Origin of the sequence: Campylobacter gracilis, assembly GCF_018374135.1 — a bacterium.
Lineage (GTDB): Bacteria > Campylobacterota > Campylobacteria > Campylobacterales > Campylobacteraceae > Campylobacter_B > Campylobacter_B gracilis_A.
Genome location: NZ_JAHAFS010000003.1, coordinates 1 through 57671 on the forward strand (window position 1 = coordinate 1; position 57671 = coordinate 57671).

57 protein-coding genes and 1 pseudogene are annotated in these 57671 nt (G+C 47.7%); 27 read left to right on the forward strand and 31 right to left on the reverse strand.

Translation table 11 applies throughout. The annotated features are described in order from the left end of the window. From ispF to KH703_RS01900, 5 genes are all read left to right on the forward strand, one after another. Positions 1-1079 (forward strand): 2-C-methyl-D-erythritol 2,4-cyclodiphosphate synthase (ispF, locus tag KH703_RS01880; protein ID WP_304293648.1); only part of this gene is annotated, 1079 nt, incomplete at its 5' end. Then, positions 1076-1939 (forward strand): response regulator, encoded by an 864-nt coding sequence (locus tag KH703_RS01885; protein ID WP_304293649.1) that lies wholly within the window; start codon positions 1076-1078, stop codon positions 1937-1939. The genes ispF and KH703_RS01885, both read left to right, overlap by 4 nt. After that, entirely contained in the window at positions 1917-3842 is a 1926-nt protein-coding gene (locus KH703_RS01890) for a hypothetical protein (protein WP_304293650.1), read from the forward strand. Before KH703_RS01885 ends, KH703_RS01890 begins: the two co-directional genes overlap by 23 nt. Positions 3843-4590: 748 nt before the next feature. After that, on the forward strand, positions 4591-5127 hold the full coding sequence (locus KH703_RS01895; protein WP_304293651.1) for a phosphatidylglycerophosphatase A: 537 nt from the start codon (positions 4591-4593) through the stop codon (positions 5125-5127). 515 nt (positions 5128-5642) lie between these two features. After that, the gene (locus KH703_RS01900) at positions 5643-6311 is read left to right on the forward strand and encodes a carboxylesterase (protein ID WP_304293652.1); all 669 of its coding nucleotides are present in this window, start codon (positions 5643-5645) and stop codon (positions 6309-6311) included. A gap of 441 nt (positions 6312-6752) precedes the next feature. Here KH703_RS01900 and KH703_RS01905 read toward each other — a convergent pair whose 3' ends face one another. The 3 genes from KH703_RS01905 to KH703_RS01915 are packed head-to-tail and all read right to left on the reverse strand — an operon-like array spanning position 6753 to position 7710. Further along, complete coding sequence (locus KH703_RS01905; RefSeq protein WP_304293653.1) at positions 6753-7220, reverse strand: hypothetical protein; 468 nt, start codon at positions 7218-7220, stop codon at positions 6753-6755. Beyond that, positions 7217-7453: a hypothetical protein gene (locus KH703_RS01910; RefSeq protein WP_005871317.1), complete on the reverse strand. Its 237-nt coding sequence runs from the start codon at positions 7451-7453 to the stop codon at positions 7217-7219. Before KH703_RS01910 ends, KH703_RS01905 begins: the two co-directional genes overlap by 4 nt. Then, positions 7450-7710 carry a hypothetical protein gene (locus tag KH703_RS01915; protein ID WP_304293654.1) on the reverse strand — a complete coding sequence of 87 codons (261 nt, stop codon included), beginning with the start codon at positions 7708-7710 and terminating at the stop codon, positions 7450-7452. The genes KH703_RS01910 and KH703_RS01915 overlap by 4 nt, the downstream gene beginning before the upstream one ends. A 27-nt stretch (positions 7711-7737) precedes the next feature. Between KH703_RS01915 and uvrB the strand changes: the two genes are divergently transcribed. After that, positions 7738-9756, forward strand: coding sequence for an excinuclease ABC subunit UvrB (gene uvrB, locus KH703_RS01920; RefSeq protein WP_304293655.1), 2019 nt, complete (start codon positions 7738-7740; stop codon positions 9754-9756). A gap of 661 nt (positions 9757-10417) precedes the next feature. Here the strand turns inward: uvrB and KH703_RS01925 are convergent. The 10 genes and pseudogenes from KH703_RS01925 to der form a co-directional block, all read right to left on the reverse strand. Then, positions 10418-10582 (reverse strand): hypothetical protein, encoded by a 165-nt coding sequence (locus KH703_RS01925; protein ID WP_304293657.1) that lies wholly within the window; start codon positions 10580-10582, stop codon positions 10418-10420. A gap of 436 nt (positions 10583-11018) precedes the next feature. Beyond that, positions 11019-11162, reverse strand: a complete 144-nt coding sequence (locus KH703_RS01930) for a hypothetical protein (RefSeq protein WP_304293659.1) — start codon at positions 11160-11162, stop codon at positions 11019-11021. 115 nt (positions 11163-11277) lie between these two features. After that, positions 11278-11478 (reverse strand): hypothetical protein, encoded by a 201-nt coding sequence (locus tag KH703_RS01935; RefSeq protein WP_304293661.1) that lies wholly within the window; start codon positions 11476-11478, stop codon positions 11278-11280. 426 nt (positions 11479-11904) lie between these two features. After that, positions 11905-12318 (reverse strand): hypothetical protein, encoded by a 414-nt coding sequence (locus tag KH703_RS01940; protein ID WP_304293663.1) that lies wholly within the window; start codon positions 12316-12318, stop codon positions 11905-11907. 24 nt (positions 12319-12342) lie between these two features. Next, positions 12343-13680, reverse strand: coding sequence for a PFL family protein (locus KH703_RS01945; RefSeq protein ID WP_304293665.1), 1338 nt, complete (start codon positions 13678-13680; stop codon positions 12343-12345). Between the two features lie 9 nt (positions 13681-13689). Beyond that, a complete protein-coding gene (locus KH703_RS01950) occupies positions 13690-13956 on the reverse strand; it encodes an ACT domain-containing protein (protein ID WP_005871308.1) in 267 nt (88 codons plus the stop codon). 55 nt (positions 13957-14011) lie between these two features. Continuing rightward, a complete protein-coding gene (locus tag KH703_RS01955; RefSeq protein ID WP_299226229.1) occupies positions 14012-14512 on the reverse strand; it encodes a DUF2628 domain-containing protein in 501 nt (166 codons plus the stop codon). 10 nt (positions 14513-14522) lie between these two features. Then, positions 14523-15491 (reverse strand): tryptophan--tRNA ligase, encoded by a 969-nt coding sequence (gene trpS, locus KH703_RS01960; protein ID WP_298022022.1) that lies wholly within the window; start codon positions 15489-15491, stop codon positions 14523-14525. 487 nt (positions 15492-15978) lie between these two features. Next, positions 15979-16473, reverse strand: a pseudogene (locus KH703_RS01965) (shikimate kinase); the annotation flags it as partial. Beyond that, positions 16460-17845 (reverse strand): ribosome biogenesis GTPase Der, encoded by a 1386-nt coding sequence (gene der, locus KH703_RS01970; RefSeq protein WP_304293859.1) that lies wholly within the window; start codon positions 17843-17845, stop codon positions 16460-16462. The gene der and the pseudogene KH703_RS01965, both read right to left, overlap by 14 nt. 429 nt (positions 17846-18274) lie before the next feature. Between der and KH703_RS01975 the strand changes: the two genes are divergently transcribed. The 13 genes from KH703_RS01975 (at position 18275) to KH703_RS02035 (ending at position 30270) form a co-directional block, all read left to right on the forward strand. Then, positions 18275-19180, forward strand: coding sequence for a DMT family transporter (locus KH703_RS01975; RefSeq protein ID WP_304293670.1), 906 nt, complete (start codon positions 18275-18277; stop codon positions 19178-19180). A 6-nt stretch (positions 19181-19186) separates the two neighbouring features. Continuing rightward, entirely contained in the window at positions 19187-20119 is a 933-nt protein-coding gene (locus KH703_RS01980; protein ID WP_304293672.1) for a DMT family transporter, read from the forward strand. A gap of 150 nt (positions 20120-20269) precedes the next feature. After that, positions 20270-20824: a BadF/BadG/BcrA/BcrD ATPase family protein gene (locus KH703_RS01985; RefSeq protein ID WP_304293673.1), complete on the forward strand. Its 555-nt coding sequence runs from the start codon at positions 20270-20272 to the stop codon at positions 20822-20824. Then, positions 20775-21077: a 2-hydroxyacyl-CoA dehydratase family protein gene (locus KH703_RS01990; protein WP_304293675.1), complete on the forward strand. Its 303-nt coding sequence runs from the start codon at positions 20775-20777 to the stop codon at positions 21075-21077. Before KH703_RS01985 ends, KH703_RS01990 begins: the two co-directional genes overlap by 50 nt. Before the next feature lie 72 nt (positions 21078-21149). Continuing rightward, positions 21150-22010, forward strand: coding sequence for a substrate-binding domain-containing protein (locus KH703_RS01995; RefSeq protein ID WP_304293677.1), 861 nt, complete (start codon positions 21150-21152; stop codon positions 22008-22010). Next, on the forward strand, positions 22003-22779 hold the full coding sequence (locus KH703_RS02000) for a 4Fe-4S binding protein (RefSeq protein WP_304293679.1): 777 nt from the start codon (positions 22003-22005) through the stop codon (positions 22777-22779). The genes KH703_RS01995 and KH703_RS02000 overlap by 8 nt, the downstream gene beginning before the upstream one ends. Then, positions 22779-23606, forward strand: coding sequence for a radical SAM protein (locus KH703_RS02005; protein ID WP_304293861.1), 828 nt, complete (start codon positions 22779-22781; stop codon positions 23604-23606). Before KH703_RS02000 ends, KH703_RS02005 begins: the two co-directional genes overlap by 1 nt. Positions 23607-23873: 267 nt before the next feature. Beyond that, positions 23874-25424: a flavocytochrome c gene (locus KH703_RS02010; RefSeq protein ID WP_304293681.1), complete on the forward strand. Its 1551-nt coding sequence runs from the start codon at positions 23874-23876 to the stop codon at positions 25422-25424. 698 nt (positions 25425-26122) lie between these two features. Continuing rightward, complete coding sequence (locus KH703_RS02015) at positions 26123-26866, forward strand: amino acid ABC transporter substrate-binding protein (RefSeq protein ID WP_304293683.1); 744 nt, start codon at positions 26123-26125, stop codon at positions 26864-26866. A 93-nt stretch (positions 26867-26959) separates the two neighbouring features. After that, on the forward strand, positions 26960-27709 hold the full coding sequence (locus KH703_RS02020; RefSeq protein ID WP_304293685.1) for an amino acid ABC transporter substrate-binding protein: 750 nt from the start codon (positions 26960-26962) through the stop codon (positions 27707-27709). Further along, positions 27706-28374 (forward strand): amino acid ABC transporter permease, encoded by a 669-nt coding sequence (locus KH703_RS02025; RefSeq protein WP_304293687.1) that lies wholly within the window; start codon positions 27706-27708, stop codon positions 28372-28374. The genes KH703_RS02020 and KH703_RS02025 overlap by 4 nt, the downstream gene beginning before the upstream one ends. Further along, complete coding sequence (locus tag KH703_RS02030; protein ID WP_304293689.1) at positions 28374-29108, forward strand: amino acid ABC transporter ATP-binding protein; 735 nt, start codon at positions 28374-28376, stop codon at positions 29106-29108. Before KH703_RS02025 ends, KH703_RS02030 begins: the two co-directional genes overlap by 1 nt. A 25-nt stretch (positions 29109-29133) precedes the next feature. Next, the gene (locus KH703_RS02035) at positions 29134-30270 is read left to right on the forward strand and encodes a PLP-dependent aspartate aminotransferase family protein (protein WP_304293691.1); all 1137 of its coding nucleotides are present in this window, start codon (positions 29134-29136) and stop codon (positions 30268-30270) included. A 636-nt stretch (positions 30271-30906) separates the two neighbouring features. Here KH703_RS02035 and polA read toward each other — a convergent pair. Continuing rightward, the gene (gene polA / locus KH703_RS02040; protein ID WP_304293693.1) at positions 30907-33723 is read right to left on the reverse strand and encodes a DNA polymerase I; all 2817 of its coding nucleotides are present in this window, start codon (positions 33721-33723) and stop codon (positions 30907-30909) included. Positions 33724-33867: 144 nt separating this feature from the next. On the opposite strand from polA, the gene KH703_RS02045 reads away from it, so the two are divergent. The 4 genes from KH703_RS02045 (at position 33868) to KH703_RS02060 (ending at position 36871) form a co-directional block, all read left to right on the forward strand. Next, positions 33868-34212: a hypothetical protein gene (locus tag KH703_RS02045; protein ID WP_304293695.1), complete on the forward strand. Its 345-nt coding sequence runs from the start codon at positions 33868-33870 to the stop codon at positions 34210-34212. Between the two features lie 17 nt (positions 34213-34229). Beyond that, complete coding sequence (locus KH703_RS02050; protein WP_304293697.1) at positions 34230-35405, forward strand: peptidase M50; 1176 nt, start codon at positions 34230-34232, stop codon at positions 35403-35405. Beyond that, the gene (locus KH703_RS02055) at positions 35402-35707 is read left to right on the forward strand and encodes a metal-sulfur cluster assembly factor (RefSeq protein WP_005871269.1); all 306 of its coding nucleotides are present in this window, start codon (positions 35402-35404) and stop codon (positions 35705-35707) included. Before KH703_RS02050 ends, KH703_RS02055 begins: the two co-directional genes overlap by 4 nt. 75 nt (positions 35708-35782) lie before the next feature. Continuing rightward, a complete protein-coding gene (locus KH703_RS02060) occupies positions 35783-36871 on the forward strand; it encodes a hypothetical protein (protein ID WP_304293700.1) in 1089 nt (362 codons plus the stop codon). 96 nt (positions 36872-36967) lie between these two features. On the opposite strand, the gene KH703_RS02065 is transcribed toward KH703_RS02060, so the two are convergent. The 7 genes from KH703_RS02065 to KH703_RS02095 form a co-directional block, all read right to left on the reverse strand. Next, positions 36968-38410: a Ppx/GppA phosphatase family protein gene (locus KH703_RS02065; protein WP_304293702.1), complete on the reverse strand. Its 1443-nt coding sequence runs from the start codon at positions 38408-38410 to the stop codon at positions 36968-36970. Then, positions 38411-38656 carry a YfhL family 4Fe-4S dicluster ferredoxin gene (locus KH703_RS02070; protein WP_005871264.1) on the reverse strand — a complete coding sequence of 82 codons (246 nt, stop codon included), beginning with the start codon at positions 38654-38656 and terminating at the stop codon, positions 38411-38413. Between the two features lie 49 nt (positions 38657-38705). Then, a complete protein-coding gene (locus KH703_RS02075; RefSeq protein ID WP_304293704.1) occupies positions 38706-39953 on the reverse strand; it encodes a HAMP domain-containing sensor histidine kinase in 1248 nt (415 codons plus the stop codon). Positions 39954-39991: 38 nt separating this feature from the next. Then, the gene (gene hsrA, locus KH703_RS02080) at positions 39992-40663 is read right to left on the reverse strand and encodes a homeostatic response regulator transcription factor HsrA (RefSeq protein ID WP_005871260.1); all 672 of its coding nucleotides are present in this window, start codon (positions 40661-40663) and stop codon (positions 39992-39994) included. Positions 40664-40739: 76 nt separating this feature from the next. After that, entirely contained in the window at positions 40740-41057 is a 318-nt protein-coding gene (locus tag KH703_RS02085) for a dihydroneopterin aldolase (protein ID WP_304293707.1), read from the reverse strand. Further along, entirely contained in the window at positions 41054-41797 is a 744-nt protein-coding gene (gene plsY, locus KH703_RS02090) for a glycerol-3-phosphate 1-O-acyltransferase PlsY (protein WP_304293708.1), read from the reverse strand. Before plsY ends, KH703_RS02085 begins: the two co-directional genes overlap by 4 nt. An 11-nt stretch (positions 41798-41808) precedes the next feature. Beyond that, positions 41809-44100, reverse strand: coding sequence for an ATP-binding protein (locus KH703_RS02095; protein WP_304293709.1), 2292 nt, complete (start codon positions 44098-44100; stop codon positions 41809-41811). 94 nt (positions 44101-44194) lie between these two features. Here KH703_RS02095 and KH703_RS02100 point away from each other — a divergent pair, with 94 nt between their 5' ends. Further along, positions 44195-45118 (forward strand): methylenetetrahydrofolate reductase, encoded by a 924-nt coding sequence (locus tag KH703_RS02100; protein WP_304293710.1) that lies wholly within the window; start codon positions 44195-44197, stop codon positions 45116-45118. Positions 45119-46063: 945 nt separating this feature from the next. On the opposite strand, the gene KH703_RS02105 is transcribed toward KH703_RS02100, so the two are convergent. The 6 genes from KH703_RS02105 to KH703_RS02130 form a co-directional block, all read right to left on the reverse strand. Next, positions 46064-47062, reverse strand: coding sequence for a beta-ketoacyl-ACP synthase III (locus KH703_RS02105; protein ID WP_304293711.1), 999 nt, complete (start codon positions 47060-47062; stop codon positions 46064-46066). Further along, positions 47059-48057 carry a phosphate acyltransferase PlsX gene (plsX, locus tag KH703_RS02110; RefSeq protein ID WP_304293713.1) on the reverse strand — a complete coding sequence of 333 codons (999 nt, stop codon included), beginning with the start codon at positions 48055-48057 and terminating at the stop codon, positions 47059-47061. The genes KH703_RS02105 and plsX overlap by 4 nt, the downstream gene beginning before the upstream one ends. 4 nt (positions 48058-48061) lie before the next feature. Beyond that, the gene (gene rpmF, locus KH703_RS02115) at positions 48062-48208 is read right to left on the reverse strand and encodes a 50S ribosomal protein L32 (RefSeq protein ID WP_005871250.1); all 147 of its coding nucleotides are present in this window, start codon (positions 48206-48208) and stop codon (positions 48062-48064) included. A gap of 18 nt (positions 48209-48226) precedes the next feature. Then, positions 48227-48580, reverse strand: a complete 354-nt coding sequence (locus KH703_RS02120; protein ID WP_304293715.1) for a DUF177 domain-containing protein — start codon at positions 48578-48580, stop codon at positions 48227-48229. 9 nt (positions 48581-48589) lie between these two features. Further along, entirely contained in the window at positions 48590-49003 is a 414-nt protein-coding gene (gene ndk, locus KH703_RS02125; RefSeq protein ID WP_304293717.1) for a nucleoside-diphosphate kinase, read from the reverse strand. Positions 49004-49110: 107 nt separating this feature from the next. Continuing rightward, entirely contained in the window at positions 49111-49395 is a 285-nt protein-coding gene (locus KH703_RS02130) for a DUF362 domain-containing protein (RefSeq protein WP_005871245.1), read from the reverse strand. A 180-nt stretch (positions 49396-49575) separates the two neighbouring features. Here KH703_RS02130 and KH703_RS02135 point away from each other — a divergent pair, with 180 nt between their 5' ends. Next, positions 49576-50172, forward strand: a complete 597-nt coding sequence (locus tag KH703_RS02135) for a peroxiredoxin (RefSeq protein ID WP_005871241.1) — start codon at positions 49576-49578, stop codon at positions 50170-50172. A 47-nt stretch (positions 50173-50219) separates the two neighbouring features. Here KH703_RS02135 and KH703_RS02140 read toward each other — a convergent pair whose 3' ends face one another. Continuing rightward, positions 50220-50471 (reverse strand): hypothetical protein, encoded by a 252-nt coding sequence (locus KH703_RS02140; protein WP_304293720.1) that lies wholly within the window; start codon positions 50469-50471, stop codon positions 50220-50222. Between the two features lie 72 nt (positions 50472-50543). Here KH703_RS02140 and KH703_RS02145 point away from each other — a divergent pair, with 72 nt between their 5' ends. Both KH703_RS02145 and KH703_RS02150 read left to right on the forward strand, forming a co-directional pair. Next, entirely contained in the window at positions 50544-53276 is a 2733-nt protein-coding gene (locus tag KH703_RS02145) for a pitrilysin family protein (protein ID WP_304293723.1), read from the forward strand. Then, on the forward strand, positions 53276-54244 hold the full coding sequence (locus tag KH703_RS02150; RefSeq protein WP_304293725.1) for a putative transporter: 969 nt from the start codon (positions 53276-53278) through the stop codon (positions 54242-54244). The genes KH703_RS02145 and KH703_RS02150 overlap by 1 nt, the downstream gene beginning before the upstream one ends. Before the next feature lie 326 nt (positions 54245-54570). Here KH703_RS02150 and cydB read toward each other — a convergent pair whose 3' ends face one another. Genes cydB through KH703_RS02165 form a run of 3 tightly spaced genes read right to left on the reverse strand, consistent with a single transcriptional unit; the run spans position 54571 to position 57411 of the window. Next, on the reverse strand, positions 54571-55677 hold the full coding sequence (gene cydB, locus KH703_RS02155) for a cytochrome d ubiquinol oxidase subunit II (RefSeq protein WP_304293727.1): 1107 nt from the start codon (positions 55675-55677) through the stop codon (positions 54571-54573). 1 nt (position 55678) lies between these two features. Further along, the gene (locus KH703_RS02160; protein WP_304293729.1) at positions 55679-57202 is read right to left on the reverse strand and encodes a cytochrome ubiquinol oxidase subunit I; all 1524 of its coding nucleotides are present in this window, start codon (positions 57200-57202) and stop codon (positions 55679-55681) included. Between the two features lie 2 nt (positions 57203-57204). Further along, positions 57205-57411 (reverse strand): DUF4492 domain-containing protein, encoded by a 207-nt coding sequence (locus KH703_RS02165; protein WP_297881812.1) that lies wholly within the window; start codon positions 57409-57411, stop codon positions 57205-57207. Between the last annotated feature and the right edge of the window lie 260 nt (positions 57412-57671).

Here is a 57671-nt window from a genome sequence, read left to right on the forward strand (position 1 = left end):
CGAGCGAGTATAAATTTCAAAGCAAGCAGGGCGGGATCGAATGCGGCGCAGACGATCTAAACGACGCAAGCAAGCCGCGGAGCGCGGAAAATTTTAAAGCTCAAGTCGAATGCGGCGCAGATGAATGCGGCTCTTCAAATTTAAAATTTCACTTCGCCCCCGGCGGCGCAAATCGCCAAAGCTCGCTAAAAAACGCTCTGAAACTCGTAGAGAGCGAACTCGTGCTCGTAAGCGACGTGGCGCGTGCGCAAATTTCGCCAGGGCTAATCTCCTCGCTGATACAAAATTTAGGCGGCGCAGACTGCATCAGCCCCTATCTTGGCGTAAACGATACGACCTACCTCGGGAAGGACATAGTGAAGAGGGAGGAGCTGCGCCTCATCCAAACGCCGCAGCTTTCGCGTACGGCGCTGCTTAAAAAGGCGCTTGAGGGAAACGAAATTTTTACCGACGACAGCGCGGCGGTCGGCAGCACGGGCGGACGATTGGAGTTTGTAAAAGGCGAAGCGGGCGCGCTTAAGATCACGCGCGCAAGCGATCTGGCGGCGCTAAATTTAAAACCCTGCTCGCGCGATATTTTTTGCGGTACGGGTTACGACGTACATGCGCTTGAAAAAGGCACGGGCATAGTGCTTGGCGGCGTGCAGATCCCGTGCGAATTCGCACTGATCGCACACAGCGACGGCGATGTAGCGATCCATGCCCTAATCGACGCTATTTGCGGTGCAGCGATGCTGGGCGACATCGGCGAACTTTTCCCCGACAGTGACGCTAAGCTTAAAGGTGCGGATAGCAAGGAGCTGTTACAAAAGGTAATGCGGCGCGTCAGAGGCTACGGCTATGAGCTCGTAAACGCCGATATTACGATCATCGCGCAGCGCCCGAAGATCGGAGCTTACAAGGTGCAGATGCAAAAGGTTTTGAGCGAAATTTTAAACTGCGCGCGCGTCAATGTCAAAGCGACCACGACCGAAGGGCTAGGATTTACGGGCAGAAGCGAAGGCATCGCCGCGCAGGCTGCGGTAAGCTTAAAATTTTACGACTGGCAAAAGCACGCGGAAAAGGCGCAGGGCGTATGAAAATTTTAATAATCGAGAGCGAAAGCTATCTCGCCCAAAGTATAGCAAACAAGCTGGGCGCGCTGGGGCATGAATGCACTAACGCAGCGAGTTTAGCGGCCGCGGCGGGCCTTGCAGAGGAGTTTGAGGCGGTGCTACTCTCTACGAGCTGGAGCGGCGCGAGCTTTTATCCGCTGATAGAGAAATTTAGGCGCTCAATCATAATTTTGATGGTCGCCTACGTCGATAGCGAAACGGTGCTAAACCCCGTAAAAGCGGGCGCGACGGACTATATCCAAAAGCCATTTATGATAGAGGAGCTCATCAAAAAGATCGAGCATTACGCGCAGTTTCGCTCGCTAAAATCGCAAAACGAAGCCTACGAAGCGCTGCTTAGAGAAACCTCTCTTTCGTGCGAAATACCGCCCGCGCGTTTAGCGCAGATAAAATTCCCGCTTCTTTTGCGCGGCGATGCGGCAGCGCGGGCTGCGGCGGTATTTAAGATCGCGCTTGCGCTAAAATCGCGCCTTAAAATTTTATCCGCGCAAAGCCCTGAGCCGCTAGAACGAGGCGCGGAGATTTTTTACGCACCGGATTTTGATAGCCTAAGCGGCGCGCAGAAGGAAAAATTTATAAGCAAAACCAAATCCATGCGTGTAATCGTCGGATCCATCGGCGCGCAAAAAGGCTTTAGCGACGAAATTGCGCTTGACAGCAGCAAAGAACGCAGCGAAATTTTAAGCATCGAAGAATACGTAAAGCTCACGATCGTAGCGCACCAAGACGAGTATTTCGACTCCGATCTGGCGGCGGCACTTGGGATTTCGCGAAAATCGCTTTGGGAAAAAAGGAAAAAATATGGCATCGCAAGAAAAAAATAGCCGCACGCATCCGGTACGGATCGCAGACGAGATAGAAATTTCGCGCGATGCGGACAATTTGCACGAAATAAAACCGCTTGAAAGTGAAGGAATTTTAAGCGGCACAAAAACTCTAAACGCTACAAAAGCTTCGAGCGATGCGGCGCTAAATTTAAAGGCAAAGCAAAATTTAAAAGCATCGCAGAACTCAAAAGCAAGACAAAATTCAAAAGCAAAGCGCAATTTAAAAACGATGCGAAATTTAAAAATGTCAAAGGCGAGCAATGCCAGAAAAGATGAGGCGCAAACTAAAGGCTCGGCAAGGAATTTAAAAGCAGAGCAAGCCGGAAGCGAGAGCAAAGGCGCAAATAATAGCGCAACGCAAATCCGCAAGATAGTGATCTCGCGCTCCGACCTAAACGTCCTGAGCCTGCTCGCAAACGGCGCTTTCGGCAAGAACTGCGAGCTACTGCGCCCAAGTAAGCTTAGCGTATGCGGTATAAATTTCGTTTTTTCCTGCGCGGACGCAAAAAAAGGCGATATTTTGGAGCTTTATCTTAGCAAGGACGGCATAGCCGAATGCGCCAAAAATTCGCTTAGCGGCGAGAGCGGCGCGTATTTGCTAGCTAAAGAATCACGCAACTTGCAGGATGGAGTTTCTGCCGCGGCGCAAAACGAGCAGAGCTTTGCGAAAAGCGGCGCAGGTTTCGCGCGCACTGCAAGTGCGCAAAGCGCTATAAACGCCACAAGCGAGGGCTTAGACCATATAGAAAGTCTTGCTGCGAGCTATGATCAAACTTTTACTTGTAGCGCAGATGCAAAATCTGCGAAAAACGCCGCTTTGGATTTGGCGAAAAGCTCCAGTGCAAATTCTGCGGTAAATTCCGCGCAGAGCATTGACGAAAATTCTGCGATCAATCGCGTTTGCAGCGCAGATGCAAAATCCGTAGCAAATTCGGCGGGAAATTTTATCTCAAATTCCACCGAAAATTTCATCAAAAATTCCGCTGCAAATCCCGCCTCTTGCGAGCTTGTCGCGCGCATAGACGTTAGCGATGTTTATGCCCCAAGCGCAAGCGAGATTGCAGGCTCGGTATTTCAAAACGCATACGCAGGGCAAACTGCGGTGCAAGGGCGCATCACGCTGCTAAAAAATGAGCTTGCAGAGCAAATCGCGCGCATAAAAAAAGTCGCAAGCTCGCTTGCCGCGCCTAAAATTTCAGCGTTTTTTACCTGTGCCGATCCGATACACCGCGTGCATGAGCGGCTGATTAGGCATATGATCGACAAGGCGGATTTCGTGGTGATTTTTTTAACCGGCACGAGCAGCACAGACGCCCTGCCCTACGAACTACGCAAAAAAACACTAGGCTATTTGCTGCAAAATTTTTTAGTCGCGCAACGCGCCATGATGATCGATCTGGGCTCGCTTGCGATTTTTGACGACAAGCCCGCACTGCAATGCGCGATTGCGAAAAATTTAGGTATAAACAAAATAATTTTCGGGCAAAATCACGCAAATATGGAGCTGTTTTTCGAGGGAGGCGGCGTGCATTCGGTGCTGGACGAGTATCAAAAGCGCGGCGACATCGAGATTTTGCTTATGCCGGAATACGTCTATTGCGAGAAGTGCAAGGTGCTCGTAAGCACGAAAAACTGCCCTCACGGCGCTCATCATCACGTGCATTACCGCACACAAAATCTCAAGGCACTGCTGCGCGCGGGGATTTTGCCGCCCGCGATTTTTATGCGTAAAGAGATCTCGGCGATGATTTTAAGCGAGCTTTTTCCCGCGCGATTTTCGGATCTGCAAAAGCTCTACGACGAGCTTTTTCCAAACAGCGGGATCTTGCAGAGCCACGGCGAGAGCGAGTTTTACGAGCAGCTTATGCAGCTGTACCAAACCAGCGCGCTAAAGACGTAGCGTTTGAGGGCGCAACGTAAAAAATGACGTGGAATTTGCGGAAGCTAGGCAGAGGGTAAAATTTCGCGGCGTTAGAATTTACGGCGGCTAGACGTAAAGTAAAATTTCATAATGCGGAAAGAAAGGACTGCGCGGAATTTTATAGCATAAAGAGCGGCGGACGCAGATTTGGAGTAAAATTTTGTGGCGCAACGAAGCTAAATTTTTAAAACAAGCGGTGCGGTAAAAGAAGTTTTAAATCTTAAAGGCGCGGCTACGTAGCAAATTTATAACGACGCAATAAAATCGTGCGACGAAGCGGATTCAAAATTTTAAGGCGCGATGGAGCGATGGATATGTATAGCAGTGCGGCGGATCTAAAATTTAAGCTTTCGACGAGCAAGTTTAAATTTAGCCAGATGCTCGCAGTAAGTCGCAGTGCATAAATTTAGGCGAGGCGCAGCAGCTGCCCGCACACACAGAACGCTCTTCGCGTCGTCTTGAGTGGGTTTAAAATTTCCGCGTGGAGCGAGCAAAATTTTAAAATTTTTACGCAAATGATTAAAATTTTAAAATTCATACGTTAGTGAGCGAAATTTTTGTGACGAGCGTGTAGAACTGATTTCGTGCGGGTGGGCAAATTAATTTTACATGCACGAACGAAATTTAAAATTTCTGTACGTGGGCGAATTTAAAATTTTCGCGTGAGCAGATGCTCTAATTAAAATAAGCGGTAAAATTTTAAAAAGCAAAATTTAAAAGGACAATTATGGATAAAATTTTCGTTACATTTTTCGGCGCGGGGCTGCTAAAGCCCGCGCCCGGCACCTGGGGCAGCATCGCAGGCTGGATAGTAGGTCTTGCGATTTTGATGCTAGCGGGCGAGGTGACGCTGTTTTTGTGCGCCGGCCTCGTCTTTTTCGTCTCGCTTAAGATCGTAGGCGATTACGAAAGGCGGGTAGGCGCACATGATAACAGCGAGATCGTCATCGACGAGGTCGTGGGGGTGTGGATCGCGATGTGCGTCGCCGCGCCCGTAGGCGAGATCTTTTCGCTGCCGCTGCGGGAGCTGATCGCGGGCTTTGAGAGCAGCAGGATATCGATCGTCGCGATGATTTTGGCGCTGCTATTTTTCAGGGCGTTTGATATCCGCAAACCCTCAATCATCGGGCGCGTGGATCGCGACGTGCCGGGCGGGCTCGGCGTGATGCTGGATGACGTGCTGGCGGGCTTTTTCGCGGGGCTTGGGGTTTTGATAGTTATCTCTTTGGGGGTCAAGCTCGGCGCCGCGGGATTGATTTTTTAAGCTTTTTTAGGCGAGATCGCAGCAAACACAGTGCGATTGCGGGCGCTACACGGCATCGAAAACATAGCGCGATCGTGAGATTGCGCGCCTTTGTGCCTAGCGTCATAGCGATCGCGATAGAAAAACATAAAGCGATCATCAGAACGGCGCTTTCCGTGACGATAAACTTGAAACATTAAATTTTAGAACACCGCGCAATTTAGAGCGCTATAATTTTAAGGCGCGAATATTTGTGCCCGAAATACAACGGGCTTTGAAGGTCTAAATTTAACGGCGCATTAGATCGCGATATAAAATTCCATGGCACCAAAATTTTCCAGCTTAAAATTCTATGCCATTAAATTTCAAAAATTTAATGGCGGATTAGGTTCGGTGCATAAAATTTTAAAATTTATCGCTAATCGCAGGCAGTCTAGCGGGGCGTGCTATTAAATTTTTGGCAATATTTATCACTTAAGTTTGCGACGTTGCCGCAAAATGCGGGTAAGCGGCGCAAAAATTTAAAGGAACGAAAAATGCAAAAGAGCGCGATTGAGATCCGTGACATTCCCACCGCCATTTGGGGGAGCCGCTCGAAAAAGGTTTATATCTACGCTCACGGACAGGGCGGAAGCAAGGAGGATGCGGAGCTTTTGGCTTCCGTCGTTTGCAAGCAAGGCCGGCAGGTAATTAGCTTTGATCTGTCCGGGCACGGACAGAGGCGGCACGAGTCCGCTTCTTGCGATCCGCGGCGCGCTATTTTGGAATTTCGCGAAATCTTATCGTATGCAAAGAAGCGCTGGGACGAGGTCGCGCTGTTTGCTGTTAGCCTAGGAGCATGGCTCGGCCTGCAAAGCTTCCGCGACGAAAAGCTTAGCGACTGCCTCTTCCTCTCGCCGATACTTGATATGAAATACGTTATTTCGAATATTATGCGTAGGGCTGGCGTTAGCGAAGAGCGATTGAAGCAAGAGCGGATGATTTTGACCCCTGCCTGGCAACCGCTTTTTTGGGAATATTGGAGTTTTGTTTTGAACAATCCGATCACTAAGTGGGAAACGCCCAGTAGAATTCTATACGCAGAAAACGACGATATGACGCCTCTTTGTATCGTTAGAAATTTCGCGCAGAAGTTCGACTGCGACTTAAGCGTTATGAAAAACGGCGAGCATTGGTTCCATACGCCGCAGCAGCTAGATTACTAACGCAGATGGATCAAATCGGCGGTTACAAATAACCATAAAATTATGTGAGATTTTTTTAAATTCATACCTGAACCTGTATCAATAAAATTCTGCATACTTTTGAAATGCAAATTTCGTAAATTTAGCTGTAGATCACATAGTTGTCGCATGCGGTTTTCATCTTTGAAAACGTATAATACAAATTCTAAAATTAATTGCAACGATGCAAAATATAGCGAATATAAGCTACGATTTTTAAAGCGAATTATAAATTACGCTATGAATGCCAAAAATATCGATTTTAAAGCATAAATTTATTTAACTAGCAAAAACATACATAGAAAGATAAATTACCGAGCACTTTTGGTAAACAATACAAGCTGGCGGAAGCTATTACCTTTCGTGTGCCATTTCATTAACATTTTACAACTCTGCAATAGCCACACACCGAAATTTAAAGAATTATTTGCCTATTCTAAAGCCATTTAATTTCTTATAAGTTGAATCGTTATGAAACGCTTCGCAACGCTCTCTGTTTCGATTGATGTTTGAGGTTTCTAAAAAATATCCCTCATTGTCTTGACGCAAGGTAATAGTCGCACAAAAAACTATATCCTTTTTTGACTTTGGACCTACGCCATAGGTGAAACTTTGATTGACTGCCAAACTTCGCTCTAAATCGCTATCACTGAACTGCGTAGAACTTACCATACTTTTTAGTGCTCGGAAACCTCCTTGACTTAAGTAGTCTCTTTGTATGTCTTTAAAAGCTCTTTCAAGCTCGACTGCATAGGCTTTAGCAAGAACCTCATCCTTAGCACCGCTTAATTTTGGATATATTATTTTTACTATCACGAAGATTATAATAGCTAAAAATATTATCCCGCTTACGCCGCCGCCTACTGCCGCACCTTTTCTCATTTTCATCATTTTACTCCTTCGTCGATGTCCTTTACTAAGGCATCTATTTTTTTATTAAGCATGAAATTTTCGTAGCTTTTTTGGATATAGGCTTCAAGCAGTTCGCCCGCATCCAGATGATCGCTGCCACGAGTTAAAATCCGCCAGTCTCTGCCGAAGACCTTCGCAAAGTCATCATCCAGGCTTATCGCATATTTTTTCGTCAAAGACTTACTCGTCAGCTGAACCGAAATTTCTTTCATTTCTCGCCTAAATTATCGCCTGCCAAAATATCGTCGATCTGTTTGCTTAGATCCTCATCGCTCATCTTGCGATATGCCAGATCGTTTTCAAGCGTGCCAAGCTGCATTCCCAAAGCCTCGTTTTGCGCCTTGACCGCCGCTAGCTCGGTACGTAGCTTTTCATTTTCGTCTCTAGCCTCGGTGTATCGTCTAATCAGCTCAGCTACTTTATTACTTAAGCCCTCGACCTTTTTCTCTTCGTCAAAGATTGATTCCATTATTTCGCCTTTTATGATATAATTTAAATGAAAATATTACCCAATTTTGGCTTTAAAAAAGGAAAAATTTTGCAAAATTTTAAAATCGAGAGCAAATTCTCCCCGAGCGAGGATCAAGAAAAAGCGATCGAAGGCATCGTCGCAGGCTTTCAAAGCGGCAACAAATACCAAACTCTTCTCGGTGTTACCGGCTCGGGTAAAACATTTACCATGGCAAATATCATCAAGCGCCTCGGAATTCCCGCGCTCGTAATGACGCATAATAAATCTCTCGCAGCGCAGCTTTATAGCGAATTTAAGGGCTTTTTCCCGCAAAATCACGTCGAGTACTTCATCAGCTACTACGATTATTATCAGCCCGAGGCTTACATCCCTAGGCAGGATCTTTTCATCGAAAAGGACAGCGACGTAAATGCTGAGCTCGAGCGCTTGCGGCTAAGCGCCACGGCGAGTTTGCTTAGCTTTGATGACGTCATCACCGTGGCGTCGGTTTCAGCAAACTACGGCCTGGGCGATCCCGCCGAATACAAAGGCATGGTGCTGTTTTTTGAGATCGGATCAAAATTTAGCACTAAATTTTTGCTTCGCAAGCTCGTCGATATGGGCTACAAACGCAACGACGATTTTTTTGATCGCGGGAATTTTCGCGTAAACGGCGACGTGATCGACATCTATCCCGCGTATTTTAACGACGAGGCGTTTAGGATCGAGTTTTTCGGCGACGAGATAGAGGCGATGTATCATCTAGACGTGCTCGAAAATAAAAAGACTCAGAGCGTCAAAAAATTTATTCTCTACCCGACGAGCCAGTTCATCGTGGGTGAGCAGCGCCTGAAATCAACGATCAAAGGGATCGAAGAGGAGCTTGAGCAGAGGCTGAAATTTTTCGAGGACGCGAGCAAGCTTGTCGAGGCGCAGCGACTGAAAGGGCGAGTGGAATTTGATCTTGAGATGCTGGGCGCTACGGGGATGTGCAAGGGGATCGAAAACTACGCGCGCTATCTGACCGGTCAAAAGCCGGGCGAGACGCCCTATTCGCTCTTTGATTACTACGAGAGCAAGGGCAAGGACTACCTCGTCATCGTCGATGAAAGCCACGTGAGCTTGCCGCAGTTTCGCGGGATGTTCGCAGGAGATCGCAGCCGTAAAGAAACGCTCGTAGAGTACGGCTTCCGCCTGCCTAGCGCACTTGATAACCGCCCGCTGATGTTTGATGAGTTTATCAACAAAAAAGCTAAATTTCTATTCGTCTCCGCAACGCCTAATGATTACGAGCTACAGCTTAGCCGCGGCGCCGTATATGAGCAGATACTGCGCCCGACAGGACTACTTGATCCGCAGATTATCTTAAAAGACAGCGACAACCAGGTCGAAATTTTACACGATATGGCAAAGGAGGTCATCGCGCGCGGCGAGCGGATCTTAGTAACCGTGCTGACCAAAAAGATGGCGGAGGAGCTGAGCAAATACTATCTAGAGCTTGGGCTTAAGGTCAAATATATGCACTCGGACATCGATGCGATCGAGCGCAACGAGCTCATCCGCGGCCTACGCAGCGGCGAATACGATATGCTAATCGGTATAAATTTGCTCCGCGAGGGGCTCGATCTGCCCGAAGTAAGTCTTATCGCGATCATGGATGCCGATAAGGAGGGATTTTTGCGATCGCGCACCAGCCTCATTCAGACGATGGGGCGAGCGGCGCGAAACGTGCACGGGCAGGTCGTGATGTTTTGCAAAAAGATCACCGCTTCGATGCAAGAGGCGATCGACATCACCCAAAAGCGCCGTAAATTTCAAGATGAATACAACCGCGCCCACGGTATAACCCCGCATTCTGCGAGCCGCAATATCGAGGAGAGCCTAAAGATCGAGGACGGCACCGAAATTTTAAGAAAGGGCGCCAATTTAGAAAAGACGCCTGCCGCCGAGCGTGCCAAGATCGTAAAGGAGCTTCGCAAGCAGATGCTCGAAGCCGCGGCCGCCCTAGAGTTTGAAAAGGCCGCGGCGCTGCGCGATGAGATCGCGAAGCTTAGGAAGCTGTAAATTGCAAGGCTTAAAAGCGCCGTGAAATTTTGTCGTAAAATTTGCGCGTTAAATTCCACCTGGCGGAGCGTAAAATTTGCGCGCCAAATACAGAGCGAAATTGTGCGCCGAATGCCGTAAAGCAAAACGTGAAATTTGCGCGATCTGCGCGTCAAATACTGCGAGGCAAAGCGTGAAATTTAGTCGCAAAATTCTGCGAGAGCGGTTTTAAAATTTGCTCGTTAAATTTAAGATGGTTTGCGCGCGAAATTTACAGATCGATTTTCTCGCTAAATTTGCACTCCACGCCTCCCCCTGCCGCGCCGGACGTTCGATCCGCAATTTGCAAGTTAAATTTGCTCGCGCTTAAAATTTCCGCTTTTAGCTTGCTTTGATCTTAAATTTTACGCGGCGGCGTCCGTGCGACGATTTGCTTTATAAATTTCAAAACGAAGCCCGCCAAAAGTTTTGAAATTTCACAGGCAAACTCTGCGAGCGAAATTTTATAGAATTTCAAAAAGGCGTGAATTTTACGAGCAAAATTTTAAGGAACGCGAAATTTCGCTGCACGCCTCTTTGCTTGCGGCGCTTTTTGATTTGCGTTCTGCGCGTCAAATCGATAAATTCGCGCCGCGCGTCTCTGCCTCCGCAGACGCCCGATCTGAGAATCCACGCGTTAAATTTACTGATCGTAGCCTTGTTCTCGCTCCTCTTTACCCGTAAATTTGCGCGCCGAACTTTTTGTTTCAACTCGCTTTCGATCCGCAACTTGCGAGCCCGATTTGCGGCAGCCCGCACACTCTATACCGCCGCGCGCCTTTACGATTTTTTCTCGCTTTTTTTGCATGTCTCCGCACCTATCTTCGACTTTTTCCCGCGCGCGCCCTGCGTTTAAATTCTGCCGCTTCGCTCGCTCAATCCGTAGCGGCTATGAGTGGACATGCGCCCAGACGCCGAATTTTCGCGCGCTTTTTACGCGCCGTTGCGCGCGGATACTTTCAAAATTTTACGTAGAATTCCAAGCCTGCCTGCGCCTACATTCGCGCCGCCGTCATAAACGCTCGCTTTTAAGGGCACGAAAGAGGGATTCGCGCGACACGGCGCGGGAAATGAAATTTAGACGCTGCCTCGTCAAGGCGTATCTTAGCCGCTGCGGTGCGCCGCAAAATTTCAAAACGACAACGAGCCGCGATTAAATTTATCCGCGGGAGTGCGCCATAATGCGCCGATTTGCGCGCTGCGTAAATTTTAAAATCGCCTCTAAATTTAAAATTTATCCGCGGTTAATACTCTCTGCAAAGCTCTAAATTTTCCACGCGCAGCGGTCTTTCGCCCTCGAGAATCACCCCGATGCCGAAAGGCTCGCAAATATCAAGCGCGCCCTCGGCAAACCTTAGCAGCCACTGCGTATCGCGCGCGTAAAACATGCATTGCGGCTGCTCAAACGGCAGATCGCAAAGGGTACGTCAAGCAGCCTAAGCTCATCCTCGCTCAAACGATACTCGCGTCTAAGCTCGTCTCGCAGGAAAACAAGAGCGTCTTTTACGTACCGATCGATGTCTCGGGCGATGCGCTACGCGAGCAAGACCCCGCATCGTCCACATCCGCCGTATCTGCAGACACGAGACAAAACGGCACCTCGCCGAAGTTTTCGCTTTTTAGTTCCAGCTCCGCGTACCAAATAAAGCCCTCGTCCGTCGCGACTTTTTCAAGCTCGCCAAATTTCCAAGCTATTTTTTGCATTTTATTTCCGCCTCATATTTTCGCTCATCTTTTAAAATTTTAATGCCACGTCCATTTTGCGCGCCGTATTTAAATCTGCACCGAAGTAGAATTTTGCCCGCTTCTTAGCGGACGGGCAATGATAACGAAGCAGATTGCTTTTAAATTTTAAAATTTCAATGAAAGCCGCTTTAAAATTTAAAATTTCAAAAGACCTGCCGCTTGTCCGCCGTGAGCGGAGATGAAATTTTAACGCCGCGTCTTGCGGCGAAATTTTAAAATTTTACCTCGCCGTAGGGGCAGCGCGCCGTAAAATTTCACGCTGAAATTCTAACTCAAAATTCCACGCCCGTAGCACAGAATTTAAAGCCTGAAAAATTCCATCGCGGCGACTTAGAATTTTACTCGTTAAATTTATAAATTTTGCGCGCTTTTAAATCCGCAAATTTAATACGCCTTTACAAGCCGTAAATTTTTTAGGTATATGACGCCATCAAAAACACCGCCTCCATCCGGCGCAGGCCAAGAAATGGCAATTCTTTTCGGCTCCCTATCATATTCGGGCGAACAACGATTCTTAGAGCAGTCTATTTTGAATACCTCTTTATCGTTGCTATCAAAATCCGTTTGGGTAGAATTTTTAGGAATTTCCAGTGTGTGGATTATACGATACGGCTCGCCCTCTTTTGTGCGGGCGGACATTATTTTTATTAGCGTGTCTGTGCTGCCGTCCGAGGTCCTATAGACCCCGTCTTGCCCCAAGCCCGCCAGCTCGAATTTTTTCTCCTTGCTATAAAATGCCGAGATTATGGAGCAGCCGCTAAAAAGCAAAGCCGCCGCAAATAGCGCAAACGCTCTCATTTTTCCTCCTTAGGCCAGTTAAATTTAGTTTTTAAAACTATGAATAGGAGCCGGTATCTGGCCGCCGCGGGCGATGAAGTCAGCCGATGAGTTTTTATTTACGCTCATTACGGGCGCACTACCCAGAAGCCCGCCAAATTCCAGCGTGTCGCCCTCTTTGCCTTTTGGGATTATGCGCACGGCGGTCGTTTTTTGATTTATCACGCCGATCGCGGCCTCGTCGGCTATGATCGCGGCGATCGTTTGCTCGGGCGTATCCTCAGGGATCGCGATCATATCAAGCCCCACCGAGCAGATCGCGGTCATCGCTTCGAGCTTTTCCAAATTTAACGAGCCTGCGCGCACTGCGGCGATCATACCTTCGTCTTCGGAGACGGGGATAAACGCGCCGCTAAGTCCGCCTACTTGGTTGCAGGCCATCACTCCGCCCTTTTTGACCGCGTCGTTTAGCAGCGCAAGTGCAGCCGTCGTGCCGTGCGTGCCGACGCGCTCTAAGCCCATCTCCTCAAGCACGCGCGCGACCGAGTCGCCCACCGCCGGGGTTGGGGCTAGCGAGAGATCGACGATGCCAAATTTCACGCCTAGGCGCTCGGACGCCATTTGGCCGACGAGCTGTCCGATACGCGTGATCTTAAACGCCGTCTTTTTAACGGTCTCTGCTACCACGTCAAAGCTCGCTTGGCGCACCTTCTCAAGCGCGCGTTTAACTACGCCGGGGCCCGATACGCCAACGTTTATGACGACCTCGGCCTCGCCCACGCCGTGAAATGCGCCCGCCATAAAGGGATTATCCTCGACGGCGTTGGCAAATACGACTAGTTTGGCGGCGCCAAGGTCCGAAAGCCGCGCCGTTTCCTTGATCACGCGCCCCATGTCGGCGACCGCGCTCATATTTATGCCCGTTTTAGTCGAGCCGATATTAACGGACGAGCAGACCTTTTGCGTTGCGGCGAGCGCAGCGGGGATGGAGTCGATTAAAATTTTATCGCCCTTTGCGTAGCCCTTTTGCACGAGCGCCGAAAAGCCGCCGATAAAGTCGATGCCGACCTTTTGTGCCGCCTCGTCCATCGCTTTTGCTAGCGGGACGTAGTCAGTAGCGTTCGTCGCCGCGCCGATGATGGCGATAGGCGTTACGCAGACGCGTTTATTTACGATCGGGATGCCAAGCTCTGCTGAAATTTCATTGCCGACTTTTACCAGATCGCGCGCCTTTTCGGTGATCTTGGCGTAAATTTTCTCCGCCGCTTTGCCCATATCGGGATCGATGCAGTCAAGCAGACTGATGCCCATCGTGATCGTGCGGATGTCGAAATTTTGCTCCTCGATCATCGCGATCGTTTCGGTTACGTTTTTGATGTCCATCTGTGCGCCTTAGATGTTGTGCATGGCGTCAAATATCGCCGAGCTTTGGATGTTGATCTTTACTTTTAGCTTTTCGCCTAGCTCGTTTAGCTCCTCGCGCAGAGCCGTAAAGTCCTGCTTTTCCTCGCTGGAAACCACCGCCATCATCGTAAAAAACTCGTCCAAAACCGTCTGGCTAATGTCGTCTATGTTTAGCCCAAGCTGCGCTAGCTTGGCCGAAACGCCCGCTACAATGCCAACCTTGTCCTTACCGATCACCGTTACGATCGCTTTCACTCTTACTCCTTTTTAAAATTTATTTAGCTACTTTGAGCGCGGAAGCCCTTTAAAACTATTGAATTTTGCCGCCGTTTGAAATTATCAGCGCAAACACAATTGCGACAAAAGCGTAAAATATTACCGCGAGCCATATCGCCCATCTATTCACGCCGCCGCCCCGTCTTAGGGCTTCATCGTCTTGTTTATCTAACAATGAAACAAAACTATCGCAAACGTAATATTTAGCCATAGTCCCGCTACTGACGCTAATCGCCGTTCCTATAGTTCTATCATGTCCATCCAAAAACGGAACGAAGCAAGAAATTACCATAACGGCAAATAGGGCTGCGGCAATTTTGTACTCCTTGCGGTACAGAAAAAAGAACAGCGTGCCGAAAAATCCCCACCAGCTCCACGTACTTACGTAATTTAACTCGCGCTGCTTACCCGCGGCGAAAAATTTCTCGCAGGCGCGTGCGTAAATTTCAACCTTACTAGGAGTTTGCAAGAAAATTTCCAGCTTCTGCCGAAGCAGCTTGCCGTCAGATAAAATTTCTCTAGCGTAATCCGTCATCTCACTCTCCTTAGCGATAAATCCCCACGGCGGCGCGAACCTTTTGCATCAATGAAGCAGCCGTCGCAGCCGCCCTTTGCGCGCCCTGTCTTAGCATCTCGTCTAAAATTTCGCGGTGGCTTTGATAGTATTCGAATTTATCTCGCGCATCTTTGAAGTAGCCCTGCACGAGCTCGTTTAGATACGCCTTAAAATGCCCGTGCCCCTCGCCGCCCCGCTCGTAACGAGCCTGTAGCTCCGTCTGCTCCGCTTCGTTTAAAAATAGCTTCGCGATATTATAGACATTGCACCCGCGCCACTGCTTAGGCGCTTCTAGCGGTTCAGAGGTCGTTACGATACTTGAAATTTGCTTCTTTAGCGTCGCGGCATCTGCAAAAATATCGATCGTATTGCCGTAGCTCTTACTCATCTTCGCGCCGTCTGTACCCGGCACGATCGCTACTTCATCATTTACGCGCGCTTGCGGAATAGTTAAAATTTCTCCGTGGGCGTTGTTAAATTTAAGCGCGATGTCGCGGGCTATCTCGACGTGCTGGATCTGATCCTTGCCCACGGGCACGACCTCCGCGCTGTATAGCAAGATGTCCGCCGCCATCAGCACGGGGTAGCTGAACAGATCATGCTTGCTCTCAAAACCCTTAGCGATCTTGTCTTTGTATGCGTGCGCTCGCTCGAGTAGCCCCATAGGCGTATACCCGCTTAAAATCCAGTAAAGCTCCAGCACCTCTTTTACGTCGCTTTGCACCCAAAACACCGTCTTTTTCGGATCGATCCCCAGAGACAAAAACGCCGCGGCGGCCTCGTAGGTGGAATTTTTTAGCTTTGCGCCGTCGCTTACGGACGTGAGCGCATGGTAGTTTGCGATAAACATAAACATCTGTTCTCCCGCGTTTTGCGCGTCTACCATCTGCTTGATGCTCGCGAAGTAGTTGCCCAAATGCAGCTTGCCGCTGGGCTGAAGACCCGTTAAAATTCTCATCGTTGCTCCTTTAAATCAAAATCAGATCGCCGTCTACGAAGCCCGCGGCAACGTGCTTGCACTTAAAAATTTTTGCATCTGGCATCTGCTCTCGTAGCTCGCGCAAAGCCTGCACGAGCATTTTTAAAACCTGCCGCCACGAAAGCTCGCTTAAAAAATCAAGCTGCAAGCGCGAGCTTTGCGGATAAAACTCATCCTCGTCCTCGCACGCCCAGTCGTCGTCGTCCGCGTCATAACTGCTCGATCCCGCCAGCTGTAGCGCGTAAGGCTCGTAAAGATCGAAGTGCCACGCGATTACGCGCTTTGGAATTTGCTCGCGCTCTAAGCCCTCTATGAGCTCGCGCAGCTTTTGCTTTAGCGCCTCTTTATTTTCAAGCTTATCGCTTTTGCCCTCTTTACCGTGCGGCTTGGAATTTTTGCCGCCGCCCGGGCACTTTTGTTTAGACATCTTTTTCCCCTTTAAATTTAGCCCGTCGCAGGCGGAGCAAATTTCTTTTACGATCTTTTTTACGCTTTTATTCTCCACGTCAATTACGATGTCGGCCTTTTTTTCATAAGCCCCGTCTCTTTGAGCGTGCAGCGCCGCGGCCTTTTGCAGATCCGCTAACAGCGGGCGCTTGGCAAATTTTTTCTCCGCGTTTTCGCTGTTTTTTAAGCGCTCGATTATCCCTTCAAAGCTTGATTTAAGATACACGACGGTGCCGATTTTGTTTAAATTTTTCACGGCGTAAAAGCCGCCGCCGGTAGAGATCACGGCGCAGCAGACGGACTTTTCTAAAAATTTCGCAAGGCTCGCTTCCATCTTTCTAAAGCTCTGTTCCCCCTGCTCTTTAAAAATTTGCCCGATCTTTTTATTGGCGTAGCTTTCGATCATATCGTCGCAATCAAGCGCGAACATCCCGCTTTGCACAGCTAGCGCCCGCGCCACCGTGCCCTTACCGACCCCCATAAAGCCGATGAGCACGATATTACCTCTCTTCATCGCCCTCACCTTTTTTGCGCGGCAGCAGCACTAGCGGACTGCCCGAAAGGGCAAAGCTCGCGCGCAGTCTGTTCATCAAATAGCGCTTGTAGCTAAAATGCAGCGCTTGCGGGCGGTTCATCACAAGAGCGATCTTCGGCGGCGCAAAGCCGATCTGCGCGGCGTAGTAAATTTTAACCGATTTGCCCCGCTCGCGAGGTATCGGATGCGCCTTTATCGCGGCTTCTACCGCTTCATTGATCCTTGCGGTGCCGAGCTTGCGCGTAAAATTTGAATAAACCTCCAAAATGAGCGGGTAAATTTTATGGATCCGCTTCCTGTCCGTCGCGCTAACGCTGATGATCGGCGCATAGGAAAGAAATTTAAACCTATCTCTTAAATCGCGGCAAAACTCGTCGTAATCGCGCTCGCAAAGATCCCATTTGTTTAAAATTATGATTAGACCTAGTTCAAATTTAGCCGCAAGTCCCGCTATGCGCTCGTCCAGCTCGTTTAGCGGCTCGCTTGCGTCAAGCACCAAAAGCGCGATGTCGGAGTTTTGCAGGATTTTTTCGGTGCGATTTAGCGCGAAGCGCTCTATGCCCTCGATCTTACCGCGGCGGCGAATGCCCGCCGTGTCGATAAACTCAAGCGTGCGCCCCCCAAATTCCGTGCTTTCGTTCACCGGATCGATCGTCGTGCCCGCATAATCGCTCACGACCGAGCGCTGCGAGCCCACAAGCGCGTTTAGGAGGCTCGATTTACCGACGTTTACTCGCCCAATGATACCCACGCCGATGGTTTTACTAGCGTAAAATTCCTCGTCGTGCCCCTCTTTCGGCTCGCCCTCGTCGTTAAAGCCCTCTATAAAATCATCAAAAATTTCATCCTCGTCCTGCCGCGCAGGCGCAGGGTCCAAGAAGCCGTAGATCCACTCTTTCAGTTCGTCGATGCCGCTGTTGTGCGAGACGGAGATCGGGAAAAATTTAACGCCGAATTCGTTAAACTCCCAGCTGCGCTCCTCGTCGCGCTTGCCGTCTATTTTATTGACCGCCAGGGCGATGGGCTTGCCAAGCCTCTGCAGCGAGAAAAATATCCGCCGCTCGTCATCGCTCGGAAGCAGCTTGCCGTCCGTCATAAAGATTATCAAATCCGCGCTCTTTGCCTCGCTTAGCGTTTTAATCTGCACGCGCGCAAACAGCTCGGAGGTGTCGTCCAGGCCGCCCGAATCGATCACGCGCACGCGGCGATCGAAAATTTCGGCTTCGGCCCTATTGGTATCGCGCGTCGTACCCGCAACGTCGCTCGTGATGGCGATACGAGCGCCCGCTAGGCGGTTAAAAAGGCTCGACTTGCCGACGTTGGGGCGCCCGATGATGATCAAACTTTTCACGTTCGTCCTTGTAGTTTTTGGCGCGATTATAACCAAAAATAGATTAAAGCCAAATTCTACGCGCTCGCTCGCGGAAGTAAGCGGCAAAATTTTATAAAATTTAGGCGCTAAATTTAGAGAAATTTTATCGCGACACAAGCGGGACGCCGCCTAGATAAAAGACCTCAAGGCGCATGATCCATCGCCGCAGACGATGCGGAGCGGGGGCGATGCGTAAATTTTATAAAATTTAAAAACCTCAGTCTAAGTGTGAAATCTAGCGGTCGAAAAACAAAAACGGGCACAATCGCGCGAAAACATAAAAGCCCGCAGCTGCGTAAATTTTACTGCTTTGCTCAAGCAAGCGGTGGCGCGGCGAAATATTAAAACGGCAGAATATTAAAATTTAATCATTATGCGTGTATAATTTCGCAAATTTAAAGGGTCGCGATGAAATACAACAACTTCTTGCTGCACCATCTAAGCGTGTATTATATGCTGATGGCGTGCTTTTACAACTCTCTTACGGGCGTTTTCGCCAAGCTTTTGGGCGCGCAAATTTCATCGCTTGAGGTCGTGCTCTTTCGCAATCTACCAGGGCTTTTGATCCTGCTTTATAAAATCAAGGCGCGTCCCCGTACGGCGCGCTTCGCAAACAAAGGCGGTCATCCTTTTACACTCGCGTTTCGCGGCATTATCGGGATTTTGGGGCTAATGGTGTTTTTTTATAACGTCGCTAACATCAGCCTCGGCGAGGCATTTACCTTTCAAAAAACGGCGCCCATTTGGACGGCGATCATCGCATACTTTACCCTCGGCGAAAAATTCGGCGCGATGGGCTGGTTCTCGGTCTGTCTCGGATTTGCGGGCATCGTTTTGGTGATTCAGCCGCAGTTTGGCTTGCAGCCGAGCGATGTTTTTGGAATTTTAAGCGGATTATTTGCCGCAATGGCGCTTACCTCTGTGCGCGGGCTGCGCAAATACTATAGCTCCGATACGATCATCCTCTCGGCGCTTCTTGCCGGCACGCTGATGCCCGCAGCGCTTATGATCGCAGCGGAATTTATAGATGCGCCCGCGCTTAGCTTTATGCTTTGCAAATTTAAAATTCCAAACGCGCAGGGCTGGCTCTTTGCCGTGCTTTTGGGGCTGCTGGGGCTGTTTTATCAAACCTACGTCACCAAGGCCTACGCCGCGACGCGCAAAGCGGGCATAGTAGCTACGATCAGCTACGCAGACATCATCTTTTCGACGCTATTTGGGCTGCTGCTAGGCGACGCCCTGCCCGGTTTCATGGCGCTTGGGGGTATGGCGCTCATCATCGTCGCGGGCGCGCTCGTGGCGAACCGAAAGTAGGACGGCGTGAAGCAGAAATTTTACTCCGCGTTTTGGCTAAAACATCTGGGCGTTTACTACATGCTCGTAGCGAGCTTTTATTTCGCGCTAAACGGCGCTTTAGCCAAGGTCATGGCGGAGCATATGAGTAGCGCTGAGATCGTGTTTTTCCGCAACGTTGTAGGGATCGCGATCGTGCTGTTTTCGCTAAGGCGGGTAAAAAATCTGGGCCCGGGCGGCAAGCCGTGGCTACTCGCGTTTCGCGGCTTTATCGGCAGCTGCGGTATCTTAGCGACCTTCTACAATATCGCTCACATCGATCTTGGCACCGCTTTTACCTTCCAAAAGACGGCGCCCATTTTCACCGCGCTATTTTCGGCGTTTTTCTTAGGCGAAAAGCTAAGCTCGCGCGGCTGGTTTGCGATACTGCTGGGCTTTGGCGGAATTTTACTCGTCGTGCGCCCGCACATCGGCATCAGCGTAACCGATGCGGTGGGAATTTTCGGCGGCATGTGCGCTGGGCTTGCATATACGAGCGTGCGCGAGCTGCGCAAATACTACGCCACCAACCTCATCGTGCTGGTTTTCGTCTCGTCCGCGACCTTTCTAAGTGCTGCGATGATGATAATGGGCTGGGTGCTTGAAGGTAGCGAGGTTAAAATTTTAGGACTTTTCAGCGGAGCGGATTTGGCGAGGCTTGCTTACTTCAACCCGCCAAGCCTTTTTGGCTGGGTGCTCGTGGCGCTTCTGGGTGTCAGCGGTATCTACTTTCAAATTTACATGACGCGCGCCTACGCCGCTTCGCGCAAAGCGGGCATCGTCGCTGCGATCAGCTACAGCGACATCCTATTTAGCATGGCGCTAGGAATTATGCTAGGCGATCATCTGCCCGGTCCGATCGTGCTAGCAGGCATTGCGGTGGTGATTTTAAGCGGAATTCTAATCGCCCGTGAGCGCTAAATTTAAATCTAATTCAAATGCGGCGCAAAGCTAAATTTTATCCGCGCCGCAAGCCTGCGCTAAATTTCAGCAGTCTAAAAGCTTAAAAAGACTAACATTCAAATCAAAGTTCTACGGCGTAGAAATATTTTTCGACGGATTTAAAATTTTATGCATTTTATCGGTATCGACATCGGCGGTGCGTCGTCAAAGCTCGCCGTTATGGACGAACGCGGCGAATTTTGCGAGCTATTTTTGCTGCCAAGCGGCTTTAGCGCGGTCAAGGTCGCGCGCCAGATCAAGCAAGCCTTAGAGCAAAAAGGCTACGCAGAGGGCTTAGTGACGGCTACGGGCTACGGACGCATTAGCGTGGAGTACGCGCAGCTTAGCATGAGCGAAATTTTATGCCACGGGCTTGGGGCACACTTTTTATTTGAGCAAGACTGCACCGTAGAGGGCGTGGGCGGGCAGGATACGAAGGCGATCAAGACCCTAAACGGCAAGCCGACGGATTTTATCATGAACGATAAATGCTCGGCGGGCACGGGTAAATTTTTAGAGATCAGTGCGGGCCGCTTGGGGCTTGAGCTTAGCAAAATTTACAAAACCGCTCGAAAAAATCCCGCGATCAAGCTAAGCCCCTATGCACGGTTTTTGCCGAGACCGTCCTCGCTAAGTGCAAGCAAAGGGCGATCCGGTCGCAAATATCGCCGAGCGCTACCTTAAAATTCCATGTTCGGTGATGTATCAAAACGACGCACGCTCGGATATCATCAAGGAATTTATCCGCGAGTATCAAGCGGACGGCGTCATCGACGTCGTGCTAAGCGGCTGCCATACCTACGCGATCGAGACGAATAAAATAAAGGAGGCGAGCCGCGAAGCAGGAGCGAACTATATGTCACTAAAGACCGATTATTCAAAACAAGACGCCGGGCAAATTCGCACGCGCTTGGAAGCGTTTATCGAGCCACTTTAGCGGGTCTTACTTGAAATTTTAAAATGAAGAATTTTCTAAATTTAAAAACAAACCAAAGAAAGGAGAGGTTGCATGAAATTTAAGGAGATAGACGAATCTCGTCGCGGCTTTTTAAAAGGAGCTTTGGCGGCAGCCGCCATCGCCGGACCGGAAACGATGCTTGCTGGTTATACGCCGTTTAAGCCAGGTTCCCTGCAAGTCTGGTCGTGCGGAGGACTGTCCGAAGCATTTAACGAGCTAAACGCCATTTATGAGTCAAGAACGGGACATAATATCCAATACACCGGCGCCTTTGCGGGCGCACTCGGAAAGTCGCTGCTAGCCTTGCAGGGCAAGACGGAGGTTTTCGGCGCTCGCGTTTTGGAGCTGTCTCAAAAACTGCGCAAGGCTGGGCTTAGCCTCCGCTTTAGACCGCTATGTTTTACCGACTACGTTTTAGTAGTGCCAAAGGGCAATCCCGCGGGCATTTGCGACCTAAAGGATTTGGCAGAACCCGGCGTGCGGGTGATGCTGCCGCTAAGGGCTTCGCCTCCTGGTAGCGGACCGGTAAAGGGAATTTTAAAAAATTCAGGTCTCACAGGGCCTGTTATGAAAAATATGATTGCCAACGGCTCATGCGTCATCCAGATGATGTGCGATCTCGTAGAGGGCAAGGGCGATGCGTCCATAATCGAAAAGCGCCTAACGACGCACGATAGGTTTAAAGATAAAATCGAATATATGCCTATCTACGAGAAACTAATTCCGCCCGGGCCGCTTACATTTACGCTAAATATCATGAAATACGTAAAAGACGAGAAGCTAGCCGACGACTTCGCGGACTTCGTTTGCTCCGTGGAGGGGCAGGGAATTTTCGAGCGACACGGCTTTACCTCTATCCATTCGGCGCGCGGGCTTGAACTCATAGAAAGGTTTGGTGTAAAAGATGTTTAGTATAGTAAATATGGCAAAGATGAAAAAAGTCTCTAGGCTAACTAAAATTCGTCGCTTGGTGCAGCTGATTTTTATCGGCGCGATCGGGCAATGGGCGTATTACGGGATTTTTAGATGCCCTTTTATCGTGCCTTTCGTAAACTGCCAATCCTGCCCGATAGTTACGTGCTGGGGGCGGATCGCGACCGTCTTTTTCGGATTTTGGCTATTTATCCCCGTGCTGGTTATTTTCCTCGGGCGCGCGTTTTGCGGCTGGCTTTGCCCGGGCGGATTCGTAAATCAAATGCTCGGCAAATTTGCCGCTTTTAAGCTTAAGCTAAAAAATAACAGGAAGCTACGATATGCGCAGATAGGCATGGTTCTAGCCGTTTTGCTTAGCGCGGGCGTGTATTTTATCTACGGCAACCCCCGCGTTATGATCCCTATCCGCACCAGCGACGAGTATCTAAACGCCGTTATCATGTCCTTTAAATTTTCCGACTGGTACTGGGCGGTTCGCACTGCCGTCATCGTAGCCCTCATCGCCGCGTCCTTGATCATCGCAAATTTATGGTGCCGCTTCGCCTGTCCTAGCGGCGGCATAATGGAGCTACTGCGTAAAATTTCAATATTTCGCGTTTATAAAACGAGCGTCTGCGATAACTGCAACGCCTGTTTGCGCAAATGCGAAATGGGCACGAGACCCGATGAGATAAACTGTACGAACTGCGGCGATTGTATGGACGTTTGCCACGCAGATGCCATCAAATTCGGAAGGAAAAAAGATTGATGAATTTTTTCGCCAAACCCTCCTTCGACAACCACCCGTGTTTTAGCAAAAAAGCGTCCGCGAGCTACGGGCGCGTGCACCTTCCCGTAGCACCGCATTGCAATATCCAATGCAATTTTTGCAACCGCATCTACGACTGCGCCAACGAAAATCGCCCCGGCGTAACCGGGAGGGTGCAGAGCCCGGACGAGGCCGCGCTATACGTGGAAAATCTATTTAAATTTAGACAAGATATCTCGGTCATCGGTATCGCAGGACCCGGAGATCCTATGTGCGATGCCGACAAGACCTTATCTACCTTTGAAAAATGCAAAGCTCACTTCCCTCACGCCCTACTTTGTCTATCCACAAACGGTCTAGCTCTGCCCGAGCACGTGGATGATATCGTGCGCATCGGCGTGAGCCACGTGACGGTAACGGTTAATGCCGTAACGCCCGAAGTGGGCGGCAAAATTTATGCGTGGGTACGCCACGGAAATAGAATTTACCGCGGCGAAGAGGGCGCTAGAATTCTTCAGGCGTGCCAAGAGGAGGGAATCCGCAAACTAAAAGAAGCTCGCATGATCGTAAAGATCAATACGGTCGTAATACCTGGCGTAAATATGGCTCACGTCCCGCAAATCGCGAAAAAGGCCAAGGAATGGCAAGCCGATATCATGAACTGTATGGCGATGATCCCCGTGCATGATACGCCTTTTGCAAATATCAAATCGCCCTCGAATGAAGAAATTCGCAGTATGCGCAAGCTAATCGGCGGCTCAATGGCGCAGATGACTCACTGCAGCAGATGCCGCTCCGACGCATGCGGAAAGCTTTGCGAAAAATAAAGACCTGCTTTTAGCGGGTCTTTTATCCGGCCTAGGATATGCTCTCATAGCGAACGTAAAATTTTATGAAGAGATTTAAATTTAGAATTTGTCTAAATTTAGAACTAGCAAGCAGCCGATAAGCGGCTTTTTGGCGGCGACACTTTTTAAAAATTTAAAAACAATTTTTAAATAATATTATTTTGCTTTTATTTAACTTTGGCTATAATTCTCCCAAAATTAGGCACATCAAAAACCGAAATTTCGGTTTAAAATAAAGGAGACATCATGGAAAATGTTTCAAGACGTGATCTGCTCAAAATGAGCCTAGTTGGCGCGGGTGCTTTAGCGCTCGGCTCCGTAAACGCAAACGCTGCGGTAAGCTCTAAAGACGTCAAATTCGACGAAGAGTGGGACGTAGTTATCGTAGGCTCCGGTTTTGCAGGACTTGCGGCGGGTATCACCGCAGCCGAAAAAGGCAACAAAGTCCTAATCCTAGAAAAGATGGGACGCGTCGGCGGTAACTCCGTTATTAACGGCGGTATATTTGCCGTTCCAAACAGCGACAAGCAAAAAGCAGAAGGCATCAAAGATAGCAACGAGCTATTTATCAAAGACTGCCTAAAAGCCGGCCGCGGCCTAAACCACGTAGATCTAATCGACACCATCGCTACTCGCGCGCAAGATGCATATAAACTAACTCTAAAATGCGGCGCTAAATACATAGATAAAGTTACTCACGCAGGCGGACACAGCGTACCTAGATCGCTTCAAACCGCTAACGGCTCGGGTTCGGGTATCGTTCAACCGATGGTAGAATACTTTAAAAACCAACAAGGTTGCGAGCTAAGACAAAGAGCTAAATTTGACGAGTTTGTACTCGGCGAAGACGGCGGCGTAGACGGAGTGATCATCAGAGAGGATTATAAATTTGATCCAAAGAGCCAAAAAGACGACGCCGAAAATACTACGGGAACTAAAAAAGTTATAAAAGCTAAAAAAGGCGTAGTGCTAGCCGCAGGAGGATTCTGCCGCGATGTATTCTTTAGACAAGTCCAAGATCCGTCTATCTTGCCTACTACGGATAGCACCAACCACCCGGGCGCAACCGCAGGCGCTATGAAAGAAGCGTTTAGAATCGGCGCTACCCCTGTTCAGCTAAGCTGGATACAATTCGGTCCATGGGCATGCCCTGATGAAAAAGGCTTTGGCGTAGGCTCTATGTTTAACGTAAACGGAAGCTTCCGCTACGGAATTTCAGTAGATCCAAGAACCGGCAAACGCTATATGAACGAGCTAGCAGACCGCCGCACCCGCTCTCAAGCTATGTTTAAAGTAATCGACGCGAAAGCCGATATCTATCCTATCAACTTCTGCGACTCTGAGGGCGTAAAAAATATGGTCATACCTGAACACTACACTAAACCGCTGGAATCTGGCGTACTAAAGAAATTTGAAACTCTAGACGAACTAGCGGCGGCTTATAAAATCCCTGCCGCAGAGCTAAAAAAGACGGTAGAGAGATATAATAGCTTCGTTAAATCAGGCAAAGACGAGGACTTTGGTAAACCTATGGATAAAACCACTACAAACGGCGTAGATATCTCTAAACCGCCGTTCTACGCTATGCGCGGTACGCCAAAACTCCACCACACCATGGGCGGTATCGACATCAATACCAAAGCTCAGGTTATCTCGCTACAAACAGAGATGCCTATTCCTAGACTATTTGCCGCAGGCGAGATCACCGGCGGCGTACACGGAGCTAGCCGCTTAGGTAGCGTGGCGATAGCTGACTGCTTAACATTCGGTATGATTGCGGGAGAGAATATAGGCTAATTTGCGGCGTCTTTCGGACGCTTTTTACGGATTTTGTTAAAATTTGACTTGATAGGCTATATGCCTTATCTTCGTCAAATTTTAACTTCTTCTGCTTGCAGCTGCGAGCTTGCGAAGCAGAAAACCCCAAAAATCGCCTCGAAACACTTGCAAATTTTATTTTGTATCGCAGGCTGAATTTAAAGTTAAATTTGAAAATTCGGCTTGCGGTACTTCATTAAATTTTATCGCTAGATGAACGAAATGTTCTGTCTGCGCTCTAAAATTTAGATCCGCCTCGCCTAAAGCTCGCGATAATTCGTTTTAAATTTGCATTTTTCGAGCGCTTTTACGGAGTTTGCTAAAATTTTGCCCGACAGACTATTTTTGCTTCGTTTCACTCACAACTGCAAACAGAAGTCTAGCTTGAGCAAAATTTTAGCTTCTAACTCAAAAAATCGCCTCGAAATACTTGCAAATTTTATTTTATATCGCAGACTGAATTTGGTCTGCGATACTTTTACCTAATAAACTTGAAATTTTATAAATACCTCTGTCAAAATTTTAAAAATATATGACGTTAAAACTTTGCCGCGCGAGCGAAATTTTGTATCACGTCTTACTAAAATTTAAAATTTTAATAAAAATTATATATTCCGCACGATATAATCGCGCATCTGCTCGCAGCGCGAGCGATAGCTAAATTTCAAGGAGATGCAATGAAAATATTTAAAGCCCTGCTCGCAACAGCGCTGATCACCGTTACCTTAGGCGCTAAGACGCTCAAAGAGGGCACGCTCGTAATAGCCACGGAGGGGACCTACTCGCCGTATTCTTTCTATGACGAGAAAAATAATCTTACCGGCTTTGATGTCGATATCGCTCGCGCACTAGCAAAAGAGCTAGGGCTAAAAGCGGAATTTTTAACCGCGCCGTGGGATGCGATGCTGGCGGCATTTGACGCAGGCAAAGCGGACATAGCGATGAATCAAGTAAGCATCACGCAGGAGCGCAAGAAAAAATATAATTTCAGCGAGCCTTATACCGTGGCTTATGCCGCGCTGGTAGTGCGAGCTGACAATGAAGGGATTAAGAGTTTTGCGGATCTTAAAGGCAAAAAAAGCGTCCACTCCGCTACCAGTAACTGGGCTGACATGGCGCGCAACTATGGCGCCGAGATCGTCACAGCAGACGGATTTAGCAAGGGCGTGGAGCTCATCATAGCTCGTCGCGCAGACGCTACGATCAACGACAACATCACATTTTTCGACTATATGAAGCAGCGCCCAAACGCACCGCTAAAGATCGCAGCTCAAGGCAATGAGCCGATCTATTCAGCTGTGCTGCTTAAAAAGGATGATGAGCTGACGGCGCAGATAAATTCCGCGCTAAAATCGCTAAAGCAAAAAGGCGTGCTGAAAGAAATTTCACTTAAATATTTTGGCAAAGACATTACGGAGTAAATTCTACGACCGCTTAGTTGAAGCGTGGAATTTTAAACTTAGCTGAGCGGGATTTCGCATTTTAAATTTCGCTCATAAAATTTTGGAGGAATTATGAAAAATTTAATAAAAACTTTGCTTGCGTGCGCGCTTTTAATATGCAGCGCAAACGCTAAAACGCTACGCGAAGGCACGCTTAAAGTAGCTACCGAAGGCACCTTTTCGCCATTTTCGTATTATAACGATAAAAATGAGCTCGTAGGATACGACGTAGATGTCGCGCGTGCAGTCGCCGAAAAGCTTGGTCTAAAAATAGAATTTCTAACTGCGCCTTGGGATGCGATGCTTGCAGCATTTGATGCAGGCAAAGCAGACGCTGTGTTTAATCAAGTAAGCATTACCGACGAGCGCAAGAAAAAATATGAGTACTCCGTGCCCTATACCGTCGTTTACGGCGCCATCATCGTGCATAAAGATAACAACGACATTAAAAGCTTCGAGGATTTAAAAGGCAAGAAAAATGCAGACTCCGCTACCAGCAACTGGGCGCAAGTCGCTAAAAAATACGGCGCGCAAAACGTAACCGTCGATAGTTTCGCCAAAAGTATGGAGCTGCTGATCGCTCGCCGCGTAGATACCGTCGTGCGCGACAATACCGTATTTTACGACTTTTTAAAGCAGCGCCCGGACGCTCCGATTAAGATCGCTGCAAAGCTAAAAGATGTCGATTATAGTGCTGCAATCGTGCAAAAGGGCAATAAAGAGCTCGCAGATCAAATCAGCAAAGCCTTAAACGAACTCAAAGCCGAAGGCAAGCTAAAAGAAATTTCGCTTAAATATTTCGGCAAAGATGTGAGTGAATGAACGAAACAAGCAGAATTCTAGAGCTTGTTAGCAGCTCGCTAGAGCCGATGGCGCTAGCTCTGCTGCAAGTTACGATCCCGCTTACGATAATCTCATTTCTGCTCGGGCTCGTGCTTGCGGTGTTAACGGCGATCGCACGCATCGCAAATTTTAAAATTTTAAAGCAGCTAAGCGAAATTTATATTTGGATTTTTCGCGGCACTCCGCTTTTGGTGCAGCTTTTTATCGTCTATTTCGGGCTTCCAATCATCGGGATCACGCTTGATGTTTGGGCTGCTGCGATCATTACCTTTAGCCTAAATATCGGCGCTTACGCTTCAGAGGCGGTGCGAGCTGCGATCCTATCGGTACCAAAGGGGCAATGGGAGGCGGCTACCTCGCTAGGCATGAGCTACGCTCAAATTCTGCGCCGCATTATCGCTCCGCAAGCAGCGCGCATATCACTACCGCCGCTATCAAATATATTTATCTCTACGCTTAAAGACACTTCGCTCGTAGCCTCGATTACGATGGTCGATATGTTTATGGTCGCTCAACGTATCGCCGCACGGGCATTCGATCCGCTTACGTTATACGTACTGGCGGCGCTATTTTATCTAGCAGTCTGCACCCTTCTTACGTTCTTACAATCCAAGTTAGAGCGACGATTTTCAAGGTTCGTGTGATGATAAAATTTACGAACTTAACTAAGCGCTTCGGCGATCACGTCGTGCTAAATGGGCTAAGCTTAGAATTTCGCGACGGGCAAACGACAGTGATTTTAGGAAGCTCCGGCTCCGGCAAATCCACGATGCTGCGCTGCATAAATCTGCTCGAAATTCCAAGCGGCGGCGAGCTACAGCTAGGCGAGTTTAAGATAAATTTCGACGCTCCGCATAAAACAAGCGAGTATCATCCATTCCGCGCTCATACGGGCATGGTTTTTCAAAGCTTCAATCTCTTTCCGCACCTCAACGTCTTGCAAAACGTTATCGAAGCGCCCATACACGTGCTAAAGCAGCCACGCGAGCTTGCCGAGGCAAATGCAATGGCACTGCTAAAAAAAGTCGGTATGGCGGATAAAGCAAGCGCGTATCCGGCTCGCCTCTCCGGCGGTCAGAGCCAGCGCGTGGCGATCGCGCGGGCGCTTGCGATGCAGCCTGAGTTTTTGCTGCTGGATGAGCCTACGAGCGCGCTTGATCCCGAGCTTGAGGCGCAGGTGCTAAAGACTATCGCCGAGCTTGCCGCAGAGGATCGCTCGCTCATCATCGTCACGCACAATATGGGCTTTGCACGCAAGATCGCAGATAGAATTTTATTCCTAGACGGCGGAGTTATCGCATTCGACGGCGACGCAGAGGAATTCTTCGGTAGCAACGACGAGCGCATAGCTAAATTTATCGGAGCGATGAGCTTTTAAATCCATTAAATTTCAAGGAGAAAATATGAAAATAGATACCCTAATCGTAAAGGGCATAGAGGCTAAGTCCAACCCCTACAACGCGGTCATTCCGCCGATATATCTAGCCAGCACCTTCGTGCAAGAAAGCCTGGATGATTTCGGCAAATACGCCTATTCGCGCGGCGCAAATCCTACGCGCAACGCCTTTGAGGAGCTTTTTGCAAAATTTGAAGGCAGCAAATACGCCTTCGCGCTAGCCTCGGGTATGGCGGCTACGAGCGCTGCGTTTGCGCTGCTTAAAAGCGGCGATCGCGTGCTGCTAAATAACAATGTCTACGGCGGCACCTATCGCTACGTAAGCGGGATTTTTAAAAATCAAGGGATCAATTACGACTTGGTGGATGATCTAAATTTGATCACCGAAATTCCAAGCGACGTTAAAATGGTATTCATCGAAACGCCCTCAAATCCGCTTTTGCGCGTAACCGACATTGAGCGCATAAGCGAGCTCGCACATAAAAACGGCGCGCTTGTGGTGATGGATAATACCTTCTTAACCCCATATTATCAGCGCCCGCTAGAGCACGGCGCAGACGTCGTGGTTTATAGCGCGACCAAATACATAGGCGGGCATGCCGATCTGATCGCCGGCATCGTTACGACGAACGACGATGAGCTTGCCGCAAGAATTCAGTTTATGAAAAATACTCTGGGCGCGACGCTCTCGCCTACCGACGCGTATTCGCTAATACGCGGACTTAAAACGCTAAGCGTGCGCTTCGACCGCCAGAGCGAAAATACGCTAAAGATAATAGAATTTTTACGCAGCAATCCTGCGGTAGAGGCGGTAAATTTCGCAGGCTCGCACTCTGAGAGCGAAAAAAAGATACAAAATCGCCAAGCTAGCGGTATCGGAGCGGTCATCTCGCTGGTGCTTAAGCCGCAATACGACTATAAAACCTTTGCGCGCAGCCTTGAGCTATTTGATCTAGCTGTGAGCCTAGGCGGCGTAGAGAGCCTGATCTGCCACCCCGCGTCGATGACGCACGAGAGCTATCCGCGAGAGCTGCAAGAGCGCATCGGCATCAGTCAAAATTTGCTGCGCCTAGCCATAGGCATCGAAAACGCGGACGATCTCATAGCAGACCTTACCGCCGCGCTAGAAAAATCAAAAAAATAGGCGGCGCGGAATTTGCGCAAGCTCGCGGAATTTTTATGCAGACTTGTAAAAATTTACGCGGGCGGGTAGAATTCATGCCAAAATTTCGTCCAAAATCCTTATAGCTTCGCTCGTGAGGCTATAAGGGCGCGGTCTTTACGAACCGGCGCGCATGGCGTATTTAAAAAGACCCGCCGCCGATCATTTCATCTTACAAAAATCTTTTTTCGCAAAACCTATGTCCATTTTCTCGCGGGCTAAATTTTGTATGAATTTTCACTCGTTAAATTTCACACGGCACGCGGCTTTGCGTAAAATTTAAATTTAAAAATTCCGCCACTACGCCGCTGAAATGAAATTTTAATTTATACGCACGGCAAGATTTATCCAGACCTCTTGCTAAAACACATCGTTTAAATTTAATTCGGATAAATCTATCTAACCGCCGTTTGATATTGTCTGGCGGAGAGCTTAAATTTAATCAAAAATTTAAAGGCAGCGGCGATCTGTGCCGCACCACGCCAACCGCTCCGTCTAAATTTAGCGTAATTAAATTTATCAAACGGGCAAATTTAAGCTCCGTCCTGCTCAAAATTTAAAATTCTACGCGCCGTTTAAATTCTGCTTAAAATTTTAGCCGCTTTAAATTTGGCGGAGTTACTTCAGCTCGCCCCAGCGCTTGGCGATGTTTAGGCTCGTCTTAAGCGGTACGTTCAGGCTCGCCGCACTTTGCATTATCTCCTGCGCGCGCGCGCCGAAGCTCTGCGCCAAATCGTCCCGCACCTCGAAGATCAGCTCGTCGTGGATCTGCAATATCAGCCGCGCCTCATCGTTTAGCAGCGGCGAAATCTCAACCATCGCCTTTTTGATGATGTCGGCGGCGGAGCCTTGAAATTTCGTATTCACCGCCTCGCGCTCGTAGCTCGCATAGACCATGTTGTTGCGCGCGTTTGCGAAGTCGAAGTAACGCCTGCGCCCAAAAAGCGTGCTTACGTAGCCGTCCGCTTTTGCGTCCGATTTTATGCTTTGCAAAAACTCCTTGATCGTGCAAAACGCCGCGAAATAGCGCTCGATATAGCCCTTCGCCTCGGCGCGCGCGATACCTAGGCTATCGCTTAGCTTGCCCGCGCCCATGCCGTAGATGAGGCCGAAATTTATGCTCTTTGCGATCGTGCGGTGCGCGGGCTGCGCGTCACCGAAAATGCTGATCGCCGTGCGCGCGTGAATGTCCTCATCCGCCCTAAACGCCGCCAAAAGCGCAGGATCGCGCGAAAAGTGCGCGAGCAGGCGCAGCTCAATCTGCGAGTAATCAAGCGAGATCAGCGAGTAGCCTTCGTCTGCTAAAAAGCAGTCCCGCACGTCCTTCGCAAAGGTGCCGCGCGCGGGAATATTTTGAAGGTTCGGATTTTTGCTCGCTAGCCGCCCGGTAGCCGTGCCGGTCTGTAAGAAATTCGATCTGACGCGGTTTTGCGGATCTGCAAGGGCAAGCTGCAGCAGCGGCTCGCAGTAGGTGCTTTGCAGCTTAAACAGCTCGCGGTAGTCTAAAATTTTACCCACGGCAGGATGCAGCGCCGTAAGATCCTTCAGTACGCTTTCGTCGGTGCTATAGCCCGTCTTGGTGCGCTTTGCGGCAGGAAGCCCGAGCCGCTCGAAAAGCACGGCGCCGAGCTGGGCGGGAGAGTTGATGTTAAACTGCTCGCCGCAAAGCTCATAAATTTCATCCGTGAGCGCTCGCAGGGACCTTTCGTTGCGCTCGATTAGGCGCTTTATCATCTCTACGTCGATCTTGATGCCGCATCTTTGCATCTGCCAAAGCACCCGCACGAACGGAAACTCAAGCTCCTGCGCGAGCTTAAAAAGTGCGGGCTCTAGCAGCTGTTTGAGCTTAAAATACAGCCTCAGCGTCACCCACGCATCCTCGCTTGCATAGATCGTAGCGGCGTCCAGCTCCACGGAGGCGAAGGTCTCACCCTTTTTGACGACGTCGCCGAAATGCACGGTCTCGTACCCCAGATAGCGCGGCGAGATAGAGTCCATCCCCACGGCGTTTGCGGGATCTAGTAGCCATGCTAGCACCATCGTATCGGCAAAGCATGCCGGCGGCTCAATGTTAAAATTATTTTTCACGATCTCAAAATCGTATTTTAAATTTTGCCCCACTACATATCCGCGAAATAGCGCCTCTATCGCGGCCTTTGCGGCGTACGAAGAAATTTGAGCCGGAGCGCCCAAGTAGCTATGCGCAAGCGGGACGTAGTAGGCGCGCTCCTCGTTAAACGCAAACGAAAAGCCCACGATTTTGGCGCTTTTGCTATCGATGCTAGTGGTTTCCGTATCGAAGCTCACTAGGGTATCGGCGCCGATGCCCTCGCACAGCCTTGCAAGCTCCGCTGCATCAGTGATACAAATAGGCTCAAAGGGCGTTTTAAAAGCGCTCTCGCAGCTTTGTCCGCCGCAAGCAGAGCCGCCCGGAATAGAATTTTGCCCGTCTAGCCCCCCTACGGCAGCGCCCAAGATAGAGCCGCCGCGAGACGGCTCTGCGCCCGCGCCCTTCCCGCCCCCGCTTAAAACGGAGCTTTTTCCGCCCGCGCCTTTACCCTCGCCCCAAAGATCAAGTCCGTTCTGCTCCTGCAGGCTTAACGCCGAAAGAAGCCTATTTAGCGCGTAATCTTTTAAAATTTCGCGAATTTTAAAAAGCGGATTTTGCTGCGGAAATTTAGCGTCCTCTAAAGGCGGGATTTCCAGCTCGTCGTAAAGCGTAGCCAGGCGCTTGCTTATGTAGGCGCTCTGCTTACCTTCTATCAGATACTCGCGCTGTTTGTTTTGCGGCAGGCGGTCTAAATTTGAATAGATCTCATCGAGCGAGCCCCATTCGTCTAAAAGCTTCTTCGCCCCCTTATCGCCGATGCCGCGCACGCCCGGGATATTATCGGCGCTGTCGCCGCAGATCGCCAAAAAATCCACGATCTGCTCTGGATAGACGCCGTAGCGCTGCAAGCACTCCTCCCTTCCGTAAAGCATCTTTTTGCCGTGGCTGTAAATTTTAACGTTTTCGCCAATGAGCTGATACAGGTCCTTGTCGGAGGTAACGATGTTGATTTTATGCGTAGCGCCGTACTTTTTAACGACGCTTGCGATGAGATCGTCCGCTTCGTAGCCCTCGCATCCGAGCGAGTAAAGCCCCATCTTTTCGATCATCTCAATGCAGACCGGTAGCTGTTGCAAAAGTGCGGGCGGCGGGGCTTGGCGGTTGGTTTTGTAATTCGGATCGATATCCGAGCGGAAGGTCTTGCCCTTGCTATCCAGAGCGAAAATTATATAATCGCTCTTAAATTCCTTCGAAAGATTTGCGATAAAGCTCGCAAATCCGCTCACCATGCCGCTGGGTTTGCCGTCTTTGGTCTTAAGCCCGCTCATAGCGTAGTAGAGCCTGAAAAAAAAGCCGAACGTATCGATGATCGTGATGGTCTGCATAATGGTCCTCGGATTTAAAATTTTAACGCGTAGTGTATTAAAATTCGGCTAAATTTACAAATTCCAAATAGGACTTGACCTACCTCATTTCAAAATTTTAAAATTTGCTATATAATCGCGCGAAATTTTAAAAAAGGATCAAGTATGGATTTTTTCACAGACTGGCAGGAGTTCGACGCAGCGGGTGCTACGGTGAAATTTTACAAAAAATCGCAAGACGGCGTGGAGTACATCGGCTTTGATTCGCGCAAATGCGTCCCGCCCGAGCCGATGGTAAATGCGCTGGTGGCGCTAAATTTCGTAAAAGATAGCACCAAAAAAGTCGTCATGCTCAATCATAAATTTCCGATGGGGCTAATCCCGAAGATCGAGTCTAAATTTGACATTGCCCGCGAGGATCTGGACGGTAACGCGGTCAAGCTCACCATTAGCCTAAAGCCTGGTGCAATCAATGAGGGCTTTGATACCGACGCAAAGTGCCACGGCTAAAGAGTTTTAAAATTTAGATGAACATCACGACCTTTTCGCCGCCGTTTCGCATCGTAGGCGGCTATTTCATCTGCGGCTTTATCTTTTTGCTACTAAGCGCGGCGAGCTTTTTAAAGGCCGATTTCGGCGCGATCCAAGCGCCGCAGACGGCGAGCTTTTTTCACGTATTTTTGCTGGGATTTGTAATCAGCATAATCATCGGAGCGCTCTATCAGCTCACCTCCGTCATCATCCAAAAGGAATTTTTCACCGTCAAATTTGCATTTTTAAATCTCCTCGCCTACGGCGCGGGCGTGGCGCTGCTAAGCGCGGGATTGCTGCTTTCAAATGTCGCATTATTGCACGCAGGCGGCGCCGTTTTGCTGCTTAGTCTATTTTATTTTACGATCTGCTACGCGCTAAGCTTCATCGGCACGCCTAAATGGAGCTTCCCTGCCGTAGCGCTTGCGATCTCGGCTGCGTTTTTGGCTGTAGGAATCAGCCTTGGCTTTGCCCTCGTGCTAGCGCTTAGCGGCGTGGAGATTTTCGGAGTGTATTTTTCAGAAATTTTATCCTATCACATATACTTCGTGCTGGGCTTTGTGTTTTTCGTCATCGTAGGCGCTGCGTGCGTGCTGCTGCCGATGTTTAGCCTGGCGCACGATCTAAGCTTCGCATTGGCAAAAGCTTCGTTGGCGCTGTATCTGCTCGCGGGGCTGTTTTTGCTAAAAGACTTTGGAATTTTCATCGCATTTGCTGCGCTTGCGAGCTTTGCGGCTCAGGCGATCTATATCCTGGCTAGGCGCGTACGAAAAGCGATAGATTATTGGAATTTAAACGTCTACATATCGCTCGCAGCTTTGGGATTTAGCGCGGCATTTTGGATTGCAGATCGCGCAGATTTGGCGGCGTTTTGGCTGCTATACGGCTTTTTGTTCGCCTTCATCGTCGCGCACCTTTATAAAATCGCGCCCTTTCTCATCTGGTATCACTACGTCTCGCCCTTCGTCGGCAAGCGCAAAATCCCTATGCTCGAGGATATGATAATCAAAAGGATCGCCTACGCAGCCTGCGTGCCAAACGTCTTAGCGCTTGCATGCGCGGGCCTTGGAGCGCTAACGCCTGCGGTTATCTTGCAAGCGGCAAGTATAATTTTGGTGCTAATCAACATCGTAAATATCTTTAACTACATAAAATTCGGAGAGGAAAAATGAAAGTAACGAAGGAGCAAATTTACGACGCGCTTCGCGCCGTGGTGGACCCTGAGGTGGGCTTTGACGTCGTGTCGCTGGGGCTCATCTACGACGTAGCGGTAGATGAGGCGAACAACGCCAAAGTCACGATGACGCTATCGACTCAGTCGTGCCCGCTGCATGAGATGATGGTGGAATGGGTGCGCGCGGGTGCCGAGAGCGTGGAGGGCGTCGGCGAGGTAGAGATCGATCTCGTCTTTGAGCCGATGTGGAATATCGATATGGCGGAGGATCACGTCAAAGAAGCGCTCGGTAGATTTTAAACAGCTTTGCCGCACCCCGCAGTTTAAGCTTTGAAATTCTAAAATTAGACTTCAAATTTATACCTAGGGGCTGCTATGAAAAAATTTACCAACGGCAAGAAAGAAATTCTGCTTCAAACGCAAGGGCTTAGTTTGATTTCAAAGACGCTACAAAACGGCAAAGAAAGGCTGAGCTCTAAAGAATTCGCAAATTGCGATGCCTTGCAAAAAGCTTTTGTAAAAAAGCAAGTTGATGCCCTAAAAAAGGGCTTCATCTACGAAAACAAAGAAGCGAAATTCGGTGAGGCGCTGGCGCATGCCTATATCGGTGGCGGATACAGCGGAGCGCTTGGATTTGCCGAGTTTGAGGATAAATTTTACGTCTATAAATGTAATTTTGACGAGCATGGCTGCGATTATTTAATCGTACTGGACGACGAGCTAAGAACTCTTGCGCAAATTGAACTACCAAAAATTTTAGCATGGAAAATGACTGCTACCAAAAAGGCCTTGGTGCTTGATTTGGACCACGAATTCTTTCTTTTTGACGGAGAGAAATTCAGTAGGCTTTTTGAAACCTGGGGTATCACAGGAGGAGGCTTTAGCTCTGCTCTAAGCGGCAACGGCGAAATTCTAGCCTGTGGCACGGATGGAATTTTAGCTTTCGGAAGCGACAAGAAGCTAAATTTTAAAACGGATTTTTCGGCAAAAACGATAGGCTTCGGCAATAAAATTTGCGTAGCCAGTGGGGATGAAAATGGCAAAAATATCGCTAGGCTATACCGCCTAAAAGACTTCGCTGAGCTTTGCCGTATCGAATGCGACGTGGGCTATATCCACTCCCTAAACGTGGGGCTTATCAAAAATGATGCGATTTTGGTCGTAAATAACGGCTTTGATGAGCTGCATTTTTGGGACGTCGCAAGCAAAAAGCGTCTAAGCGTACCAAAAAGCTTGCCAAGAAGCGTAATGAGGTTTGCCACAAACGATCAAATTTTTCTTACGTACTTTTATGGTAGATTTAAAGCATTCAGCTTGGAGGATTTTCGCCTCTTAGGCGAGTTTGAGTGCGAGCACTGCGTCAAAACCGCCGCTATTAAAATCTCGAGCGAGCGCCTTTACGTCCGCACCGACTACGGATTTTTTAGCATTTATTTTTTAGCCGAGAATGGAATTAAAATTTAAAAAGCGCTATTGATAGGGATTTATCGCCCGCTTCAAGCTCATAAAATTAAACGAACTCCGCCCGCCTTAAACTTACGCGACAAGCAGGGGCGCTATTTAAAGGAATTTTATCGCAAAAATTGCGGGTTTTGAGAGCTTTTTAAGGCTTCCTTTAAGCATTATCAAATTATCCGCGCCGGAGATTTTAAGAGTGGAATTTTCAAAGCAAAATTCTAAATTTTTTAGCGCGTTTTCGCTTAAGAGGCGCGCAAGCTCCAAAATATAGCTAAGCCACGCAAGCTTGCCGGTATCGGGCAAAATCGCGCTCAAAGGCGCAAACGTAGCGCCCAGCTCGCGCTTTCCATGCATCGAGATGATCGCGGCTATGAGTGCCTTTTCTTTGTGCGTCGTGCGGTAGTTCAGCCCGCCGAGTACCATATCCGCGCTGGTTTCGTGCTTGGCGTAAAAGCCGATCGCCCGCCCGATCTCGCAAAGCGATGCTGCGGTCTGCAGAATTTTAATATATTTTTCGCTCAAGCCGTGTAGAGGCGATAGCGCGCAAAACAGCGCCTTTGCAAACTTCGGAGCCTCGCTAGGCTCGGAAGCGAAGCGATCTTTGAGGCTTCTTAGGCTCGGATTAAAGCCTCTAGGTAGGTTTGCGCCGCGCAGAATTGAGCTTAAAAACGCTCCCTCTCGCACTCCCACGCCGCTTGTGATGATCTTTTTCGCTCCCAGGCGCCTTACGATCTTATCAAAGATAATGGCGCCCTCTCTTATCGTGTCGTAGCGGTCTTTTTTGATCGGGAATTTTGCCAAATCAAGCGTCTTTGCGCTCATCAGCTTGGCAAAAAACGGCGCGTATTTTTCGTAATCGTAACTGAAATTATGCACGATTTTTAGCGGGTGGTTTTGCAGGCTCATCACGGCGCCCGATAGCGCTCGCGCGGAGCCGCCCATTACGATTAAATTTTGCGTGCGAAACTCGGCGCCTACTTGCGAGATCGCGCTGTTTATGTATTTCTCCAACCCCTTCGTGTCGCCGCGGTCGAAAAACAGCTCCTTTAGCCGCACCGTGCCTAAATTTAGAGAAATTTTATTTTCTATCTTGCCGTTTTTTATGTAAGCAAGCTCGGTCGAGCCGCCGCCGATGTCCAACGTAACGCCCTCGGAAAAGTCGCTAAGCAAATTCTGCGCCGCATAAGCACCCAGATACGCCTCCGTCTGCCCGTCTATCTTGCGGATCGTGATGCCCGTTTGCTTGCGGACGAGATTTATAAACTCGGCTCCGTTCGGCGCATCGCGAAGCGCGGAGGTGCCGATGCAAAACACGCGTTTAGCCTTGTAATTGCATACGAGGGTTTTAAATTTTTTAAACGCCAGCAGGCATTTCTGCATCGCTTCGGTAGTTAAAATTCCGCCGTTTTCGTAAGCGCCTTCGCCTAATCGGATCTTGATCTTGTGCTCGGCCAAGATGAAAAATCCGAGCCTGCTAGTACGCTCAAAAATCACGGCTCTGGCGGAATTTGAGCCCAGATCTATGACTGCGACGCGCTTGGGCATTTAAATTTCCATATGGACGTGTTTGTATTTCAGCTCGTCCGCCGTCTCGATATTATCGGGATCGGTGATGATACACTCGACCGGGCAGACCACGATGCAGGCGGGCTCAGAGTAATCATCTACGCACTCGCAGCATCGATCGGCATCTATGATGTATATCGGCTCATCCTCAAAAATAGCTTCATTAGGGCATTCCTCGCGGCACGCGTCGCAACTGATGCATTCTTTTGTAATCAACAATGACATATAATTTTACCTTACGAAAAAATTTATGGCGTTTATACCATAAAAAGCTTCATTTTGTTTTAAAATAGCGGAATTTCGGGCTATTTCTTAAATTTTTTAGTGGAAGTTTGAAAATCGCGACAATTAGTGAGCGCCCTTTGTCGTTTTTAAGATCTACTTGCGCGCCCATCGCTTGAGCAGCATTTTTGGCTAAAAATAACCCAAGCCCGGCTCCCGGTTTGCCGCCGTAGCGTTTAAAAGGGGCAAAATAATCGATCTCTTCGTTAAGCGGCTCGCCTTTGTTTGCGACCCGCACTATGAAATTTCCATCCGAAATTTCGCTCTCGATCAATACCTTTTCGCCATCAGGAGAAAATTTTATGGCGTTTTGGATAAAATTTTGAATCACGTGCATAAAGAGACTTTTCTGCACCGAAATTTCAAGTTGTTCAGGCTTAAGATCCATCGTCAAGTCCTTGCCTGCCGTGCGCGCTAAAATCGTGAAATTTACGCAGAGCTCCTTGAGATAGGCGATTATATCGGTCTGCTCGGGCGCTTCGAACTGTGCCCCCTCCTGTCGCCCGATCTCTAGGATCGAACTGATCATTTTATTCATATTATCGATCGAGTCGTTATTATTTTTAAGCGCCTCGACGTATTTCTCGCTCTCGCGCGGTTTAATCAGCGTCACTTCGTTTTTGGTTTTCATAACCGCAAGCGGGGTCTTAAGCTCGTGCGCAATACCGATAAAAAGCTCTTTTTGATACAAAATGAAGGTCTCGATACGCTCAAGTAGGCGGTTAATGCTGTTTGAAAGCATATTAAACTCGCTCGGGATTTCGGCCCCGTCAATCGGCTTTAGAAATTTTTCATCCACCGAAGCGAGCCTTTGGCTGATCAGCTTAATCGGCATCAGCAGCATGCGCGAGAGAAACATCGCGTAAAACACCACCAAAAATATCATCGTCAAATTTACCAAAATGATGTCGATGAGTATTTGATTTACGATGTTTGCATAGACGTTCACGTCGGCTCGGATGCTTAAAATTTTATCCTTACCATAAGGGTAGTGCAGCTGTAAATAGCTCTTGCCATCCTTGGAGCTTTCGATAAATTTAGGTTTATTGATACTTTCGTTTTCGATGATTTTGCTTTCGTATTCACCGGATGCGCCCTGTAAAAAAGATGAAATTTTATCCGGAGGCACGGAGGCATCCACGATTTTTTGCGCTCTTAGGATTAAATTTTGAACGGGGGTTTCGAAGATGGTAATTCTCATATAATTATAGAGCATTACCGAAAAAATGACAATTAGCATCAATGAAGCGGATGCTAATTGTATTACAAAGCGGACTCTTAGGCTTTTTGTGGAAAGCAAAATCTATATCCGCGTCTGCGAACGGTCTCGATCGTAGAGATATTTAGAGGCTTATCCATTTTCTGGCGAATTTGATTGATCGCGACTTCGATGACGTTTGGCGTAACGAGCTCAGGCTCCTCCCAGATAGCGTCTAGCAGCTGCTCTTTGCTTACGATCTGATCGCTGTGGCGCGCCAGGTGAGTTAGCACCTCAAACGGTTTGCCCTTAAGCTCGATCTCTTGACCTAGATATGTGATCTTTTCCTCGTCCGGATCAATGATAAGATCGTCGATTTTGATGATATTTGAGCCGCCGAAGCGAAGTCTAGCCTCAAGGCGCGCTACTAAAACATCAAAATCGAAAGGTTTTTTGATAAAATCGTCCGCGCCCGCGCGAAGCGCTTTGATCTCGCTTTCTTTATCGTCTTTTGCAGATAGCACGACGACAGAGGTGCGCGCGGATTTTTGCTTAACCAATGCGATGAGATCGATGCCGTTGCCGTCAGCTAGCATCCAATCGGTTAGCACCAAATCATAATTTCTAATGCCGATATAATACTCTGCGTCCTTAAAACTCTCGGAAGTATCCGTCTGATAGCCGAACTCCATCAAGCCCTCCGCTATCGTCTTGTTTAAAGTCACCTCGTCCTCGACTATTAAAATTCTCATTTAATTTCCTTACCTTAAAATTTTGCGGCGATTTTAACATATTTTAAGCAAAATTTCAAGATTTTTTAAAGAAATTTTAAAATTTTATCTCTATTTCTGCGCCGACGCTTGCATCTTGTAAAATTTCGGGCTTTAAAATTTTCATATAAAAATAATCCATCGAGCGAAATTTTGAGTGAAACTCCTGCGCGAAGTATTTTAACGCGTCCTCTACGAGGAGAAATTTTTTCTCGCGGAATTCTGCTTTGATATATTCGCAAACCCGCGCGTAGTCGATAAACTCTTGCGCTCCGAACTTCGCCCACACCCACACGCGCTGCTCGCGCTTGCGCTCAAAATCTAGCGTACCGATTATCGCACCGAATTCCAGCTTTTCGATTAAAATTTTAATCATACTACGCGCTTTTCCTCGCCCTTAAGCAGCCTGGCGATATTCGGAGCGTGCTTGTAAAATACGATGAAAACTATCAGAAAGATCGGCGCATGAGTGTTGATCGCCGGCATCTGCGGATGGATCACGTAGCTAGCGATAACTAGCGCAAGCGCCGCTGCGAGCGATGCTACGGATGAAATTTTAACCGTCTTGCCGACTACAAACCAAACTACAAGCGCGATGATAAGCTCGATAGGAATGAAGCAAGCAAGCACGCCGGCTCCCGTTGCAATGCCTTTGCCGCCGTTAAATTTCAGATACGGGCTAAAGCAATGCCCAAGCACTGCAAAGACCGCCATGCTCCATAGCACGTTTTCGTCAAATCCCAAAGCCCGCGCGATTAGTATCGGCAGGATGCCCTTTAGCGCGTCGCAGGCGACGGTGAGGATCGCGAGCTTTTTTGCTTTTTGCGGATCGCGAGTTTTTAAGACGCGAAGGACATTGGTGGCGCCTATGGAGCCACTGCCCTCGCTTTTGATATCCACGCCGCCGAGGTATTTGCCGATCAAAAGCCCAAAGGGGATCGCAGCGATCAAATACGCCACGAAGTAGCACCAAAAATCTGGCGCCTTAAATGTCCTATATAAAATTCCAAGAATTCCGCTTCCTAGAATTCCATGCTCATCTCCTAGAAAATATTTTGAGCTAGGATCGCAGAGAGCGGCGTGTATGATATTTAAAATTTCACTAAGTTTATCCATAAATTCTCCCTTTAGCTCTTCCAAAGTAGCGAAATTTTCTCGTCGTAAATGTCCGTTTTCTTCGGCGAAATTTCTTTCGTTTCGAGTTTAATGTTTTTTAAATCCAGGCTCTGTTTTAGCAAGTCCACTTCAGCCTCAAATTTCTGCGTAAGCACCTCTAGCTCCTCTTGTAGCGCGCTTAGGCTATTTTCGGCATTTTTGGCTTCGCTTCGTTCGTTTAAAATTTTATGCGCGCTTTTAGCTCCGCTGATTGCTTTAGAGATATTGCCGGCGCTGCGCGAGCGGCCTAAAAACGCGCCTAAGATCGCTCCGCCTATGTTTAGCGCGGCATCCACCCCGCGACTTAGCACGTCGCCCTTTTCCTTTTCATACTTTTCGCTAGCGCGCGAAATTTTATCCTCAAGGCGCGCCTTTTCCTTTTCAAATTTAGCCGCGATCTCATCGGTTTTGGCCTCTAAAGCTTCGTTCGCCTTATCGCCTAGGCGCACGAAAAACTCTTCCCTGCTCTCGCCCGGTTTTGAGAGCAGATCAAGCGCGCTAAAAAGTTCTAACTTTTCGTTGCGGTAGATCCACTCCTTAAAGCTTTTAAGCTGAGCGTTTAAATTTTTTGCTCCCGCGATGAAGCTAGGAAGCGCGCCGTAGAGCGAGCCTGCCTGCTCCTGTCCGCTTAGATTTGCAACTTCTCGCGTGCTAGCCTCGCTCCAATCTATTTCGTTTACGTCCGAAAGCGATAGCAAAAAGGTGCGCTGCTGCGTAAAATCGACTCCTTTGTCGCAAAATCGCATCTTTGCGCTTGCGTATAGATACGGGCTTAGCTCAAAGCTCGCGCCGTAGCTGTAAAGCTGTGAAATTTCAGTAGAAACTACGGGTTTGGCGGCGCCGGCGGATTTGACGCCTTGCGAGGCGCTCGACACGGACGAAATTTCAGCCTTTTTGTCTTTCATTAAATTTGAAATTTGCTCGTTGCTTAAAGGGCCTTTTAGATAGCTTAGCGCAAAGCGCGTCTCGATCACTCGCAGCACATCCTCGTTGATGTTTTTTACCAAAAAATTTCGCTTTTTGAGATTTGAAATTTTCTCCATAAGCACGCTTTTGTCGATCGGATTTGAGCCAATACCGCTTAGGCCGCTGATGACGCGCTCCTTATCCTGTGCGGTTTGCAAGCGCCCGATAAACCACGTACCGATATTGCTAAGCCCCTTATAATCGAGATCGACCGGGTTTTGCGTCGATAATACGCAGCCAAGGCCGAACGCGCGAGCCTGCTTTAGCAGCGTAAGCATCGGGGTTTTGCTCGGCGGATTGCCGTTTGGAGGGAAAAAGCCGTAAATTTCATCCATATAAAGTACTGCGCGTAGCGAGCTAGTGCCGCTGGTGGTGCGCATCCATTTGATCATCTCGCCCAAAAGCAGCGTGACGAAAAACATCCTCTCATCGTCGTTTAGATGCGCGATGGAAAATATATTCGCTCTCGCCCTGCCGTTTTCATCAAAGAGCATCTTGGCGATATTTAGCCGCTCGCCCTCGCACCAAAGCTTAAAACTCGGGCTTGCGATGAGCGCGTTAATCTTCATCGCAAGCGCCATTCGCTTATCGCTCGGAAAGAAGGTATTAACATCGAAAACGCCGATTTTATCGAATGGCGGGTTGCCGATCTGCGCGATGAGATCCACCACGCTCACCCCCTCGCCTTTATTAAAATGATAGGTCAGAATTTGGCTGATCAGCAAAAATTCCGGCGAGCTGAGATTATCGCTAGAAATCCCTGCAAGACTTAGCACGCTAGTGGCGATACCGCCGACGTAGTTGTTCAGATCCTCTTCGTTTAAGCCCTTCGGTGCTTCAAAGTCGCTTAGCAGGCTGATCCCAAGGCCTGCGCTTGATTTGGGTGTATAAATTCTAAAATCAACGCTGTTTTTCAAAAGCTGTACTCGCGCCAGGTCTTGATATGAGCCCTCGATACCTTCGCGCCAAGTATTTGCGGTCTGTTCGGCATACTCGCGCACGCTAAGACCTTTATTTTGCGCCTCAGCCTCATCGATATAAGGCTCAAAATCCTCAGCCCTCATCTGCGGAAAGGTAAGAGCTAAATTTGTCAGATCGCCCTTCGGATCGATGATGATGGATGGGATATTATCGATCGCGGCTTCCTCTAGCAGCGTGATGCCAAGTCCTGTTTTGCCGCTGCCAGTCATTCCGATGATAAGCGCGTGAGTCGTCAGATCCTTGTTTTTATAAAAAAATGGCTCGCCGTTTTCAAGCCCCAGATAAAAAAGCTTTAAATTTTCTTGAAGCGTTTTCATTGCGTTCCTTAAATTTGCAATTTGCGCGACATTATATCATTTAAATTTTTAAATTTAAATTTGCTAAAATGTGCGAAAAATCAAGGAATGGCAAGTGTTAAAAGAAAAAATTAGAAATGGAAAAAGCGGAATTTTACTCTACGGCATCGTTCCGCCTAAAATCACGTCCTCTCAAGACGAGCTCGAGCGCCTAGGTACGGCGTGGTCGCAACGCCTAGGCGAATGCGAATGCGACGGCATCGTCATCTACGATCTACAAGATGAAAGCGCACGCACGAAAGATGAGCGGACCTTTCCTTTTGTGCATACGATCGATCCTGCGCGCTATTACACGCAGTATCTACACACCGATAAAGAAGCGATCATCTACCGCGCGGTAGGCAAATACGACGAGGTGGAATTTTGCGAAATTCTAAGGCATGCCGCAAGCGGGCTGGGTGTTTTCGTGGGAGCGAGCTCTAAAAACGAAGAATGCAAACTGCATCTAAGCCGCGCCTATGAGATCAAGCGACTCGTGGCGCCGCATCTTTGTCTAGGTGGCATCTGCATACCCGAGCGCCATGAAAAGAGCCGCGACGAGCACCTAAAAATCGCGGAGAAGACTGCGGACGGGTGCGAATTTTTTATCACTCAGGCGGTCTATAATGTGCAAAATGCCAAAGATTTCATCGACGATTACGCCGCTTTGGAGTGCAAAAAGGTGCCGATAATCTTTACTTTCACGCCGTGCGGCAGCCTAAAGACGCTTGAGTTTATGAAATGGCTTGGCATCTCGGTGCCAGATTTTCTGCAGCAGCGACTGCAAAGCAGCGTCGATATCTTGCAAAGTTCAACAGCGCTGTGCGCAGAGATGTTTGATTTCATCTATAAATACGCCCTCGCAAAAGGGGTGAGCGTGGGCGCAAACGTCGAGAGTGTCAGCACCCGCCGCGTCGAAATCGAAGCCTCGCTCAGCTTACTAAAAGAGATCAGAAAAATTATCCTTAAGCACGAGAATTTGGGATTTTACGTTATTTAAAATTTAAATCGGGTACACGAGCAACACTCTAGATAGTCCAAGCTAACGGAGGAATTTTAAATAATTTCAGATCGCTTTCTGAAAAATAAATCGAAATTTTATCCGAACGGAATTTGAACTTAAAATTTATAAAAAATTGCCTTAATAATATGCTTTAATACCTGTCGTCCATAACTGTGAGATGATATTTCGTGCTAAAATTTTTCAATGCTTACAATGGCATAGAGCTAGGCCTACCATCAAAACCTATAAATATCTGTAGCTTTCGCACTAAAACTAAACGCATTGACCGCTTCAGTCTGTAGCCGACATGAGCGCGTCCTCTGTCATCCACTATCTACACAGGGATAATGTATATTGTATAACGGGAGATAGCTGGAGATTTTAACGCCTTATAGATATTTAGAGATACGACGCTTCTTCGCTCATGGCATAGCGATCCTTTAAGCCTCGTTTGCGGTATTTGATTAAATTTACTAGCGTTTATGCTAAATTTCAAATCTAAGGCAATTTGATGTTTGCTGTTGTAAGCGTTTTGGTATTTAAATTTTATTCTAAAGCCTATGTGTAGGTCGCTCAAAAGATCCCACATACGCCGCCCGTAAAAATACTTATTGAGCTTTGCAGCTAATCACAAGCCATTAATGTGTAGAATCAGCTGAAAGTAACGCCCATTTAGGCTATCATATTTGATTTCTTTTATATTCTAAAAGCCCGCCGCCAAAAAGCAGCAGACCTAAGACTAACGTCGTTTTACTATCTCAAGCAGAAGCCGATATTTTAACTGCGCAAGATTATAATATGTTTTCAATCACAAACGCCTCATTTTAAAATTTTGAAACCTAACTCGGAATAAATATAAATTTGAAATTAGTTTTATAAATAAGCTTGGAATTTTAACTCTTAAATATGGCGAAATTCAAAGATAATGAAATTTAAAAAGCGCTAGTTTATGCTCTTGCCGCCGAATTTTAAAAGCGCGCTGCCCCACGTAAAGCCGCCACCGAACGCATCAAGTAGCATGAGCGAGCCGTTTTTGAGCCTGCCGCTCTCGTAAGCGTCATTTATCGCCATCGGGATCGACGCCGAGCTCGTGTTGCCGTATTTGCCGATCGTAAGCACGCATTGTTCGTCGCTAAATTCTAATCTCGCCTTGACCGCCTCGATGATGCGTAAATTAGCCTGATGCGGGATAAAAAGATCAACCTGCTCGGGCGAAATTTTATTTTTTGCCAAAATCTCCACAACGTCGTTACTAAGCGTCGGCACCGCTATTTTAAAGACCTCGCGCCCCGCCATCTGCATGAAGCCTAGCTTTTCGTCGATGATTTTTTGGCTGAGTGGATTGACGCTGCCTGGGGCTGCGGTGATGAGAAGATCGCCCTTGCTGCCGTCGCTAGCGGTGTGAATGTCGATGATTTCGTTTTCGTCTGCAGGCGCGATAACCGCAGCGCCCGCACCATCGCCGAAAAGTATGCACGTAGCACGGTCGCTCCAATCGACTATCGAGCTTAGTTTTTCCGTGCCGATTATCAGCACGTGTTTTTTGGCGCCGCTTTCGATGAGGGATTTTGCAAGTTCTAAAAGATAGATGAAGCCAGTACAGGCGGCATTTATATCAAATGCCGTGATACCGAAATTTAAGCCCAGTTTATCCGCAATGACGCACGCAGTCGAGGGCATGCAGAAATAATCGGGCGAGATCGTGGCGCAGATTATCGCATCGATCTCGTTTTTTTGCAAACCGCTACGCTCAATCGCAAGTGCCGCAGCCTTCATACCCAAATCGCTAGTGGTCTCGCCCTTTGCGATGCGGCGCTCGTGAATTCCTGTGCGCTTTACGATCCACTCGTCGTCGGTTTCAACCATTTTTTCAAGATCGAAATTAGTTAAAATTTGACTCGGCGCGTATGCTGCGATCGAGATCATCGAGGCTTTTTTCATTTTTGCTCGTTTGAAGAAATTTCGCTTTCTATCGCGGAGTTGATTTTAGAATCTGCAAATTTAAGTGCTTGAAAGATCGCATTTTTAACGGCTTTCGGAGTGCTTTTACCGTGGCTTATGATGACGCATTCTTTGACGCCTAAAAGCGGCGCGCCGCCGTATTCATCGTAATCCGTGCTTTTCTTGATAATTTTAAAGACGCGCTTCATCAAGATGGAGCCTGCGATGGCGATAGGGGATTTTTTAGTTTCGTTTTTAATAAGTCTGCCGATAGCGCTTGCGACACCTTCGCTGGATTTTAGCATAATGTTGCCGATAAATCCGTCGCACACGACCACGTCTACCGAGCCGTCAAAAATTTGATTGCCTTCTACATTACCGATAAAATTTTGCATCTTCTTAAGCATATGAAAGGTTTCTTTTGTTACCTCGTTGCCTTTACTATCCTCCTCGCCGTTGGATAATAAGCCGATGCGTGGCGCGTTTAAACCCATAATCTCCTTGGCATATGCTTCGCCCATGATGGCGAATTGAAACAAATTCTCGGGCTTACAATCCACATAAGCGCCCACATCCAGCACAAGCGTGCGTCCACCTATGGAATTTGGCATCAGCGTAGCAATCGCCGGGCGCAAGATACCTTTGAGTCTTCCTATGCGAAGCGTAGCAAGACTCATCGTAGCGCCGCTGTGTCCTGCGGACACCACAGCTTTGCATGTGCCGTCTTTTACTAGATCGACCGCTTTAAAGATACTACTCTCTTTGCGTTTGAGAGCGTCGGTTGCGCCCTCTTTCATCTCAAAGACTTCGCTTGCGGCTACATAAGCAATATATTTCTCAAAGCCTTGATCTTGTGGAATAAAAGGCTTGATTTGCGCTTCGTCGCCTACCAAAAACGCATTAAATTTACGCTCTCGCAGCGCATCTACGACTCCGTTTATTATCGGCTCACAGCCGAAATCGCCGCCCATCGCGTCTATAGCAACGGAAATCATCGGATTAATATTCGCCCGTAGTTTTGTTTATTCTATGCGGAATTTTCCAGCTTCCGTCTTTATCTTTAACGGGAATCGGAAGGGTCACTTTGTAGTGAGTGCGTCTTTTCGCCGCACGAGTTTTACTAACTCTTCGCTTTGGAACTGCCATTTTTTCTCCTTTATAAATTTAGTTCTTGCATTCTTCGCAATAAAAATAGTCGCTTTTAAAAGCTTCCGTTTCGCTTCTTAAAATTTCATCCAGATCAACTTCGGCGCCGAAAAACTCCATAACATCCAAGCTTTCGTGCCTTTCGTCGTTAAAAACGCCCTCGCTTAAAAGCAAATTTACGCTCTCATTTACGTCAAGATCAAATTCTTTGCCGCAGCGGTCGCAAATGTATGGAATTTTGCCCTTAATTTCGCCCTTACACTCGATAAACTTAGAGTCTTTTCGTTTTAAATTTCCGCTAAGCTTAAGCCCGTCTCGTGAAATTTCAAACGGCACGGGCATGGCGGAAATTTTAGCAAAAGCGATCTTCACGCAGCACTCTTAGCAAATTTCTCTTTTTGCAAAGAAAAATGCGATCTCGATTTTTGCGTTTTCTAGGCTGTCGCTGCCGTGAACGGCGTTAGCGTCGATGCTGTCCGCAAAGTCTGCTCTGATCGTGCCTTTATCGGCTTTTTTCGGATCGGTAGCGCCCATTAGCGCACGATTTTTAACTACGGCATCATCGCCTTCGAGCACCATTACGACCACCGGGCCGCTAGTCATAAACTCAATCAGATCCTTATAAAAAGGGCGATCCTTGTGAATTTCATAAAATTTACCCGCATCTTCGGCGCTTAGGCATAATTTTTTAGCCGCTGCGATTCTTAGTCCGTGGCTTTCGAAACGATCAATAATTTTGCCGATAACACCCTTTTTAACGGCATCAGGCTTAATAATAGAAAGCGTTTGCTGCATATAATCTCCTTAAAGTGAAAGGCGGATTGTATCGAAAAATAGGTTAAAATTTATTTAAGGATTTAATGAATTAAAATTCCGCGCATTTGATCGCGGAATTTTATCTGCTAAGCAAATACCGGGGTATCTCCGCTGCGCAGATCCGCACCTATACTATCCCTGCTAGGTTGACCCGCTACGATGTCGCTCCAGACGATACAGCCGTCGGTCGGACAGGCGCTAGCGCAAGCTGGCTCGTCGTTGTAGCCTACACACTCGACGCATTTATCGGCATATACGTAGTAGCTATCCTCGCCGCTTGGGTTATCGCTATCGTCCACGATCGCATTTACCGGGCACTCGTCGATGCATGAGCCGCAGCTAATGCAAATATCGGTGATTTTTACAGCCATTGTTTCTCCTTTATCAAAAAATGAAGCGTGATGATAACATACTAAATTTAAAAAATGATAAAATTTAATATTATCAAGTAAATAAATTTTATTATATAAAAATTTTCATCAAATTTCAGCAAATATAAAGTTTTAAAATGTATAATCGCCATCATAAATTTTATTAACAAGGAGAAACAAATGATAGTAACCAACAAAGCCGTTGATTTCACGGCAACTGCGGTTTTAGGCAACAACGAAATAGTCGAGGATTTCAACCTCTATAAAAATATCGGCGAAAAAGGCGCGGTCGTATTCTTTTATCCAAAAGATTTTACCTTCGTCTGCCCGAGCGAGATCATCGCATTCGATCACAGATATCAAGATTTCAAATCCAAAGGTATCGAAGTTATCGGCGTTAGCTGCGATAGCGAGTTTACGCACCTTGCATGGAAAAATACTCCGGTAAATGCAGGCGGTATCGGCAAAGTGCAGTTCCCGCTAGTTTCGGATATCACAAAAGATATCGCGCGCAGCTTCGACGTGCTGTTCGGCAACGCCGTAGCGCTTCGCGGCAGCTTCCTACTCGATAAAGACGGCACCGTCCGCCACGCCGTCATCAACGACCTACCGCTAGGCCGAAATATCGACGAGATGCTAAGAATGGTCGATACGATGCTATTTACAAACGAGCACGGCGAGGTCTGCCCTGCAGGCTGGCACAAGGGCGATGCAGGGATGAAAGCAGACCCTAAAGGCGTCGCGGATTATCTAGGCAAAAATGCGAGCAAACTATAAGTTGTAAAATTCTTCGCGCGGGCATACGAATTCTAGCCGTATAAGGTTTAAATTTGAGCCTTGCATAGGCTATTAAAGCTCGCGAAGCTTTCTAAATTCCGCTGCCAAAATTTTAAGTCGCGGCGGCGGAATTCCAAAAATTCCAAAAATTCCAAAAATTCCAAAAATTCCAAAAATTCCAAAAATTCCAAAAATTCCAAAAATTCCAAAAATTCCAAAAATTCCGTTTCTTGAAATTCTACAAGTAAAATTTCAAAACTGCAAGTAAAATCCCAAATCCTTGGCAAAATTTCACTCATAACAAAGCTCGCAAAATCATACTTTAAACTAGCTTTTGCTACAATCGCGCGTTTTTAAATCCAAGGACAATTATGAAAAAGCTTATATTTTTTATCTCCGCCCTGCTTTGCTCTTTGAGCCTTTACTCCGCAGATACCAACCCGGACGCGCCACTTAAACTCGATCCTAGCGTAGTGCACGGTGAGCTGGCAAACGGCGTGAAATTTTATATCCTCAAAAACGACGTGCCGAAAAATAGTGCGCTTTTTTACCTCAACGTAGCCGCGGGCAGTGTCGATGAAAATGACGACGAGCAGGGCTTAGCGCATTTTGTCGAACATATGGCGTTCAATGGCAGCGAACATTTTGATAAAAACGAGCTAGTCCACACCCTGCAGCGCCTTGGAGTGAAATTCGGCGCCGATCTCAATGCGCAAACAGGCTTTGAAAACACCACATACAACATCCAAGCCCAAGTAAGCGATGAGACGCTAAAGGACGTATTTTTGGTACTGCGCGATTATGCAGGCGGCGTAAAATTTGACGAGAACGAAACGCAAAAGGAAAAAGGCGTCATCTTAGAAGAAGCAAAAAAAGGCTTTGAGAGGCGCTTTTATGAAAAGCGCGCCACATATTTATACCCTAATTCCATATTTTCAAGACGCTTTCCGATCGGACAAAATGAAATCATCAAAGGCGCCACTGGCGAGCAACTAAAAAAATTCTATGCGCGCAACTACCTTCCTAGCGCCATTAGCATCATAGTCGTAGGCGACGTAAAAATTGAGCAGATTAAAAACCTAATCAAGCAAAATTTTAGCTCTCTTTCTGCGCACGGCGAAAAAATCCCGCGCGATCTTAGCCTACGCCCATTTGAAGGCGGGCTAGCAAGCACTGTAGAGCCCGAGCTCGGCACTAATGTCGCTAGCGTGCTTTACGCAGGCAAATATGAGCCGCTAAGAAGCTACGGTGCGCTTAAAAATGAGTGGCTGCAAGCCTACGTATCGAGGCTGATGGAGCTTGGATACGACGCGATGAATGTAAATGCCAAAATTCCGCTTAAAGCCTATTTCGGCTCGGACGATCTGTTTAAAAACCGCAGACTATACAGCATAAGCGCAAATATTTTTAATTTCGACGCCAACGCCACGCTAAGTAGTCTTTTTAGCGCGATCAAAGGGGTGCGCGAACACGGATTTAACAATGACGATTTTGATAGCGTTAAGGCGGAATTTAAACATCAAGTGCAAGCCGATCTGCTTAAAAACGATACACAAAGTGCGCAAATAGGGGCATTACTTGATTTCGTACAAAACGGCAATGTAAAGCTTAGTAAGCAAGACGAGCACGATCTAAGCCTCAAGGCGTTAGAAGAAATAACGCTAGCAGATGTTAATAAATTTTTCTCAAAGATAACAGATGGAGCGAGATTTACGGAGATTATCTCGGCAAAGGATTTGGGCATTAGCCAAAAAGACGCGGAGCTGCTCTACGAAAAAGCGGTGCCGTTTAATTTCGCTGCTTCGAAGCTTGCTTCAAAGCAGCTTGCGGGAGCAGATCTAAAAGAGATGGAATTTAAAGCACAAAAAGGCGCTAGCGACACTGAAATTTTGGAGTTTAAAAACGGCGCGAAGGTAATTTTAAAGCCTCTTAAAAGCGAGAAAAATAAAATCGCCCTCGCAGCCGTTAAAAAAGGCGGCTACGCGCATTTCGGCAAAGCTCGTGGCGAAATTCTAACCGCGCTGCTAAACTCAGGCACCATAGGCGAGCTAAACGAATATGAGGCGGGACGCTTGACCTCAAAATTTGATTATAAGCTAAGATTTAGGATGGATGACGCGGACTGCGGTTTTAGAGGCGCAGGAGCAGATCTGGAGGCGATGGCACACGAGCTTTACGCAAGATTTAGCGAGCCACTAATTCATGCAAGCTCGCTTACAAAATACAAAACCGACGCGCTTTCGGCTATCGCGCTACGAGACGAGACGGCGGAATTTAAATTCGGCGAGCAAATTTTAAAATCGCTATATTCGGGAGATACGGCTCGCAAGCGGCCGCTTGGCGTGGATGACGTAAAGAGCGCAAATATTGCCGATTTACAGCGCGATGCGAATGAAATTTTTTCAGGCGCTGGAGATTTTATCTTCGTGCTTAGTGGCGATTTTGAGCCTGCACGCGCAAAACAAATCCTAGCCAAATATATCGGCAATCTAAAGCCAGGCGTAAACAGCGCTACGCCTAAAACTTTGATGCTAAATACTTCTAGCGGCGAGATTGTGCAAGATTACGGCGATAGTGATAAAAGCGAAGTTCGGATGATTTTTTCAAACTATGAGCTGCAAAATTTCGACTTTTCAGACACTTATAAATTTCAAGCGTTAAAAAGCGTGCTAAGCAATCGCATCGTCGAGCAGATCCGCGAGGCACGCGGACAAATTTACTCGGCGATGGTGCATAGCGCCTATGTGCGTGAGCCACAAATCGCAGCGAGCTTGAATGTATCATTTTCTACCGAGCCGAAAGACGCCAGTGCGGTTGCAGCAAGCGTGAGTGAAATTTTAAAGCAGATCGAAAGCTCCGGCGCGAAAGATAGCGAGCTGGCAAATTTCAAAAAAGCGCAAATTTTATCGACTAAAAGAGCTGCGCAGACGAATGATTTTTGGCTTGCCAATATCACTGTGCACGAGCTTTACGGCTATCCGCTCTATGACGAAAAAAGCTACGCAGCAAGCATAAACGCAGTAAAAAGCGCGGACGTACAGGAAGCGGCGCAAATGCTAAGCGGTAGGCTATTTACGGCGATTTTAAATCCAAAGGAGCGTTGATGTTTGCTTCATTTTTTAAAAACAAAAAATGGGCATTTTGGGCATATTCGGGAATATTTTTTCTAATTGCGATTAATTGGTATCAAACTACCTTAAATGTGAAAATAAACGAATGGTACCGCGCGTTTTATGATATGTGCCAAAACATAGATCGTCATACACTAAATGATTTCTATACACAGATGAAAGTTTTTTTATGGATAGCGATGCCCTACGTAGTCTCTGCGATTTCAGAACGATATGCAGCTCGTATTTGGACATTTAAATGGCGGGAAGCGATGACCTTTTCTTATTTTTCATACTGGAAAAAGGTAGGTAAAGATATCGAAGGAAGCTCGCAACGTATCCAAGAAGATATCTTTCGCTTCTCAAGAACTATCGAGGAAATGGGTACGAGAGTGCTTTCGGCAGCTATGACACTGTTTGCATTCATACCTGTGCTATGGGGGCTTAGTAGCAACGTTCCTTTTGAATTTCTAAAAAAAATTCCGGGCTCACTTGTTTGGATTGCACTTGCAATCAGCATCGGTGGACTAATAATTTCTTGGCTGGTTGGCTGGTATCTACCGAGACTGGAATACAACAATCAAAAGGTCGAGGCGGCCTTTAGAAAAGAACTTGTTTTTGCGGAGGAGGATAAGATAAATTACGCAAGCGAGGAAAAAATTCTTTCATTATTTGATAAGATCAAATATAACTATTTTAAACTGTATCTGCATTACTGTTATTTTGATATGTGGTTCAACTCATTTTCGCAATTTCTAATGATCGTACCTTACTTGATAATGGGTCCTGGGTTATTTACTAAGGTAATTACACTTGGAGTTATGGTGCAGGTAAGCAACGCCTTTAATCAGGTGCGCGGTAGTTTTAGTATTTTTATGAATAACTGGACGACGATCACGGAGCTGCGCTCAATCCATATGCGACTTAAAGAGTTTGAAAAAAATATCGATTACAAGGGCTAGATAAAATTTCGCCCGCACTTTGCGACCCAAAATTTCACTTTCTAAATTTAAAGTGAAATCCCAGGCCGCAAGCTTTTAAAATTTCTACGCTTTTACTGCTCTCTTTTTTCGTGATGAGTAATGTTTAGCTTTATAAATTTATAGCTTCCTACGAGTAAGATTATCCAAATCGCGATGAAAACTAAAGATTTGATCATTTTTAATCCTTAAAATTTTTATAATGCGGCGCATAAAAAGCGCCGCCGATATGAAATTTAACTAAGCGCAAAAGCGCGCAGTGCCTCGCCACCACACGGCGCGCGGAAACCATGCTGGAGCTGGCGCGCCTAATAATGCTCGTTAGCAAGCCCTTCTTTATCGAGCTTCTTAGCATCCATTGCGCGCCAAACGTAGCTGATGTATCCGAGTACGAAAGGCACCAGAAACGACACGTAAAACATCGTCTTAAGCGTATAGAGGCTCGAGCTTGCATTTGCCAAAGTAAGAGAGCTTTGTAGGTCGAAATTTGACGGATAAAACGCCGTGTGATTTAGTCCTAGGATCAAAAATACGCTCGTTACCGCGCATACGACGCCCATGCCGTAGAAAAATATCCCGCGCACGCTGCTTGTAAATGCGCCTTTGACGATGCCCACCAGCACCAGCACGACGCCCAGCAGCAGCAAGACTAGCGCCACAGGCAGGCTTAGGTAGTTATGCAGATACTTAAAGCTCTCAAGGCTTACGACGCCGTCGGCGCCGATCGCGTAGCCCTGCTTTAGCAAAACCCACGCCAAAAACGCGATGAAAAAAACCAAAAACGCGCTAGCATTAAATTTAAGCGAGGCTTTGAGCTTGGCGATCATTTCGGGCTCGGCGATATTGTTCATCAAATATAAGCTCGCTCCCGTCCTAGCGCAGAAAAATAGCGCAAACCCCAAGATGTAATTAAACGGATTTGCTAGCGCTTCAAGCCCGCGAGCGGAGTTTTTCCACTGCACGAAATTATTATCGCCCAGCGCAAACTCGCTACCGCTAAAAAGCGTTGAGACGATGATACCAAGCAGGATCGTGCCCAGCGAGCCGTTTATAAAAAGAAAGGCTTCATAAGTTTTAGCGCCCAAGAAATTATCGGGCTTTTTTCTGTACTCGTAGGCGACGGCTTGGATTATAAAGCAAAAAAGCAGAGCCATCCACGCCCAATACGCCCCGCCGAAGCTAGTCGCATAAAACAGCGGAAACGCCGCAAAGCACGCCCCGCCGAACATCACGAGCGTAGTAAACGTGAGCTCCCATTTCTTGCCGATGGAATTTATTATAAAATCCTTCTCGGTTTCATTTTTCGCCAGCGTAAAAAGCAGCGTCTGACCGCCCTGCACGAAGAGCATAAAAACCAAAATTCCGCCCAGAAGCGAAACCACGCACCACCAATAAATTTGAAAAATTTCGTGCATCTTAAAATCCTATCTTTATCTGTTTTAGCATGATCTTTATCTCGGCTATGAATAAAACCGTAAATAAAACCGCAAAGAGCATAAACGAGATCATTATATTCGTCCCCGCCAGGCTAGTAGCCGCAACGCCCACCGGCATGAGATCTTGTATCGCCCACGGCTGGCGCCCTACTTCGGCTACTATCCAGCCCGCCTCGCACGCGACGTATCCCAGAGGGATGCTAAATACGCAAAGCCATAAAATTTTCTTGTATTCGGCGAGATTCTTTCGCATCGCCAAAAATAGCGTCACGAAAAATAGCAAGATAAAATAGCTTCCCAGAGCCACCATCACGTGGAAGCTATAAAAGGTAAGCGCCACGGGAGGAACGATCTGCTTCGCGTCGTCAAGGTAGCCGTAGCCTAAATTTTGCATATTTTGGTTACCGAATAAAATTTCGCGCGCCTGCTGCATCGCAGCGGTATCATTGGCGTCTTTGGCGACCTTATAATCCTTTAGCGCTTGCAGGGCGATTTTGCCTTTTTTGATCTTTTTATCCGCGCCTTCGATGCCGAATTTTTCATTTCCGAATACCAGATCATCGATGCCCGGCGTGAAATTATCAAGCCCCCTCGTGGCCATTAGCCCTAGCGCATAAGGCGCTTTAATCTCAAATAAAAACGGCTCTTTATCGTCTCCCGCGGTTTTGCTCGGATTTAAAACTCCCGCCGCAACGATGCCCGCGTTTACTTCGCCTTTATACAGACCCTCCATCGCCGCAAGCTTCATCGGCTGCTTTTGCGCGACCTGATAGGCGCTCTCGTCGCCGCTAAATAGCACGAAAAGCGAGCTTAGCATACCGAAGCTTGCCGCTACGATGAAGCTTTTTTTAGCAAGCGCGAAGTCTTTGTTTTTTAGCATATAAAACGCCGAAATTCCAAGCACGAAAAGCGCCGCGGTAATATAGCCGCCGCCGACGGTATGTAAAAATTTGGCCACTCCGAAGTGAGATAGCGCGATATCTAAAAAATTGCTCATCTCGTTGCGCATCGTATCGGGATTAAAGCTCGTGCCAACAGGGTTTTGCATCCAAGCATTCGCAATTAGAATCCAATACGCGCTTAAATTTGATCCGATCGCCACGAGCCAGGTTGAAAGAAGATGAAATTTCTTGCTTACGCGATCCCAACCGAAAAACATTACCGCAAAGAAGGTAGCCTCTAAGAAAAACGCGAGCAAGCCCTCGATCGCAAGCGGCGCGCCGAAGATGTCGCCCACGAACCAGCTATAATTCGCCCAGTTGGTGCCGAACTCAAACTCCATTATGATGCCGGTCGCGACGCCGATGGCAAAATTTATACCGAAAAGGCGCAGCCAAAATTTAGTGATCTTGAGCCACTCCTGCTTACCGGTCGCGACATATAGGCTCTCCATAAACGCCACGATAAAGCTAAGCCCCAGCGTTAGGGGCACGAAAAGAAAGTGATAAAGCGCCGTGAGCGCAAACTGCGCCCTCGACCAATCCACGCTAGCAAGCTCTTGCATTCCTACTCCTTAGTCAAATTTTTATAGATGAAATCGATTTTTTCTTGATCGGTTTTAAATTTAGAATCCAAGTTTTCGTTGAAAATGAAAAATTTAAGTAGCACAAAAATTATAAATAGCTTGATCAAAATCACCGCCCATAGTGTTTTGCCAAGCTTCATCGAAGCAAATCCGTGCGCGTAAAATTTTAAAATTTTACCGAAAAACATCAAATTTTAACCTTTAGCAATTATTAGTTTATATTTTTTATTGTATAACAATTAATTAAAATTTAGCTTTAAATTTTGAAATTTTGGTAATAATTTTATCTTTTTAATAAACGCCTCGGTCTTGCGCGATCTCGCTCAAGTAAGTTTTATGGTATAATTCACAATCACATTTTACTTAAACTGCACAAAATTTTAGAATAGAACATATCAAGAAGCAAGTAGAAAAATATGCGAGGTTTTGCCAAGCATCTTTGTGCCTA

Coding starts and splice junctions, on each gene's coding strand:
- KH703_RS01885 (WP_304293649.1), top strand. CDS start 1,076: ATGAAAATTTTAATAATCGAGAGCGAAAGCTATCTCGCCCAAAGTATA.
- KH703_RS01890 (WP_304293650.1), top strand. CDS start 1,917: ATGGCATCGCAAGAAAAAAATAGCCGCACGCATCCGGTACGGATCGCA.
- KH703_RS01895 (WP_304293651.1), top strand. CDS start 4,591: ATGGATAAAATTTTCGTTACATTTTTCGGCGCGGGGCTGCTAAAGCCC.
- KH703_RS01900 (WP_304293652.1), top strand. CDS start 5,643: ATGCAAAAGAGCGCGATTGAGATCCGTGACATTCCCACCGCCATTTGG.
- KH703_RS01905 (WP_304293653.1), bottom strand. CDS start 7,220: ATGATGAAAATGAGAAAAGGTGCGGCAGTAGGCGGCGGCGTAAGCGGG.
- KH703_RS01910 (WP_005871317.1), bottom strand. CDS start 7,453: ATGAAAGAAATTTCGGTTCAGCTGACGAGTAAGTCTTTGACGAAAAAA.
- KH703_RS01915 (WP_304293654.1), bottom strand. CDS start 7,710: ATGGAATCAATCTTTGACGAAGAGAAAAAGGTCGAGGGCTTAAGTAAT.
- uvrB (WP_304293655.1), top strand. CDS start 7,738: ATGAAAATATTACCCAATTTTGGCTTTAAAAAAGGAAAAATTTTGCAA.
- KH703_RS01925 (WP_304293657.1), bottom strand. CDS start 10,582: ATGCAAAAAAAGCGAGAAAAAATCGTAAAGGCGCGCGGCGGTATAGAG.
- KH703_RS01930 (WP_304293659.1), bottom strand. CDS start 11,162: ATGTTTTACGCGCGCGATACGCAGTGGCTGCTAAGGTTTGCCGAGGGC.
- KH703_RS01935 (WP_304293661.1), bottom strand. CDS start 11,478: ATGCAAAAAATAGCTTGGAAATTTGGCGAGCTTGAAAAAGTCGCGACG.
- KH703_RS01940 (WP_304293663.1), bottom strand. CDS start 12,318: ATGAGAGCGTTTGCGCTATTTGCGGCGGCTTTGCTTTTTAGCGGCTGC.
- KH703_RS01945 (WP_304293665.1), bottom strand. CDS start 13,680: ATGGACATCAAAAACGTAACCGAAACGATCGCGATGATCGAGGAGCAA.
- KH703_RS01955 (WP_299226229.1), bottom strand. CDS start 14,512: ATGACGGATTACGCTAGAGAAATTTTATCTGACGGCAAGCTGCTTCGG.
- trpS (WP_298022022.1), bottom strand. CDS start 15,491: ATGAGAATTTTAACGGGTCTTCAGCCCAGCGGCAAGCTGCATTTGGGC.
- KH703_RS01975 (WP_304293670.1), top strand. CDS start 18,275: ATGAAATACAACAACTTCTTGCTGCACCATCTAAGCGTGTATTATATG.
- KH703_RS01985 (WP_304293673.1), top strand. CDS start 20,270: ATGCATTTTATCGGTATCGACATCGGCGGTGCGTCGTCAAAGCTCGCC.
- KH703_RS01995 (WP_304293677.1), top strand. CDS start 21,150: ATGAAATTTAAGGAGATAGACGAATCTCGTCGCGGCTTTTTAAAAGGA.
- KH703_RS02000 (WP_304293679.1), top strand. CDS start 22,003: ATGTTTAGTATAGTAAATATGGCAAAGATGAAAAAAGTCTCTAGGCTA.
- KH703_RS02005 (WP_304293861.1), top strand. CDS start 22,779: ATGAATTTTTTCGCCAAACCCTCCTTCGACAACCACCCGTGTTTTAGC.
- KH703_RS02010 (WP_304293681.1), top strand. CDS start 23,874: ATGGAAAATGTTTCAAGACGTGATCTGCTCAAAATGAGCCTAGTTGGC.
- KH703_RS02015 (WP_304293683.1), top strand. CDS start 26,123: ATGAAAATATTTAAAGCCCTGCTCGCAACAGCGCTGATCACCGTTACC.
- KH703_RS02020 (WP_304293685.1), top strand. CDS start 26,960: ATGAAAAATTTAATAAAAACTTTGCTTGCGTGCGCGCTTTTAATATGC.
- KH703_RS02025 (WP_304293687.1), top strand. CDS start 27,706: ATGAACGAAACAAGCAGAATTCTAGAGCTTGTTAGCAGCTCGCTAGAG.
- KH703_RS02030 (WP_304293689.1), top strand. CDS start 28,374: ATGATAAAATTTACGAACTTAACTAAGCGCTTCGGCGATCACGTCGTG.
- KH703_RS02035 (WP_304293691.1), top strand. CDS start 29,134: ATGAAAATAGATACCCTAATCGTAAAGGGCATAGAGGCTAAGTCCAAC.
- polA (WP_304293693.1), bottom strand. CDS start 33,723: ATGCAGACCATCACGATCATCGATACGTTCGGCTTTTTTTTCAGGCTC.
- KH703_RS02045 (WP_304293695.1), top strand. CDS start 33,868: ATGGATTTTTTCACAGACTGGCAGGAGTTCGACGCAGCGGGTGCTACG.
- KH703_RS02050 (WP_304293697.1), top strand. CDS start 34,230: ATGAACATCACGACCTTTTCGCCGCCGTTTCGCATCGTAGGCGGCTAT.
- KH703_RS02055 (WP_005871269.1), top strand. CDS start 35,402: ATGAAAGTAACGAAGGAGCAAATTTACGACGCGCTTCGCGCCGTGGTG.
- KH703_RS02060 (WP_304293700.1), top strand. CDS start 35,783: ATGAAAAAATTTACCAACGGCAAGAAAGAAATTCTGCTTCAAACGCAA.
- KH703_RS02065 (WP_304293702.1), bottom strand. CDS start 38,410: ATGCCCAAGCGCGTCGCAGTCATAGATCTGGGCTCAAATTCCGCCAGA.
- KH703_RS02070 (WP_005871264.1), bottom strand. CDS start 38,656: ATGTCATTGTTGATTACAAAAGAATGCATCAGTTGCGACGCGTGCCGC.
- KH703_RS02075 (WP_304293704.1), bottom strand. CDS start 39,953: ATGCTAATTGTCATTTTTTCGGTAATGCTCTATAATTATATGAGAATT.
- hsrA (WP_005871260.1), bottom strand. CDS start 40,663: ATGAGAATTTTAATAGTCGAGGACGAGGTGACTTTAAACAAGACGATA.
- KH703_RS02085 (WP_304293707.1), bottom strand. CDS start 41,057: ATGATTAAAATTTTAATCGAAAAGCTGGAATTCGGTGCGATAATCGGT.
- plsY (WP_304293708.1), bottom strand. CDS start 41,797: ATGGATAAACTTAGTGAAATTTTAAATATCATACACGCCGCTCTCTGC.
- KH703_RS02095 (WP_304293709.1), bottom strand. CDS start 44,100: ATGAAAACGCTTCAAGAAAATTTAAAGCTTTTTTATCTGGGGCTTGAA.
- KH703_RS02105 (WP_304293711.1), bottom strand. CDS start 47,062: ATGAAAAAAGCCTCGATGATCTCGATCGCAGCATACGCGCCGAGTCAA.
- plsX (WP_304293713.1), bottom strand. CDS start 48,057: ATGATTTCCGTTGCTATAGACGCGATGGGCGGCGATTTCGGCTGTGAG.
- rpmF (WP_005871250.1), bottom strand. CDS start 48,208: ATGGCAGTTCCAAAGCGAAGAGTTAGTAAAACTCGTGCGGCGAAAAGA.
- ndk (WP_304293717.1), bottom strand. CDS start 49,003: ATGCAGCAAACGCTTTCTATTATTAAGCCTGATGCCGTTAAAAAGGGT.
- KH703_RS02130 (WP_005871245.1), bottom strand. CDS start 49,395: ATGGCTGTAAAAATCACCGATATTTGCATTAGCTGCGGCTCATGCATC.
- KH703_RS02135 (WP_005871241.1), top strand. CDS start 49,576: ATGATAGTAACCAACAAAGCCGTTGATTTCACGGCAACTGCGGTTTTA.
- KH703_RS02140 (WP_304293720.1), bottom strand. CDS start 50,471: ATGAGTGAAATTTTGCCAAGGATTTGGGATTTTACTTGCAGTTTTGAA.
- KH703_RS02145 (WP_304293723.1), top strand. CDS start 50,544: ATGAAAAAGCTTATATTTTTTATCTCCGCCCTGCTTTGCTCTTTGAGC.
- KH703_RS02150 (WP_304293725.1), top strand. CDS start 53,276: ATGTTTGCTTCATTTTTTAAAAACAAAAAATGGGCATTTTGGGCATAT.
- cydB (WP_304293727.1), bottom strand. CDS start 55,677: ATGCACGAAATTTTTCAAATTTATTGGTGGTGCGTGGTTTCGCTTCTG.
- KH703_RS02160 (WP_304293729.1), bottom strand. CDS start 57,202: ATGCAAGAGCTTGCTAGCGTGGATTGGTCGAGGGCGCAGTTTGCGCTC.
- KH703_RS02165 (WP_297881812.1), bottom strand. CDS start 57,411: ATGTTTTTCGGTAAAATTTTAAAATTTTACGCGCACGGATTTGCTTCG.